A 56,013-nucleotide genomic window follows, 5' to 3' on the forward strand; every position below is an offset into this window, starting at 1 on the left:
TGTAATTGCTTAATCTCCGGGCGCAGTTCGGCGATGCGCTGCAACACCGCTTCCAGTTGCCGCTGTAACTGTTCGCGTTCGGTTTCGATCAGTTCGATACTGCTATCCAGCGTATCCAAAGCCAGTTGCAACTGGGTATCGGCCAACTCACCGCGCTCGCCGCGCAACTTATCCAAACGGGCCTGCAACTGACGATTCTGATTTTCCAACTGCACCAATTTGGTCCGCTGGACTTCGGCCTGCTCGCGGTAACCGGCGTTCTCGGCCAAGAATTCTTCCCAACGCAACTGCCATTGCTGTTTTTGCAGATGCGCGTCCTGTTGGATGCCGAGCAAGTCTTCCTCACGTTCCTTGGCGACGATCATCGTCTCCTCAGCTTCCAGCAAAGTCTGGCGGATTTCTTCCAGTTGTTGCCTATCCTGCTCGCATTCGATGTTCGCCTGTTCCGCTTGTTGTTTTAAGCGCTGGATTTCGATCAAGGTTTCTTCGTGGCTTTTTTGATTGTGCTTGATCGCCTGTTCCAGCCGGCTGACTTCGGCCACGACGGCGGTATATTCGGCCTGAGTGCTATCCAGATGTTGTTGCTGGGCTTTTTGCTCGCCGCGCTTCAGCTCCATCGCCTTTTCGGTATCGCGCAGCGACACGAACAAGCGGTTATGCTCCTCGGCGATCGTCTGTAGCTTGGCTTCGAGTTGCTGAGCGTTGCGCTGAAAGCTTTGCCAACGCATCGCTAGCAATTCCTGCTTGAAGCGGCGCTCCTGCTTTTTGAGTTCGGTGTATTTTTCGGCCTTTTCCGCCTGCTTGGCCAAGTTCTTAATTTGCTTGTCGACCTCGTCGCGTAGGTCGTTCAACCGCTCCAGATTCTCGCGGGTATGGCGCATCCGGGTTTCGGTTTCCGAACGCCTTTCCTTATATTTGGAAACGCCGGCGGCTTCCTCGATATGCAGCTTCAGATCTTCCGGCTTGGCTTCCACCATCCGCGAGATCGTGCCCTGCTCGATGATGGCATAGCTGCGAGAACCCAGGCCGGTGCCCAAAAACAAGTCGGTGATGTCCTTGCGCCGGCATTTACTGCCGTTCAGCATGAATTGCGACTGGCCGTCGCGACTCACCTGGCGCTTGATCGAAATCGTCGCGTATTGCGCATACTCGCCGCCGGCCTTGCCTTCGGCGTTGTCGAACACCAATTCCACCGACGCCACGCTCACCGGCTTGCGCCCGGACGAACCGTTGAAAATCACATCGGCCATATTGCCGCCGCGCAGATGCTTGGCCGAACTCTCGCCCATCACCCAACGCACCGCGTCGATGATGTTGGACTTGCCGCAGCCGTTAGGCCCGACGATCGCGGTCAGGTTGCCCTGAATCGGAATCGTGGTCGGATCGACAAAGGACTTAAAGCCCGCGAGTTTGATTTTTTCCAGCTTCATGACTGGGATTTAGAGGTCCGGCGACAATGACAAAGCCGGATATTATCGTCGAAATGGCGGCGAGATGGGAATCCGATTTCAGTCGCCAAACTTCTGCAAAGTGTGTGCGGGCAATGTCGCTAGATAAACCTGCCCAAGGCATGCCGGCAATGTCGCCGGCATGCCCGAGCGCGCTTGGCAATCAAATCGGCGATCAAAACCGCTGAAAGTGCTTTCGAAGCCGCGCGCCGCTCAATCTGGAACATTTACAACGCAAACAGCTCGCGCAACAATTTCAGTAATTTCGGGCCGACGCCCTTGACATTGGAGAGGTCGTCGAACGAGGCGAACGGTTGCGCAGCGACAATATTTTCGACGGTCTTTTTCGGCACGCCCTTTAGCGCGCCCAATTCGTCCAGGGTTGCTTGGTTGATCGACGCTCTCGACGCCTGCTCCGCGCCGGCAAGCGCTACCGGCTCGACTGGCGTGACTGTCGATTTTTTGGTGTCGCCGAACTGAACATTGATGACATTGTCCGACTCTTTGCGAACCGCGACCGGTTTCGGCGCCACTGTGTAAGGGACCGCGAAATTGATGCAATCCCGAGTTTCGTAAGCCACTCCGTTCCATTCCCGCAACATGAGACTCAAATGCCAGCGACCGACCGGCGGCTCGCAAAATTCGGTTTCCAGACTCAGCTCGCGCAAACCTTGCCGACCGGCCAATTCGCCGACCCGGACGCCGGCCACCGCGTAACCGTCGAAATGCCCGCCTTGATAGGCTTGATCGAGCGCCCATAACTCCAACGCCAAGGTACCGCTGATATTGTCCGCGCCGCGCCGGTTGGCAATTTCACCTACATTCAACCGAATCCGCCCATTTTGAACGTCATAACCGCAATTGCCCAGTAACAACAGTTCGGCGGCCGCCGGTTTGAGCGCCTGGGCTTGCACGAAGTAGTCGTTCTCGACAAAGCGTCCCGATTGGTTATCGCTGGCTTCGGCATGCTTGTACTCGATGAAACTCACTTCGATGACATTGTTCGAAGCTTGCCGGACGGCGGTTTTAACCGGACGGTACGGTGCCGCGAAATTGACGAAATCGCGCGTCTCGTAAGCCATGCCATTCCACTCGCGCAACATCAGCGTCAGTTGCCAGTATCCTTCGCCGGGCTCTTGGAACGCCAGATCCCACGAAGCAGGCCCAATCGCATGTTGACCATGCAATTCGCCGATAACGACGCCAGCCAACGGAATGCCGCTGAAACCGCCGCCCTGATACGCTTGATTCAGCGCCCAGAGTTCCACCGAAAGCGTGCCGCTTAGATTCCCGAACGACCGGTGGTTGGCAATTTCACCAATATTCAGCGTAATACGGTCGCCTAGAATGGAATAACCATTAATACCGCTTAACCGCAACTCTGGAATATCGGTATCAAAAACAGGGTTTTGTAATGCATACATAGATTATGACTCAGTGATTAAGGAAGGAAAATTATATATCAAGCCTAGAATATACCGCCATTATTTCCAACCTTTTACTGCTTATAAAACAGCCGCTTAAGCACCAACTAGGTGCAATTAAGCTGAATTTAACGCTCTATTTTGGTGAATACCGCAAAACTCAAACCCCGCCAATTCGAATATACTGGATCCGGAACGAGCGCACAGGCTTTTAAGAGAACACAAAACTCGCAAAGCGTCGATACGAACGTAGGTCAGCCGACCTCGGCGCATCGGTCGCCTGGCCAAATCGCGTGCTTCATGCGCGACCCTCAAATGCGCCCCGGCTACGGACGTAAACGATAATCCCGGCATGGATGGCAACGGCAACCGCGATGCCGGTCGCGTGCGCCACAAATCCCGCGACCCCGGCCATATGAAACTGCCAAATACTGTAAGCACCTACCGGCAAGAACAGCGCCGCGCCGGTCGCAAGTCCGGGATTGTACATTTTGAAAGCCAAGGCGTGACCGATGTGGACCAGACCGTTGACGACGGCCAGATAGACTGCGATCAAACCCAGACCCGGCTCGTGGAGCACCGCCAAATAGGTGGCAATGACGATGACGCCCCAAACGCCGGGGACATTGATGATAAACACGGCCAACGACGACAGCACGGGCTTGCCGCCGCCGACGGTCCGGTTGAAAAAAGTTCGGAAGCGGTCTTGATCGTGTTCCTCGTACTGATGCAGCATATACATCGGCAGATGCAGAAACGTCAGCGCGAGCGGCATCGACCACCCCGCGGTCAACAACGGGAATAACATCAATAATAGTAACCCGGCCAACGCGCCGCCATAAACCCAATGCGTTATCAAGCGCTCGAACATGAAATGTTTCCGACAGTCGATTAGAAGTCGTTAACTCTAGTCCAATTCGAAAGTTTCAGCGCCGACAAACGGCCGATTTCCGTGTTGGAATCGCCAAGTAAACAACGCAGCCCCCCCCCGACTGGTCGTATCCTTGGAAGACCGCAACAAAATAAATAGCGAATAGCGTGACAAATGTGGAAAGTAATCAGCGAATAGGAACCCATCCCGCCCGAACCGGACAAACTGGATCGAAAGTTCGCGCAACGCCCTTCGCTGAAACGGCTTCGAGACCTCTTGCTCCCAGTTTAATTCGCCATGCATCGCTTCATGACGATCGACCCTAAATTGCAGTGTCGGCAAAATCCAAGCGAAACCCTGGGTTTTCCTTGACGAAAACGACCAAAGACAGTAGCTTATCCAACCTTTTTTGTAAATCCGTATCCGTGCGATCCGTATTGTTTTCGAGGGCTTAAAATTGGAACTCAGTGGCGGGCAAATTCTTGTCCAATGTCTTAAAGATGAAGGTGTCGAATTCGTATTTGGCTATCCGGGTGGCTCTGTATTGCACATCTACGATGCCATATTCCATCAAGACGACGTGAAGCACATCCTGGTCCGGCACGAACAAGCCGCGGCCCACTCGGCGGACGCCTACGCCCGCGCCACCGGCAAGCCCGGCGTGGTGCTGGTGACTTCCGGCCCCGGCGCCACCAACGCCGTCACCGGCATCGCCACGGCGTATATGGATTCGATTCCGATGGTGATTATTTCCGGACAAGTGCCGTCGCCGGTGATCGGCAGCGACGCGTTCCAGGAAGTCGATACGGTCGGCATCACCCGCCCCTGCGTCAAGCACAACTTTTTGGTCAAGGACGTCAACGATCTCGCCGAGACCATGAAAAAAGCCTTTTACGTGGCAACGACTGGTCGCCCCGGCCCGGTATTGGTCGACGTGCCGAAGGACATCACCGACCCAAACATCAAGGTACCTTATAAGTACCCGAAAAAAATCGTGATGCGCTCCTACAACCCGGTGGTGACCGGCCACAAGGGCCAGATTAAGCGGGCCGTCGATATGCTGCTGGCCGCGCAACGCCCGATCATTTATTCGGGCGGCGGCGTAATCCTGGGCGAGGGCCATCAAGAATTGACCGAGCTGACTCAATTGCTGGGCTTTCCGATCACCAACACCTTGATGGGTCTGGGCGCTTATCCGGCCACCGACAAGCAATTCGTCGGCATGCTGGGCATGCACGGGACTTACGAAGCCAACATGGCGATGCACGAAAGCGACGTGATCCTGGCGGTCGGCGCGCGCTTCGACGACCGGGTTACCGGCAAGTTGACCGAGTTCTGCCCGTACGCCAAGATCATTCATATCGATGTCGATCCAGCCTCGATTTCCAAGACCGTGAAAGTGGACGTGCCGATTGTCGGCGAAGTCAAACCGGTGCTGAAGCAAATGCTCGAGTTGATCCGCGACAGCAAGGACAAACCGTCAAAGGCCTCCCTGGAAAACTGGTGGAAGCTGATCGACAGTTGGCGCGGGGTACGCTGCCTGGAATACGACCGGGAAAGCCGGATCATCAAGCCGCAATACGTGGTCGAGCAATTGTACGAAGTCACCAACGGCGAGGCCTTCGTGACCTCGGACGTCGGCCAACATCAAATGTACGCGGCGCAGTATTACCATTTCGATAAGCCGCGGCGCTGGATCAACTCCGGCGGCCTGGGTACGATGGGCTTCGGCTTGCCGGCCGCGATCGGCGTAAAGCTGGCGTTTCCGGAAGCAGACGTGGCCTGCATCACCGGCGAAGCCAGCATTCAGATGTGCATACAGGAGCTTTCGACCGCGTTGCAATACAACACGCCGGTCAAGATCGTTAATCTGAATAACCGTTACATGGGCATGGTCCGGCAATGGCAGGAATTTTCCTATCAAAGCCGCTACTCGCACTCCTACATGGACACGATTCCGGACTTCGTCAAACTCGCCGAAGCCTACGGCCATGTCGGCATGCGCATCGAGAAACCGGAAGAAGTGCGCGACGCACTGAAACAAGCCTTTGAAATGAAGGACAGAACCGTGTTCCTGGATTTCATTACCGATAGAACCGAGAACGTATATCCGATGATAGAAGCAGGCAAGGCCCACCACGACATGAAATTGCGCGTCGCGCCCGGCACTCCGGTCGACAGGGAGTTATCGTGATGCGGCACATTATTTCCATCCTGATCGAGAACGAAGCCGGCGCGCTATCGCGCGTCGCCGGACTGTTCTCGGCGCGCGGCTACAATATCGAATCGTTGACCGTGGCGCCGACCGAAGATCCCAGCCTGTCGCGGATGACCTTGGTCACCAGCGGCAGCGACGAAATCATCGAGCAGATCACCAAGCAACTGAATAAATTGATCGATGTCGTCAAATTGATCGACCTGGCCGAATCGGCGCATATAGAGCGCGAGCTGATGCTGGTCAAAATCAAAACCAGCCACGACACCCGCGAGGAAGTCAAACGCATGGTGGATATTTTTCGCGGCAAGATCATCGACGTCACCCACAACAGTTACATCGTGGAAATGACCGGCCAATCCAATAAATTGGACGCCTTCATCCACGGCTTCGAGGAAGGCTGCATCATCGAAGTGGTGCGCTCCGGCCCGACCGGCATTTCCCGCGGCGAAAAAGGCTTACACCTATGAGCGTCGCCGGAGTACCGCGCTAGATTGGTACTCCGCGTGACGGCGACTCCCAGAAAGTCGATAAAATTTTTAATTCACACCAGAGTAACGAGAGAACCTATGCAAGTTTATTACGACAAAGACGCCGATCTTTCGATCATCCGCAGTAAGAAAGTCGCCATCATCGGCTATGGCTCGCAAGGCCATGCCCATGCCAACAATCTGAAAGACTCCGGTGTCGACGTCGTCGTCGGCTTGCGCGCTAGCTCCGCGTCCGTCGGCAAGGCCCAGGCCAGCGGCCTGACCGTCAAGGACGTACCGGAAGCCATCGCCGGCGCCGACGTGGTGATGATTCTGACCCCGGACGAATTTCAATCCAAGCTGTACAAGGAAGAAATCGAACCGAACATCAAACAAGGCGCGGCCCTGGCTTTCGCCCACGGCTTTGCGATTTTATACAACCAAGTCGTGCCGCGCGCAGACCTGGACGTGATCATGATCGCCCCGAAAGCACCCGGCCACACCGTACGTTCCGAGTTCGTCAAAGGCGGCGGCATCCCGGATTTGATCGCGATTCACCAAAATGCGTCCGGCATGGCCAAGGAATTGTGTCTGTCCTATGCCTCGGCGATCGGCGGCGGCCGTTCCGGCATCATCGAAACCACTTTCCGCGACGAAACCGAAACCGACTTGTTCGGCGAACAAGCGGTATTGTGCGGCGGCGCGGTCGAACTGGTCAAAGCCGGTTTCGAAACCCTGACCGAAGCCGGCTATCCGCCGGAAATGGCCTACTTCGAGTGCTTGCACGAACTGAAACTGATCGTGGACTTGATGTACGAAGGCGGCATCGCCAACATGAATTACTCGATCTCCAACAATGCCGAGTACGGCGAATACGTGACCGGTCCGAAAGTCATCAACGAAGAAAGCCGTTGGGCGATGAAACAAGCCCTGGAAGACATCCAGCAAGGCAAATACGCCAAGCAATTTATCCTGGAAGGCCAAACCGGCTACCCGGAAATGACCGCGCGCCGTCGCTTGAACGCCGAACATCCGATCGAACAAGTCGGCGCCAAATTGCGCGCGATGATGCCGTGGATTAAGGCCAACCAAATCGTCGATAAAAGCAAGAACTAAGCTGATCGACTAGACTTAAAAGCCCATCTTCTCGATGGGCTTTTTTTTTGTCCGCTAGATCGAATGAGCATGCCCGAGTCGCTGCGTTCGCATACGCTGAAAACCGTCATCGCCGCCGCGGCACTGGGCGCGCCGACCGCCAGCGTGGCCGAACGGCTGGACTGGAGCACCAGCGAAATTCAATATTTGCACGGCCCGACCTACTCCGAACCGTTTAACGCCAACGATATCGCTCGCTCCATCGTCACCGTGACCCATACTCACGGCTGGCGTTACGGCCGCAACTTTTTCTTCATGGACACGCTGTTCACCGAAAGCGGTCAACCGGCGCAAGTCAACCTATACGGCGAAGCGTACAGCACCCTTAGCTTCGGCAAAATCAGCGGCCTGGATCTGTCGTTCGGCATCATCAAGGATGTCGGCGCCACGGCGGGCATCAACCTGGGCGAAAACGTCAATAGCCCGCATAGCGGCTATCGGGCCTGGCTGTATGGCATTAGCGTCGATTTCGATTTGCCGGGTTTCGAGTACTTCAATGTCGATTTTTTACGGCAACGCGTCACCGAACCCGCCGACATCGGCACTTCTTGGCAAATCACGCCGGTGTGGAAACTGCCTTTCGAAATCGCCGGCACAAAATGGAGCTTCGAAGGCTTCGCCGATTTCATCGGCCGCAACCAAACCGCCGCCCGCCAAGCCCTAGCCCAACCACAACTGCGCCTGGACCTCGGCGATCTATGGGGCGCGGGTAACCATTTGTTTATCGGCATCGAATATCAATACTGGCACAACAAATACGGCATCAAAGGCCTGCATGAAAGCCTGCCGCAGGCGCTGGTGGTTTGGAAGTTTTGAGGAGCCCGTGACATCAACGATTTGCACGACAGACCACGCCGGTTTGGAATCCTCCGTTTAACCGGCCAAACCGCTGATGCGTCGATGCAGGCCGAGATCGTTTAACTGAACGGCCCGCAATCGGCATTTCCTCAAGCAACCGTCATATTCACCATGTACAATGCCGCCAAATCGAATTTCCCGTCCGACCGAGATGATAAAAAAACCAGCAATTGCGCGTCACAGAGGCATTTATCTGCTGCCCAACTTGTTCACCACCGGTGCGATGTTCGCCGGGTTTTACGCGATCACGTCGGCGATCAACGGTCGCTTCGAAACCGCCGCGATTTCGCTGTTCATCGCGATGGTGCTGGACGGCCTAGACGGCCGAGTGGCCCGGCTGACCAACACCCAAAGCGAATTCGGCGTGCAATACGACAGCTTGTCCGATATGGTTTCGTTCGGCGCCGCGCCGGCCATCGTCATGTATTTGTGGACCTTGTCCAGCATGGGCCAGGCCGGCCTGTTCGCCGCCTTCGTACACATGGCCGGCGGCGCGTTGCGCTTGGCGCGTTTCAACACCCAGGTCGAAGTCGCCGATAAACGTTATTTTCAGGGCTTGCCCAGCCCGGCGGCGGCGGCGATTCTGGCCGGCGGCCTGTTGTTTTGCATCGAAAACGGCTACGACGTCGAGAATTTCAAATATCTGGTGCTGTTTACCACGATCAGCACCGGGCTACTGATGGTCAGCAACTTCCGCTATTCCAGCTTCAAGGAACTCGATTTCAAGAACAAAGTGCCGTTCATCGTCGCGATTATCGCGATGCTGGTGATCGGTTTCGTGATGGCGCAACCGCAACGCATGCTGTTTTTGTTGTCGGTCGGCTACGCGCTGTCCGGCCCTATCGTCACGCTGGTGGTGCGCAAACGCCGGCTGCAAAGCCGCAAGGGCTAAACAGTCATGGCCGGGGCCGGCAAGTTCTTACAACACGCCCTGGACCGCCACTGGCAACTGTATCGCAAACGCCTGCAAACCTGCCGACAAAGGGCCGACGAAGACAACATCCACAAATTACGCACCGGCATCCGCCGGCTGGTGTCGGTGATAGACCTGATCCGCGCCTTGGCGCCCTGCCCCGCGTTACGCAAAGCCCGCAAAGTGCTGAAGGCGCAACTCGACCGCTTCGACGATTTGCGCGATACCCAAGTCATGTTGCTGACCATCGACGCGGCTATCGTCGAACTGCCGGAATTGCGCGATTTCCATGAGCACTTGCGTCGCCGGGAGAACCGATTGCTTGGGCGCCTGGAACCCGAGATTGCCGCTTTTAGCACCGGCAATCTGCGGCGCAAACTGAAAAAGTCCGGCCGGCGAGCAAACCGGCGCGCCGCCGACATCGATCTCGCCCAAGCCATCCCGGCCGTCGTCGATCGGGTTTATGCCGATGCGCTGGAGCGCCATGCCGCAATAAATGACAGCCATCCGGCCACGATCCATCAACTGCGGATCGCGCTGAAAAAGCTGCGTTACATGCTGGAAGCCGCGCCCGATCAAATTCCTGGACTGAAGCCGGACTTACTGGAACGCTTGCAACGCTATCTAACCGCGATGGGCGATATTCAGAACGCGGAAGTGCTGGCATCGGCCTTGGCTGAGTTCTATCGAGGCGCGCCGCCCGCACCGGTCGCCGACTATTTTCAGCGGCAACATCGGCAGCTGATGGCCGAATTTATTGCGGACCGTTACGAGATCTTTCGATTCTGGCGAGCCGCGCCCGACCAAGCTCAACCCTGGCAACACGACCTCGCCGTTTAGGCGCAACGCCGCACTTGAGCCGCGTGGCGACTATGCAGTATAGTGCGGCCCCATGAACATCAAGACGACTTTTCCGCAGCCTACCGAATTCGCCCGACCAGTATCCGGCCATCTTGCGCTCGCCCCGTCTCCAAGACTGCTGCCCTGAGGGGCTAGCAATCATTCCACGACGACTTCAATAAACACCACTTTTTCCGCTTTCTCGGCGAGATGCCGAACGTTTCATGAACGGAGCCCTCATGAAAGATTCATTGATTATTTTCGATACCACCTTGCGCGACGGCGAACAAAGCCCCGGCGCGTCGATGACCCGCGATGAAAAAGTCCGCATCGCCCGCGCCCTGGAGCGCATGAAAGTCGATGTCATCGAAGCCGGATTCCCGGCCGCCAGTCAAGGCGATTTCGAGGCGGTGCAGGCCGTCGCCGATGCGATTAAAGACAGCACGGTCTGCGGTTTGGCCAGAGCCTTGGACAAAGACATCGACCGGGCCGGCGAGGCTTTGAAAGGCGCGAACAGTTCCCGCATCCATACCTTCATTGCCACTTCGCCGATCCACATGGCGAAAAAGCTGAACATGCAGCCGAACCAAGTGATCGAGTACGCGGTCAAGGCCGTCAAACGCGCGCGGCAGTACACCGACAATGTCGAGTTCTCGCCGGAAGACGCCGGCCGCTCGGAAGAGGATTTTTTGTGCCGGATTCTGGAAGCGGTGATAGATGCCGGCGCGACGACCTTGAACATCCCGGACACGGTCGGTTACAGCATGCCGCAGCAATTCGGCGCGATGATCGCCAATTTGCGGCAACGGATTCCGAACGCCGACAAGGCCGTCTTCTCGGTACATTGCCATAACGACTTGGGACTTGCGGTCGCTAATTCCTTGTCGGCGGTGATGAACGGCGCCCGTCAGGTCGAATGCACGATCAACGGCCTGGGCGAGCGCGCCGGCAACGCCTCGCTGGAGGAAGTGGTGATGGCAATCCGCACCCGCCAGGATTTTTTCCAATGCGACACCCGCTTGGACACCCGCGAGATTGTCACCTGCTCGAAGCTGGTGTCGTCCATCACCGGCTTTCCGGTACAGCCCAACAAGGCTATCGTCGGCGCCAACGCCTTTGCCCACGAATCCGGCATTCACCAGGACGGCGTTTTGAAAAACCGCGAGACTTACGAAATCATGCGGGCCGAGGATGTAGGCTGGACCACCAACCGGATGGTGCTCGGCAAGCATTCCGGCCGCAACGCGTTCAAAACCCGAATGGCGGAACTCGGCGTGCAGTTCGATAGCGAAGCCGATTTGAACGATGCCTTCTTCCGCTTTAAGCAGTTGGCCGATAAAAAGCACGAAATCTTCGACGAGGATTTACAGGCGCTGATTTCCGAGCAAAGTTTCGAGGCCGAAGACGAACACATCAAACTGGTGGCGCTCAAGGTCTGTTCCGAGACCGGCGAAGTGCCGAACGCCACCGTAACCATCCTGGTGGACGGCAAGGAAGTCACCGGCAACGCGACCGGCGGCGGGGCGGTCGATGCCAGCCTGAAGGCCATCGAAAGCCTGGTGCAAACCGGCGCGACCTTGGCTTTGTACTCGGTCAACAATATCACCACCGGCACCGATTCTCAGGGCGAAGTGACAGTCAGACTGGAAAACGCCGGCCGCATTGTCAACGGCTCCGGCGCCGATACCGACATCGTCATCGCCTCTGCCAAGGCTTACATCAACGCGGTCAACAAACTGCAAAGCCCGGATCAGCGCCAGCATCCGCAAAAGGGTGACGTGTAACAGCTCGCGATGGAAAAGTCGGTCCGCTTGCAATACCTGGAGGCGATGGGTATCGATGCCTGGGAACTTCGGCATCCATCTATCGTCACCGAGCAAGCGGTTGCCGCCCCTGTAGGGTGGGCATCGCAAAGCGAAGCTCACCACTTCGACGCTGCCGATAACGAAGCCGCGCCAACAGCGGAATATCCGGCCGTAGACGAAACTACCACCGATCACCGGCACGCTGAACCGGCACTGCAAACCGCCGCATCCGACTCGTCTTGTATATCCGAAAGCGATGCCTTCGCACCATTGCCGCATCACCCCAAGTCTCACACCGACGTCCATGCCTGGAAAGACCTGCAGCACGAAGTCGCTATCTGCCGCGCCTGCGCTCTCTGCGAGACCCGCACCCAGACCGTATTCGGCGTCGGCAACAAGCATGCGACTTGGCTGCTGATCGGCGAAGCGCCGGGCCGCGACGAGGATCTGCAAGGCGAACCCTTCGTCGGGCGGGCCGGCCAATTGCTGAACGAAATGATCCGGGCTATAGGCATGCGCCGCGAGCAGGTCTACATCGCCAACATGCTGAAATGCCGACCGCCGAATAATCGCGATCCGCGGGCCGAAGAGGTCGATGCCTGCCACGATTTTTTAAAACGCCAGATTGAACTGATTCAACCCAAGCTCATCGTGGCCGTCGGCCGCATCGCCGCGCAAAATCTGCTAAAAACCCAGCAACCGCTGGCGCGGCTGCGCGGCATCCGCCACGAATTGGCCGGAATACCGTTGACGGTGGTACACCACCCCGCTTATTTGCTACGCTCGTTGCCCGAAAAAGCCAAAGCCTGGGAAGACCTGCAATTCGCGCTTTCCGTTTATCAATCGCTGGAAACCTAACCCCATGTGGAAATTGCTACACAAGCTGAAAGATGCCGTGATTTACGACGCCGACCGCGAGTTTTACGCCAAGGTATTTCCCGATTCGGTCGCGCCGCGCGACTTGCTGAGGCTGCGCAAGATGGACCACGCCGATTTACCGCGCGTGCTGACCATCGAAAATGAAAATTACGAGTTTCCGTGGTCGGAAGGCATTTTCAAGGATTGTTTTCGCGCCATCAATTACACCAACTGGGTCTGCGAAGCGCCGGACGACAGCATCGTCGGCTATTGCATCATCTCGGTGATGGCAGGCGAGGCCCATATCATGAATATCAGCGTCAGTCCCCGCTTTCAGCGCCAGGGCGCCGGCCGCAAGATGCTGGAGCATTTGATCGAATACGCCCGACCGCGCGCCGAAAAAATCTTTCTGGAAGTCCGCCCCAGCAACCCCGGCGCGATCGACCTGTACCGCAAAACCGGTTTTCGGGAAATCGGCGTCCGCAAGAATTACTATCCCGCCAAGCAGGGCCGCGAAGACGCCATCATGTTCGAACTCGATCTGGTGCCGCGACTCTAACACGGCCGCTTGACCGGGCCGGAAACGATGAGGTAAAACCCCGCACCAGGGTATCCACGAGACTTTCCGATGACTGTTTCAGAAATTGACGGCCTGCTGTTCGATCTGGACGGCGTTCTCTACGTTGGCGACGCGGCGATTCCCGGCGCGGCGGCGGCGCTGGCGCACATCCAGTCGTTGGGCTTGCCCCGCCGCTTCGTCACCAACACCACGACCCAATCGCGCGCGCAATTGGCGGCCAAACTGCAAGCCATCGACTTGCCGATCACCGCCGACGAGATATTGACGACTCCGCACGCCGCGCGCCTCTACCTCAAACATCGCGGCTACCGCAGCTGCCATTTTCTGGTCGCCGACGCGGTCAAGGATGAATTCGCCGAATTCAACGCCGCCGCCCAACAGCCGGACGCCGTCGTGATCGGCGATATCGGTTCGGCCTGGAATTACGACATTCTCAACCGGGTGTTCGAAATGGCCATGGCCGGCGCCGAGCTAATCGCCTTGCACAAAGGCAAATTCTGGCAAACAGCCGACGGCCTCAGGATGGACATCGGCGCTTTCGTCACCGGCCTGGAATATGCGACCGGCAAGACCGCCGCAGTCATGGGCAAGCCATCGCCGGCCTTTTTTGCGCTGGCCTTACGACAACTTGGGCTGCCAGCCAGCCGGATCGCTATGATAGGCGACGATATCGATTCCGATGTCGGCGGCGCTCAGCGCGCCGGACTGCAAGGTATCCTGGTCAAGACCGGCAAATACCGCGAGGCCTATACCCTAGCATCGTCAGTGCAACCCGATCTGATACTGGATTCGGTCGCCGAGCTGCCTCGGCATTTAGGACGTTAGCAAGCTTGCTGTGCTGAAACAGAACACTCGATTGCGAGCCGGCGTTTGGAAACGCAGGCATTGACGCGTGCAGCAAGCCGGGCTCGGCGGACAAGCCTCCGCCTTCACGGCCGGCGTAAGTCGCAGAGGTACCTAAACCGACTGTTTTCATCACGGCCACCCCTCGATTCTAACAAACTGAATTCGTTTTAACTCCCCGCCAAAGCCCATCGGCGCCGATGCCGATTTCCACACTCTAAAACCGGAAGGATTCCGTTTATTTGGGATTTCTGTTTCATCTAAGGCCATTCGAAAAGCCGAGGCCCGAACAGAATGCTGTTACCGAAAACGCATCCGATAATATAACAAGTTATTGACTTACCAATCTTTTAAACCTGCTCATTATTATTAACCTGGATTCGCGCCGAGATACGCAAATTTAGCGCGCTTATTCCCCTGAATACACATGCTTTAAGGCACTAGAAAAATCAACAAGGAATTTTCCCAAGTGATGCCGGGAATTATTCTGTCTGGACCTGATAAGTTTCGTCCATTTTGACGAAAAATATTATCATCGACGGAAGAGCTGTCAGCGTGACAAATTGTCGCATTTTCAATAAATAATCGGAGTGCTATATTTTGGATTGGTTAATTTTTACGAAAAAAATAACCTCGCCCCTGCGGCTGATCACTTTTATTTCAACACCCTTGATAATCAACAGGAAATTTCAAATGGAAAAAATTACAGCACTATCTCTGAGCATCGGCATTCTTTCTGGAGTCGCCACGTATTTTGCGGTGGGCCCCGCGGCGGGCGTGTTTTTTATTTGGGCTGCAACGATTGCATGGGCGGCTTATTTCTTATTAGGCGCGGACCGAGAGGCGGCAATTAACACGATAATCAATGGAATTTTCGGAGTGTTCATGGCCTGGGTCACCGCATTATTGCTGCTGAAAATAGATCCGGAAATCTCATTGGGCGTCGAAATTACCACGGCATTAATCGTGGCGGGCGCGGTGATTGTACTGTGTCTGTCTGCGAATTTACCGCAATTCGCGATTATACCGGTTGGCGTTTTGGGTTACTCCTCCACCTTCGCTTATTTACTACAAACTCCCGATAAATTGAATCAGGAAGTTCTTTTAGGCGCATCGCTGAATAACCCGCTGTTGGTCATATCGATTTCGTTTATTCTCGGATCGGTATTTGGACATCTTTCGAATCAATTGGCCGGAAAACTTAGCAGTATTCCAAGCCCTCTGGTTAGAAAAAGATAAAACAGGATTAGCACCACCAGGCAAGGATGCCGAAACGCTTATACATTCAGCGAAGTCGAACAGCGAATTTGCATCCGCCCGCCGACTTCGCTCGAAGCTTTCCCCGCAACGATAGCCATCACGGCTTAGCATTGCTCAGCTCGAGGCCCTAGCACTCTGATGTGCTTGCAGGCGCTTCGACATCGTTGCCGCGAATATCCGCAAACATTGATACGCTTCGGGTAACGTCGGCAACACGGCAGCAAGAATCCGTTCGTCGCTGGCGCCTCCTTCAATATTACTGCCGATCCGCGACTTCAGTTGTTCCAAATTATCCAAATAACTAAGGTCTTCGGTCACCAATGCGGTAATAATATTAATACTTCCCTTGACCAGATCGTAACACTGCCCGGTTTCCTTGGCGATAATACCGCTTTGCCAGAAAGACCAGCGCAAGTTAATGCCCCTCAAAAATCCATAACACCAATGCCAAATATCAGCCATCGTCTCTTCGTCAATCTCGGAAAAATCGTACGGAAACTCTAGTTTATCGGCCAGCATCGACTTATTTGCCGACTTAACCACGGCGACTACCGCTTTTTTCAAGCGCTTAACTTGTCTTCCGTTTAAATCGGGTCTATCCCCCAAAAACAACTCCGCCATCCACTCGGATGGATCGATTATGCACGGCGTGATAGTCAGCGCATAAAAAAAACCGGTTAATCCGGCTTTGTTCAAATGCAATTCCGGAAGAACGCATTCATTTAAAGAGAATACTAGCGTGTTTAATGCTTTATTATCGATCATAGCCTTAAATTTACTTGAGATCCCAAGAGGATATTGCTCAAAACTAGCGGTCTTGAAAGGACTTTCGTCCCTGAAAATGAAGGTAGCTGGAGCGGCTTTAGCCGAGATCAAGGCGTTCCTGACCTAGATATATCGGTGATTTTCCTAACGACTTTCATAGTAAAAGACAGCATTGTTAAAATGACTCGCCACGATTGCCAAAAAACCTGGATATGGTTTGTTTGACTTGCAACAGTAAAATCAATAAAACGTCCAAATCCGGATAAATCGGACCAACGACAGGCTCACAAATTTCACCGTCTCTTGAATAACCTCGATTTGCTCTATTAACTAAACAGGCGATGCTTTCGCCAGCCAATCCGTGGACAAAACGACTGTTTACCGCCGGCATCTATCGTTCGCCCTAGTCGTTAATTTGCCGGGATAAACTCGGTCGATGAAAATATCACAATCGGACGAAAGTTCGCGGCAGGGTAGCGGGGATCAAACTCGCCCTGATTGGCGGAAACTTCAGTTGTTTGCGCTTGTTGATCGCTCTCGTTGCCATCGGCGCTGTATATCAGCTTGGGCTGAAAGTAAGCCGCCGGATAGCTTTCAGAATGCACTGAAAAACTAAAGCCCAGCAGTACCAAACCTATCGCAAACCTCATCAGAAACCTCGCCATCGTTAATCCAAGAAACCCAAAACCGACATATTACGCCGGAGAATCAGCGCTTAAACGGCGTCAATCAGCCTAGCGTCACGGCCCGCCCGATCCGAACGCCGAGTAGAAACGCGCCGCCGTGCGGCCAAAGCGCCAGTACCCAATAACGCCGCCATACCAAAGCAGGAAAAATGCCAGATCCCGCCAGCACCTATAGCATTGATTTTTATATTTTTTTAAAAATAGAACAATCCAAGCCCGCAATCCATCCGTTTATTTTTTATGCACCTGTTAATTTTATAAACAATGATTTGTACAGTTTGCACGATGCCTTTGGCAGACCCATCTCGAATCCGCCGTGCGCCATACGCAACTGTCACCTTGGCGCTGTCGCAGCGACTCGAGGTTGGACACACGGAAGGCTCCCGAGTCAAATGAATCAACGCAAGACGAATTTGGACTGCGACAGGAGTGAATTTCGGTTCGGGAAGAATTCGAGCGCAAATTGACCAGACACCGACTTCGCCTCACACCGAACGACGATGATCCGATGGAATTTACGGCACGAGCGGCCGCGCCGCCTGCTAAAACGACGTGAACGGCGATTTGATTCGCGAGAACGTAAGCCGCGAACCGGAAACCAATCCACCCGGCACACCGTTCGCCCCGTCGATCGCCAACGCGTAAGCATGCGGGTCCCAGCGGACAGTTCTGTTGGGGAAAATATCGAGGCCGATCTCGGCGCGCTGAACAGCCGGGACGCTGACAACCTTAAATTGCCGCAAAATCTCACGCTGGGCGGATCCGAGTCCGGCGCGTCCGACGGCGCTCGTGTTATTGGCGGAGGGGGAATAGCGACGTTTGCCGGCAATCACCGGAAGACTCGTCGCCAAGCGGTTTAGTTGACGTCCAATGATTTGGCTGCGCCGCCTTGGATTTGACGATCGCGGCGGCCCGAAGTCCGCCCGACGGCAGGTTGCATACAACGGAAGCCAGCGACGCATACCCTCCAACAAGGCGTGTCCGCCAGCCCAATTGGCTGGCGGAGCGGCGTCTAAGGCCGATCCCAAGCTAATCGGCCGAGCCGGAGGATGGGGCTTATTCAGCCCTTTTTGCCGAATTTTCCGAACAATCCGCGCAATTGGCCCTTGGCCTTTTCGGCGGCCTGCATCGCGTCGGCGGTGACGGCTTCGAGTTGTTCGATCAACGGTTCCGCTTCGTCATCGTCGGCATTCGCTTCGCTTTTGCCCTTGCCGAGCAAGCCCTTGAACTTGGACATCGCGCCGCCAGCGGCCGGTTTTTCGGCGGGCTTATCCGCCGCGAGAGTCGGCGCGATTGGTTCCGGTGCCGGTTCCGCGCTCGGGGCCGGTGTCGGTTCGGCTTCAGCTACCGCGGGCTTCGGTGTCGAACCGCCGAATTTTTCGTCCAGCTTGGCGAATTTCTGCATCGTGCTGCCGAACAGCTTTTTCAAGCCACCGCCGGCCGGCTCGGCTGGTTTGCCAGAAGCCGGTTCGACGGCGATCGGACGCGGCGGCTCCACCGGTTTGGCGACGACAATCGGTTCGGGTGCGCTGATCTCGACGGGCTCCGGTGCCGGGATCGGTGCGACCGGACTGGCGACCACCGCCGGCTTTTCAGGCTCCACGGCCGCTCTAACACTATCGCCGATACGCTCGCTAACCGGCGCGGGGGTTTCCGATTTTACGGCCGTCACCGGAGCCGGAGCCGGCGCGGGTACCACCTTGACCGCAGTGGCGGTGGCTAGCTTCGCTTCCAGCTCGGCGACGCGCGCGGCGTCGATCCGCTGTTGTTGCGCTTGACGTTGCTGTTCGGCCAAGGCCGCTTCCAGTTCGCCGATTTGTTGAGTTTGCGACTCGACGCGCGCCCGCAATGCGCCGAGCAAGGCTTCCTTCTCGCCCACCTTGGCCGCCTCGTCCTCGCGGGCCTGTTCCGCGTCGGCCTTGGCTTGACGCTCGGCGGCCAGTACGCCGTTCAATTGCTCGGTAATTTGCCGATGCTGATCCCAAACCTCCTCGGGGTTGCCGCCGTCGCCGCCGGGTACCGGCAATCCAAAGTTCGCCGCCAGCGCCTTGTTGACGTCGGCGAGCCTTTGGTTGGCTTTAAGCATTTGCTGCTCCAACGCGTCGATTAATTGTGCCCGATTGGCGATTTCGGCATTGGCGGCGGAGACTTGCTCGCCGCTCTCGGTCAATTGCTGCTGTAAGCCTTCGATTTGCAGTTTAGCTTCGGCCAGTTCGGATTGCAGTTGTTGCAACGCGGCGGCCAGCCGGCGAAAACGGCCGTTCAGAAAACCGATTCGGATGCTGTAAAAAATCGCGGTCAACAGCCAGACCGCGACGATCAGCGTGATCGCGTATTCCTGATTGGCCAGCGTCAACCGGTACCAGTCGGCGGCGATGGATTCGAGCATCGGCAAATAATCTTGCATAAAATATCCCGGTAGTTGTCGTTATTATTAAAAGGCGGGAAGACCGCGATGACTTCCGAATCCGATCGGGCCGGTTCGGAACCGGCGCAGTATATCAGTTTGTCGCGGTACCGACGCGGAGCGCCCGTCCGGTGGCGGCCTTCAATATAGCCAAGGCAACAGGCGCCAGCGCACCGCGCAATAGTCGGCGTGAGCCGCGCCGAATTCGGCCGCCAACATCGCTTCCTCGATCGCGATTCGGCCGCGCACGGCCAGGCCGATCGGCAGGGTTGCCGCCAATATGGCCAGACCATCGCCCATCGCCAAGCCGGCTCCGGCCAGCGCCAGCAGTAAACCGGTATAGGCGGGATGGCGCAGCCAGCGGTAGGGCCCGTCGACGATCAACTCGTGACGGGGCTGTATCGTGACGTCGGTGGTAAAAAATCGGCCTAGACGCTGGACCGCCAGATAGCGCAAGCTCAGACCGGCCGCGAAAATCGTCAGCGCCAGCGCCTGCCTGGGCAAATAAGCCACCGGCAGCGGCCACCACCATAGTTGTTTGGCGTACAGCGCCGCAATCAGACCGGCCGCGCCGGCCAGCCACAGGCGGCGTTGCGAATCGCGTTCGGCGGCGACACCATCGGTTCGGCCGCGCGCGGCCTGGGCCAAGCAAATTTCCGCCGCCAGCCAAGCCAACGCCAAAACCAACCATAGCAAGCGTACCGCCAACATATTTTCTCTCCAGAGACTCTCGAAAACCGGCGCGCGCCCGAAAGCCGCGCGTCGTGTACCATACCCTAATTTGACGGCCGCCATGCAACCCATCATCCGACTTCGCCAGGTTTACAAAGATTATCCGCAGGCCGGCGGCTTGCAGACGGTGTTGCACGGCATCGACCTGGACATCGCCGCCGGAGAATTCGTCGCGATCGTCGGCCCGTCCGGCAACGGCAAATCGACGTTGCTGAATCTGTTGACCGGCATCGATCATCCCAATCGCGGCGAGATTTTCGTCAACGGCGCGGCGCTACACCACCTGAGTAACGCAAAGCTCACCGCCTGGCGCGGCGCCAATGTCGGCATCGTGTTTCAATTTTTCCAATTGTTGCCGGCTTTAAATTTGTGGCAAAACGTAGTGCTGCCGATGGATTTTCTCGGCAAGCTAGACAAACGCCGGCGCCGGGAGCGGGCCATGTCTCTATTGGAGCGAGTGGGTCTGGCCGATGCCGCCGACCGCCTGCCCAGCCAGGTTTCCGGCGGCCAACAACAGCGGGCCGCGATCGCCCGCGCGCTGGCCAACGACCCACCGTTGATCGTCGCCGACGAACCGACCGGCAATCTGGACATGGCCACCGCCGATGCGGTGTTCGAACTGTTCGCCCATCTCAACGACCAGGGCAAGACGCTAGTGATGGTCACCCACAACGAAGCGCTGGCCGACGCCGCCAGCCGTAAGTTGGAAATTCGCGGCGGCCGCATCCATGCCGACGTGACTTGGCACGCGGCCGAGCGGAACGGATCGGGCTTGGAAGCACCGGACGATCCAGCAGCGGACCGCGGAGCCGAAAGCGCTTGAACGTGTTGCGTTACAAGATCCTGGCCGACTGGCGTGCCGCCAAGGCGCGCAGTCTGTTGGCCGTCGTCAATATCGCGATCGGCATTTTTTGCGTCGGAACGCTGTTCGGGATGGTCGCATTGCTGCTCGACCGCATGGACGCCGCTCATCGACGCTCGCAGCCCTCGCATATCAACCTGATTCTGCGCGGCACGGCCGAGCCCGAACTGCTAAGCCGCTTACGCGCCGTTCCCGGCGTGGCGGGTATCGACACGCTGACACCGCTGTCGGTGCGCTACCGCCAAACCGGCAGCGGCGAATGGCAAAACGCGACCTTAATCGTTCGCCCGGATTACGCCGCCCAGCAATTCGACCTGACCACGCTGGAAAGCGGATCTTGGCCAGGCTCAGGCCAAGTCGCCGTCGAAAATCTGTCCCAGCAAGCAACCGGCTTGACGACCGGCGCGATGCTGGAGTTCGACACCGCTAACGGCCCGACCGGTTTTCGGATCAGCGGCGTCGTCCGCCATCCTTTCGTCAAACCGCCCAAATTCGGCGGTCAGATACATTTTTTCGCCGACCGTTCCAGCGCCGCGTCGTTCGGCGTAGCGGACGGCTATTTCCGGCAGTTGCTGGTGCGCATCGTACCGCCGTACGACGCCGAAACCGCCCGAGGCGTCGCCGCCCAACTCCGAAACTTGCTGGCCGAGCGGCATCTGCCGGTCAGCGTCACGTTGCTGCAAGACCCGGAAAAGCATTGGGGCCGTCCCTTTGTCGCCGGTATCAACTCGGTATTGCAAGCGATGGCCCTGGCGTCCCTGGCCTTGGCCAGCCTGTTGATTTTGAATACGGTATCGGCCCAGATTACCCAACAAACCGACCAGATCGGCGTCATCAAGGCGCTGGGCGGCGGCGGCGCGACCGTGGCCGGGTTATATCTCAGCGAAGTTGCTTTGCTGGCGGTGGCCGCGACTTGCATGGCGATTCCGCCGGCGCTGTTCGGCGCCGATTGGGCCGCTCGCAAGTTGCTGGCCTTGTTCAACATCGCCGGCGGCGCGTTCTCGGTCGCACCCGACGCACTGGCTTGGATGATCGGCGGCGGTCTGATTGCCCCGCTACTGGCGGCGTTGCCGCCGGTGTGGCGCGGCGCGGCGATGACGGTACGGACGGCATTGGCCAGTTACGGCTTGGGTGGCGACTTCGGCGGGAACCGCTTCGACGCCTGGATCGAAAAACTCGGCGCGCGATGGTTGCCGACGCTGTATGCGGCGGCGCTGGGCAATTTATTCCGCCGCAAGGCCCGATTGCTATTAACCCAAGGCGTGTTGATCGTGGCCGGGATCATGTTTTTGGTATCGACCAGCCTGATCGCCTCCGTGAACCTGACGCTGGACAACGAAATGGCGCGTAGCCGTTACGCGGTTAAATTGGGTTTCAGCGTCGACCAGCCCGCGGCTAAGGTCGCCGAATTGGCCAAGTCTCTGCCGGCCACCCGCGATCTGGCGGTTTGGCAACGACTACCGGCGGAAATCAGCCATCACGGGCAAACCTTGCGGCAAACCGGCAGTCTGGGCTTGCAGATGCTGGCGGTACCGGCGGCGTCCACTCTTTACCGGCCGCTGATCGAAGCCGGCCGCTGGTTAGCGGAAGACGCCGGCGAGCGGGAATTAGTCATCAGTGCCGACACCGCCGCGCTGAACGGTCTAAAACCCGGCGACAGCGTGGACGTTAAGCTGGGCGGCCGCCATGATTCCTGGCGAATCGTCGGGGTCTACCGCTGGCTGGCCGGCAACAATCCGGCGGTCGAACCGGTTTACGCGCCACTGGCGACCGCCCGCGAACTGGCCGGGACCGGCGAACTCGCTTCGTTTGCGCTACTGGATGCCGACATCGCCGACGCGGCCGGCGAAGACAACTATTTGCGCCGACTCAAGGACCGCTATGACAGTGCCGGCCTGACCTTGGACGTCTACAGCACCGAAGCCAAGCTGGCACAACGCCGCTATGCCCGCAACCAGTTCAATTCGGTATTGGGGACCTTGGCGGGATTGGCGGCGATGGTCGCGGCCATCGGCGGCATCGGCCTGTCCGGCACGCTGACGATCGCCGTGTTGCAACGCACTCGCGAAATCGGCGTGATGCGCGCCATCGGCGCGCCGACGCCGGCGGTGTTTCGGCTGTTTGCGATGGAAGGTTTGTTGCACGGCGGCTTGGCGTGGCTAATCAGCGTGCCGCTGGCCTGTTGGCTTGCCCAACCGATCGCCGAACGCTTGGGCACCGTCATGCTCGGCATTCGGCTGGATTACCGCTTCGACTATACCGCAGCGTTCTATTGGTTGGTATTGGTACTGGCAATCGCCGCGATCGCCGCCTACTGGCCGGCGAAATCCGCCGCCAAATTGACGATACGCGATTGCCTTGCGCATTGACGCGCTTGGACGCCGGCTAATAGCGCACGAATTGCCCTTCGTTCGGTAAAAAATCGGCTTCGAAGCGATCGCGCGCCGGCTTGGTTTTCGGCGGCCGTTCCGTAGCGAACTGGCGGGGGCTCGGCGGCTCTTCGTCCGCCAGCCGGAAGAAACTCATCAGATTTTGTAATTGCTCGGCCTGTCCGCTCATTTGTTCGGCGGTCGCCGCTAATTCCTCGCTGGACGCGGCGTTTTGCTGGGTCACCCGGTTCACTTGATTCATCGCCTGGTTGATTTGCCCGACGCCGACCGCTTGCTCGTGCGAAGCCGCCGCGATTTCCTGCACCAAGGCCGAAGTCTTGCCGATGGTGGGGATAATCGAATCGATCATCCGCCCGGCCAATTCGGCGTCTTGCACGGTTTGTTCGGCCAACTTGCCGATTTCCTGGGCAGCAGTCTGGCTGCGTTCCGCCAATTTACGCACCTCGGCCGCCACCACCGCAAACCCCTTTCCTTGATTTCCGGCCCTGGCGGCCTCGATCGCCGCGTTCAAGGCCAGCATATTGGTTTGATAGGCGATGTCGTCGATGATGCCGATCCGGGTCGCGATTTCCTTCATCGCCTCCACGGTTTGCTTGACCGCCGCGCCGCCCTCGACCGCCTCCTGGGCGGACTTGCCGGCCATCGCGTCGGTGACGGCGGCGTTCTCGGCATTCTGGTTAATACTGGCCGCCATTTGCTCGACGCTGGCACTGGTCTGCTCGACCCCGGCGGCCTGCTCGCTGGCCGACTGGGCCAAGACTTGCGACGTGGCGCTGACTTGCTCGGCGGCGTCGCTCAATTGGTCGGCCGCGACCGAAACCTCGTTAATCGTTTCCGACAAACGGATTACCGTTGCGTTGGCGGCCAATCGCAATTCCTGCAATTGGCCTTGATAATCTTCGTCGATCCGCCGGCTCAGATCGCCTTGCTCGACACAGGTCAACAGCTCGCGCACCCGGTCCAACGGACCAACTACCGCGTCCAACGTGGCATTGACGCCTTCGATGATGCGCCGGTATTCGCCGCTATGCGCGTTGGCGTCGGCCCGCACCGCTAGTCGCCCCTCGACGCCGGCGGCGGCCAAGGTCATCGCATCGGCCGCCATGCGCCGTAAATTGACGACAACCATTCGCAAATTGGCGGCAATGCTCAAGGTGTCGCCGGGCACGACCGGCACGTCTTGGCTTAAATCGCCGGCCGAAACCGCTTGCGCCAGTTCCGCCGCCGCGCTGGGTTCCATGCCGATCTGGGCCTTGATCGAACGGCCGACTTTCAGTGAAAACCAAACGCAAACCACCAAACCGGCCAGCAACATCACTGCGGTCAGATTGCGAACCGTCGCGTAATTGGCCTCGGCCAGATCGTTTTGCTGCTTGGCGACCCGCAATTGCAAATCGACCAGCGCGGATATTTTTTCGGAAATCGGGTCTATGGCCGGATACAGGCGTTGCACGGTAAACGCCGCCAGCGCGTTGCGGTCTTCGCGCTGCAAGATGGTCAGCAAATCGGCGAGTTCCCGGTTGGCGTTGGCAAATAGCGGTTCGATCTGCTTGATCAAATCACGCTCTTCATCCACCAGAGACGTCGACGTATAAGCCCGCCAAGCCTTTTCGACGACGGCGCCGGACTCCTCGATGTTCTTGCGAGCCTCTGCCCAACCGATGTTGCCGTTGCGGGCCTTGTGCGCGGTATCGACGATATTAACGGCATAGCGGTCGGCGATGGTCTTCAAGCTTTGTAGCGGGACGACCCTGTCGTTGTAGACGCTACTCAAGACCGCGTTGACTTCGGCCAGATTGCGAATGCCGAAAATGCACAACAGGACGGCCAATAGGGCCATGATGCCCGGCGGCAACAACAGCCGGGTATTCAGTTTCAACTCCGACAACGGCATACGCATCTCCAATAGTTCCGGTCAAATCAACCATCATGCCGTCTAACCGTGCAGCTATTCGGCGTGAACGAAGAGTTTAAAACCGACGACGGAACTGAAAGTCCTATGTAAGCCTGGACTTACAAAAGGTTTGCGCAAGTTCGAATAACCTGGGCCTTACCGAATCCGCCACCCGCAACGCAGTCATAATACTAGCCGATTTGAAGCTTTTGTCAGCAACATCGCCGAGCCTCGCCAGGCATTCAGTGCCGGATTTCGCGAGCGGCGACGGCACGAATCCAGCCAACGGCGCCGGACAAGTCGGCATGACCAGGCGTTGATGACCTATACGGCGGCGCTCCCCGGTAGTGGTAAAATCCGTTATCCCGTCTTTTTTGGAATCGCCGCGATGCTGGAAATTTTGCTGCTGCCCGCCCTGACCGACAATTACATTTACTTGCTGCACGATCCCGCCGACGGCGCGACCGCCGCGGTCGACCCCGCCGAACCCGAACCTGTCGAAGCCGCCTTGCAAGCACGAGGTTGGCGTCTAAATTACATTTTCAATACCCACCACCACGGCGATCATGTCGGCGCCAATCTGAGCTTAAAACGCTCTAGCGGATGCCGTATCGTCGGCGCCGCGGTTGACCGGACCCGCATCCCCGGTCTGGACCTTGCCGTCGAAGACGGCACGACCTTTACCCTCGGGCGCGAGCAAGTACAGGTCATCGCCACGCCTGGCCATACCAGCGGCCACATTGCCTTTTATTGTCCGGACAGTTCGGCGCTGTTTTGCGGCGACACCTTGTTTTCGCTGGGTTGCGGGCGTTTGTTCGAAGGTAGCGCCGAGCAGCTTTGGCAATCGCTGCAACGATTCAAAACGCTGCCGCCGGAGACGCGGATTTACTGCGCCCACGAATATACCGAAGCCAATGCCCGTTTCGCGGTGGAAGTCGATTTCGACAACCCGGCCCTGCGCCGGCGCCAGACCGAAGTCATCGCGCTCAGACAAGCCGGACAACCGACCCTGCCCAGCACGATGGCGCAAGAACTGGCCACCAATCCCTTTCTGCGCGAGCAGGATCCGGCGATTCAACGACACTTGGGCCTGACCGGCCGGCCGGCGCCCGCAGTGTTCGCCGAACTGCGCGGCCTGAAAGACCGGTTTCGCTAAGCGCCGACGATGTTAGCCCGCGCGAATTTCTGCTAGACTCGCCGTCGATTCGCAGCGTACCCCACCGCGCCGCCACCGCCCAAACCCGCCGTTTTTTACCCACCCGCGCCCAACATGACCGCCCAACCATTGCTCAGCATCGTATTGCCCGCCAAAAACGAAGCCGAAAACCTGCCGACCTTCTTGCCGAAATTGAAGGCGCTGTATCCCGACGCCGAAATTCTGCTGATCGACGACGGCTCCGACGACGATACGGCCCAAGTCGCCCGAGCGGCCGGCGCCAAGGTCGTCTCCCACCCCTACGGCATGGGCAACGGCGCCGCGATCAAAACCGGCGCCCGCCATGCTCGCGGCGACATTCTGGTATTCATGGACGCGGACGGCCAGCACGATCCCGCCGACATTCCGATGGTGTTGGCCAAACTGGCGGAAGGCTACGATATGGTGGTCGGCGCCCGCTTGTCGAGCAGCCACGCCTCCTGGTTTCGCCGCACCGCCAACCGCTTTTACAACAAACTGGCGTCGCTGATGACCGGCCATAAAATCGACGACTTGACCTCGGGATTTCGCGCGGTCAGGGCCGACAAATTCCGCAAATTCCTGTACCTGCTACCCAACGGCTTTTCCTATCCGACCACCAGCACGATGGCCTTCTTCCGCTCCGGCTTCCCGGTCGCCTACGTCTCGATACACGCCGGCAGCCGGATGGGCAAGAGTCACATTCGCCTGCTCCACGATGGCTTGCGATTTTTCATCATCATCCTGCGCATCGGCGTGTTGTTTTCGCCGATGCGTTTGTTTCTGCCGATCAGCGGCTCGATCTTCGGCGTCGGCGTAGCCTATTACGCCTATACCTACCTCACCGAAAATCGCTTCACCAACATGAGCGCGGTGTTGTTTCTGTCGGCACTGTTGATCTTTATGATCGGCATCGTCTCCGAGCAAATTTCGTCCCTGCACTACAAAAACATCGAATGAACCGCGCCGGAACTTGGTCCAGGCGCCGGCCAAGCCGAACGCGCCAATCGGCTCAAGCCCGGCGGCGGCGCGAGATTGAGCCAGCCTAATACTTTGGTACTACGTTGGCTGGCTCGATTTATGTTAGAAATTAATCGACACTCGACAGTCTAATCGACCGAGCTACCGACTGACTTCTACCCCGATCCGACCATGTATATACAAAACCGCTCCGAAACCTACTTCGACCCCTACTGGCGTACCGCCGCCAGCAAAATCATTCCCGGCGAATATTGCGTCGCCCAAGCCGGCGCGGTCATCGTGACGGTGTTGGGCTCTTGCGTTACCGCTTGCATCCGCGACCGCGTCAAAGGTATCGGCGGCATGAACCACTTCATGGTAGCCAATCTGAACGAAGACCAACCGGTCGGCGAACGCCTGACAAATCTGGCCAGCGAGGCGATGGACAAATTTATTCAGCACCTGCTCGACATCGGTGCGGAAGCGCACCAGTTGGAAGCGAAAGTGTTCGGCGGCGGCAACGTGCTAAACCGCCTGAGCCGTAACAATGTCGGCGCCCGCAGCGCAGACTTTCTCCGCGACTACTTGGACGAACGCAATATCCCGATCGTCGCCTCCGACACCTTGGACATTTATCCGCGCAAAGTGTATTTCTTCCCCGCCTCGGGCAAAGTCCTGGTCAAAAAACTGACCGACGTCAAAAACGAAACCATCCTGATCAGAGAACAGGAATACAGTAATCGCCTGCTCGCGGGCGCTCTGATTTGATTCGCGGGGGGCCGACCGGGCTCGCGATAACACGGCAATGCCGTGACGGTTACCGCCTAACCCGGCCTAGCGGCGAACCCCAGCTCTTTTATCCCGCCGATTCAAGTACTCGAAGGTTAACGCGATTTTTTTCGCAACCGGCAATCCCCCTTTCCGCAGGGCATACCGGCATCGTCGCCTGCGGCGAGATCGGAAAACCAACACCATGCGCGCGGTGCCGCTAAGCTAATCGTATTTGCCAGGAAACCGCCATGCGAAACTTGAATCTCGCCGTGCTCGTGCTATTCGCCACCGCGACCTTCACCGCCCAAGCCACCCCACCCGCCAGCCGCACCCTTGCTCTGGAGGACATCAGTCTCGAACGCATCGAAATTCAAGGCCAAATCCAGACTTGGAAACTTAACAAAGTGTGTATCGACCAGCAGGCTTATCTATTGCTGCTCAGGGGCCTCACCGAGCAGGTCGGCATCTCGCCGTCGTTCAAAAACGGCAAGCCGGAACAGTGTCGGCAAACCCTCAACGACAGCCCAATCGACGAATAACCGCGATCGAGCTACCGGACTCGGCATCGAGAATGCGTTAGCGGCTTCGCGATCCGCAAAGAAACCACGTCACCCCAGAACGGTTTTCCGAACGAAGAAGCCGTTCCGGCTATCGGTCCGAGACCCGACATTAAGCCCATCACGCGATTTAAATGCCACGCCCAGGATTAAGCAACACCGCGCGTGCTCGCAAACCGGGCTCTCCGGTTAAATACAATAGAGTAATCGATCAAAGCCGAAAGCACCTCAAGCTTGCTCGTTGGCAACCGCCGGATGTGATAAATCGAACTATTCTCGACCCAAGCTTTCAGCTAGATTGTACGTGCAGTTGTTGAGTAATCAACCTGTTCCGCCGCCGACTGCGGTTAGCGGCAATCTTCCGAGCCTTACTTCTTCCAAGCCTTAATAAGGGGGCCATATGATCGCTAAATCCCGATATCTTCTCTACCTGTCCGTGGGATTATTCCTGAACAACACCAGCTATGCCGCACGGTTAACCGAACCGGGCATTAGCGTGTCCGGCAGCGGCACGCACTGGTTTAAGGTTTGTTCGACGTGTCCGGACGACGGTTCCAGCGCGTCCGATTCAAAGGGCGGAAATGGTTATCCAACGGCGACGACCGAATTCAACGACATTTATTCTTGGTTTGCCGAAGGCTCCTTAACCGGGGCGCAATCCTTACCCATCCTGAAGGCTTACGCTAAAACGGACGTCCCCAATACCATCGGCTATGTCTCCGCGACCGCCACCGCTCAGGGCCTGCAAGCCTACCACTACGCCGGAACCGAGTCCCAAACCTACACCATCACGTTCTCGGTCAGTGGCTTGCTTAGCGGCGATACCACCGAATCCATCACCGCCGGCATGAACGTCTGGGGGGGAATTTTCGACCCTTACGCAGAACTTCCCGGCTCAATGCTTGGCGGAGACTTCGTCAACGCGCACGCCGATCCCCTGGTTAACAGTACCGCGTTGAACGAAAGCCGAGCTATCAGTTTCGATCTGGTGCCCGGTCAAGACTTCTTCATCACCAGCTATATCACCGCCAGTGCGTTTTGGGCGGACGGCAGCGATATCGCCGGCACCGCGGACGCGGCGCATAGTATGACAGCGCAATTCACGGCAGGCGATTCAACGATGCTGAATACCCTGACAACCAGCGTTCCGTTACCGCCTTCGGCTTGGCTTTTGCTCAGCGGCATCGCATTCCTCACCTTTTCACCGAACAAAAATCGCAAAGACTCGAAAATCTAGGCCGTCTAGGGCTAACGCCGGTAAACCCCGGCCATACCGGGTTTTACCGGCGTTAATAAAAATGAATCATGAAAAACCCAGTGCCGCGCCCCATGATTCAGCCAATTCGCTGGTCACAAAGCCATTTCTACCCTCGGCTAACCTCCAGCCACACGTGGCGTCGAGCATTTTTGCCTAGCCGACCAATGGCGATTCGACCCCACCAGCCGGAGCGACTCACTCCAATCCGACGATTTCCGGACGTCACACTCCGTAACAAGAAATTGAGAGGATTGGCTTAACAACGTCTCAGTCAGGGCCTACGCCGCCTATTCGAATGCGTTTTTTGGACGATTCAGGGACAAGCTTTACTCGCAAGTGTACCGTTTCCAAGGTTTCACAGTAAAAGCTTGCAAAGAAAAAAAAAACCGATATAATGATCGAATTGATTGGGGTCGTTAGCTCAGCCGGTAGAGCACCGCACTTTTAATGCGATGGTCGTGCGTTCGAATCGCACACGACCCACCATCTTTAAGTCTTTGAACTGGAAAGACAAAGTCAACTGGATTGCCGTCGAGTTGAAGCAACATAACCGCAGCAAGGCGCAAATTTAGGCGCACTCTGCATTATTTGCTCAATGAGGTGGCGTAATGAACCAGTTAAATCAATCCCTCCCAAGCTCAACGGACAACCGTCCTTCTGAGCAGTCGTTGCTAATCCCTATTCGTTCAAAGAGCCCCGATAAGCTTTCCGCGTGCGCGGAATCCGGGCCGTATGCTGTCGAAGTATTTGCCGTAGGCACGGAAAACAAAATTCTTGGCGAGCGCTACGCCGTAAGGCAACATGCCGAGCAATCTGCCAGGCATCTCGACGCCGATCAACTGTTTCTTCACCGCGAAATTCGTTTTTTTCCCTCGGAGCTTTCCAAAGCTCGACAGGAGTTACTCAGCGAAGTGATCGGCGCGACCCGAGGAACATTTTTTGTCGTTCAGGGTGGCGATGGTCACCCACTCCATTATCATCTGATCGGTCCGCGGTTCCAATCCCTAGAACAGGCCGAAGCCTGGCGATACCTCAGCTTGCCGTATTACCCAGAATGCCAAGTCGTGCAGGACGAGTCCGGGGGCTTCGAGTTTAGCGCGACTAATCAGTCGGAGATCAATCATGTCTCGGCTTTCAGCGTGGTGGCTTTTGATGCCGAGCAAGGCCAGTCGGTTTCAATTGCCGATCGCTACTTCACGACCGAGGCCGACGCACGCCGCTATCAGCTTGAATTGCTACCAGATTACCCGGACTGCAACATCGTTCAGAGTCGCTTCCGCTTTAATGGCGTTCGCCATCGTCAAGAAATCCTGGAGGTTCTATTCGATGAAGATTCCGCCGCAGCGGGCGCGGAGGCGTAATCATGGCTTACATTCGACCACTATCGAACGGTAAGTTTCGCGCGGATGTCCGCATGAAAGGTATCGTTAAAAACAAAACCTTTACCTCCGAAAAACTCGCGCAGGCCTGGGCTGATGACATCGAAAACAACATCAAGGCCATTCCATTATTGGACCTGAGCCAATTGGCGGCCTTGAGCGAATCGGATGTCGAGCGGATGGGCGGCGCTACGCTTTTTGCTCACCTTGGTATTGATCTATTCGCGATTCGTAACTCCTCGAAGCTGGAAGCCATCAATGCGTTATCCAAGAAGGAGTTGTTGCAATTGTCGCCGCAAGAAATCGAGCGCATGGGAGGCGCCGAACTATTTATCAAGGCCGGCAAGCGCATCCGTTACAAGACGTTCCGCGAAGTCTGCGACGAATACCTGTCGCGGTGGAATAAAAAGGACTACAAAGGCCAGATGCAACGGGTTGATTACTGGTGCAGGGTTTTCGGCGATCGCATCATGACCGACATCGACATCTTCGACTTGCGAGAACACGTTGACGACATGATCGATGCAGGCGAGCGAACGACCACGATAAACCGCAAAAAAGCCGTACTTTCCAGTGTCTATAAGTTTGCCTTGAGTCGCGGCTACGTCGATGAAAACCTGGTGCGAAGCGTCGTGGTCGACGACGACACCCAGCGCCGGGATCGGGTATTATCGGACCAGGAACGCCAACGCTTGATTAAAGCCTGTCAAGCGTCCCATTGGGACAAGTTGTATCTGCTGGTGGTCATGGCAATGACCACCGGCGCCCGCAAAGGCGAATTGATGAATCTGCGTTGGAGCGACATTAATTTCAAAGAAGGCACCGCCTTTCTCGGCGATACCAAAAACGGTACGAGCCGGGAGCTTTACCTTGCGCCCGTGGTGATTACCGAGCTGAAACGCCATCAGGAAATCGGCACAGGCTTGATCTTCCCGTCGTTCGAGCTTCCCGAGCAACCGATGGACTTCCGCGCGGCCTGGCGCGCTGCCTTGAAAGCCTCAAATATCTCCGGCAAGGATATTTTGAATGCGGACGGCACCGTCAAGATCGAACGCTTTACCTTCCACTGCCTACGGCATGGCTTCTGCTCGGCGCTGTCCGACCAAGGCAAGGAAATCAATCAAATAGCCAAGCTAGCTGGCCACAAGAGCATTCAAACCACCATGCGCTATATCCACCAAGGCCGCGACCAGAAGCGGCAGATCGTCAACGAACTGGCGCAAGCGTTCAACCTGTAAAGGCTAACAGCCGGCTAGTTTTTGATTGAACTGGCCGGCCTCTCAATTCATGACGCGAATAATCAAATCAATCGGCGCTTTACGTTTAGCATATTGTGGCTTTACAATTATTTTAAAATCACTTTACGTTTAGTCCCTATGAGCACTGACCTACGCCACTCCATCTTAATAACGATTGCCGAAGACGGCAGCAATGTCGCCAGTCGTCTTGCCGTTGAACACGGCGTTTCCCGCCAAGCTGCAAGCGCTTGGCTGACAAAGCTGAAAAAAGAAGGTGTCATCACCTCATCCGGTGTGGGCCGTGGCGTGCGTTACCAACTGGCAACGATGGCGCAAGTGCAGCGCGTCTATCCCCGAGCCGGCTTACGCGAGGATATTGTCTGGGCCGAATCAATTTCGCCGTTGCTAAACGACTTGCCCGGCAATGTCCGCGACATCTGGCATTATGCCGTCACCGAGATGGTGAACAATGCCATCGACCATTCCGGCTCCGAAAACGTCGCCGTGGAATTGGTGCGCGATGCACTCAACACCACCATTTACATCGCCGATGAAGGAGAAGGAATCTTTCTGAAAATTCAGCGGGCGATGAATTTGTACGATCCGCGTGAGGCGATCCTGGAACTAGCCAAGGGCAAGCTGACCACCGACCCCGCCAACCATACCGGCGAAGGCATTTTCTTTTCGTCCAAGGTAATGGACGCCTTCGACATTCGTTCCGGCCTGTTGCATTTCATGCACGACGAATGGGGCGCCGATATTCTGCTGGAACGTCCCGCCAATGCGCCGGGCACGTTGGTATTGATGCGCCTGGCCAACGATAGCCCGCGTATCTTGCAAGACGTCTTCGACCAGTTTGCCGCGCCGGAGGAATATACCTTCGCCAAGACCATTGTGCCGGTTCGCCTGGCTCAGCATGAAGGCGAAAAGCTGGTTTCCCGATCGCAAGCCAAGCGTTTGACCATGCGCTTCGAGCGCTTTCAGACCGTGGTATTGGATTTTGCCGGCGTCGAGGAAATCGGCCAAGCGTTTGCCGACGAAGTCTTCCGGGTGTTCGGCAACGCCCATCCCAATACCCAATTACTGCCGATCAACTTAACCCCAGCCGTTGAAAACATGGTTAAGCGGGCACTGGCGGCTAAATGAGCATATTTAACAGGAATCGATGATGACGATGTTCAATCCCCCACACCCCGGCAGCATTTTGAAAGAGGACGTGTTACCCGAACTGGGTATCGGCGTCACCGAAGCCGCCGCACAGCTTGGCGTTTCCCGTGTCGCCTTGTCCCGCGTCGTCAATGGCCGGGCGGCCATTAGTGCCGATATGGCGATCCGGCTGGAAGCCTGGATGAACGGCCCGACCGCCGATACCTGGGTACGCATGCAGGCCGAATACGATTTGTGGCAGGCCCGGCAAAAGCCCAAGCCCAATGTCACGCCGATTCAGCGGCCGCGCGCGGCATAACGAATATCCGAATTAGCCAGCCTTACCCGACGGGGGACAGGCGGAGTCATTAATCGCTTGGCTGGCTATCCACCTTAATGACAATGCACTTGAATGGAGTGATTCAGGCCATGGGACCTTACCGAGAACCAACAGGCGAAGATATTTCAGATTTGCTGCTTCGTTTTGCACCAAAAGACATTTTGGAAGCCGTGGATTTAACAGAAGATAATAAAGATGAGTTTATTGATAGCTTTGATTCAGGTCGCTATCGTAATGGATATAGCTATAAAACTGATATAACGGCCTTAGCTTTATATTACAGCAATATAAATGCCGTCAATCACATTAAATATATAGATTACATAGAAAATGAGAGTCTTGCTCAATATTTCTATATAAATCCTGGTGTTATTTACTCTTTAATTCAATTTGTAAAAAGCGAAGAGTTTTATGAGGTTAATAAATTAAAGGACGATATTGATGCAGGTGATTTGCGAAAAAAAGATGAAATAATAAAACAAATTAAAGAAGAGCTTAAAAGATATAAAAGCGGTCCAAAAGCAAAATCAGAGGGAACGAGTGATAAATGGACGCCTGTTAAGAAAGACTTTTATGATTACATGAATATAAATCCAGAGTCAAAGGTTGAAGAAGCACGCAAGCTCATATTGAAGCCAAGGATTGGTATTAAAGACAGCGGATTTAAGATAATGCCAACAGATAAAACTTTGCGAACACACCTTCCGTACCCAAACAAATAAGCTAACAAATTACAGTTTTACCGGTAAAACTGCAACCATACCGGTAACTATGCAGTTTGTTTGATGAATTAGTTGTTTTGCATCAATACCATAGCCTCACACACCCAAACTAACTAAATGGAGAGTGAGAGCATGAGAACCGCAACAGATATATCCGCAGCCACGGCAACCGCCGGGCAAGTCAATGTAACGCTGGATGATATTATCCCGTCCGGCGATGTCCCCAAAAAATTCCCTCATCTTTATAGCGAAAAATCCTGGCGGTGGGCTGTTGTGCAGCGCAAAAACAATGGTTTGTCCAGGGCATTCCATAAAGTCGGAAAAACGCTATTTGTTAACACACGCGTTTTGGCCGAGTGCATCGTTTCGAATAAAGATACCTGATCGCATATTAAATGCGTTGCAAAGCCTTGTGAATTAAGGCTTGCAATGAATTAGGCGCAGATAAAGACGCAATTTCCCAGTTTTTAGAAAAAAGACTTCGACTCGACGGCAATTGAATCGGGAAATGCGTCAACAATCTACGTTAATTAATTTCGAGAAAGTTGTTAGGCGGAATGGCCGACTGGGTTGAATAATGAGCACAAAATATTTGTTTCGGAGATTAATAATTGCCTGCCGTTGTTGCGGGACGCCGTTGATGCGCGGCGAGCACCATATATGCGCGCAGTGCGCGGCCTATGGCAAGCTCGCGGCCAGCCAGGCCGAGTTTAGGACGGCAATGAGCCAGGCGGCGGGATCAGTTCCTCCGCAGCAGCAACACCGCAAAAAATAGGGCGAAAATGTCTAATCCATGGTTACGGCTATACCACGAATTCGCCACTGACCCAAAAATCCAGATGCTTTCGGAGGCGGATCAGCGGCGATTCATCATGATTTTGTGCCTGCGCTGCTGTAACGGAAATGTAACGTTACACGACGATGAGGTGTCGTTTCAGCTTCGCATTACCATTGCAGAATGGAAAAAAACGAAAGCCACTTTGCTTTCCAAAAACCTTATCTGTAGCGATAACTCACCTACTAACTGGGATAAGCGCCAATATGTGTCAGACTCAAGCGCGGCGCGGGTTGCGAGGCATAGAGAAAGAAAGAAACAGGCCTGTAACGTTACAGTAACGCCACCAGATACAGATACAGATACAGATACAGATACAGATACAGATAATATTTTTCCCGACGGGTTATTCGAAAAACCTCATCCGGAGGAGAAAGCGAAATCCGAAACCGAAAAGCATTTCCAGATCGCTTGGTCGCACTATCCCTCTCGCTCGGGCGGCAATTCCGAAACGAACGCACGAAAGGCCTTTGCAGCGCGGATCAAGTCCGGAATCGACCCCCAGGAGTTGATCCAAGGAGTAATCCGCTACGCCGCTTGGTGTGACTCTAACGCGAAGACAGGAACCGAGTTCGTCAAGCAAGCCGCAACGTTCTTCGGTCCCGGCTTGCACTTCAAAGAACCCTTTACCATCCCAACCGACCCCGCCCAACCCGGAGGACGCAAACATGCCCCAAAATCAAAATCATTCGACATTCGATCCAAGTTATATCCAGCACCCGCTCTCGGCGATAGCCCCAACGGCTCAGGCCCTGGAGCAAGTCAGCATCCTCTTCTCGAGACTTGGAGCGATCTACCGAAACTTGTGGATTGAAAGTTTCAAAAGCGATGAAGAGTTCAACGCGGCGGAAATCGAATGGGCCAAGCAATTGGATCGCCTTTCACCAATCCAGATCGAATCGGCCATCCAGGCCTGTATCGACTCTGGAAACCGGTTCCCACCGAACCTACCCGAATTCGTCAAATACGCAACCACCGCCCCCGAACCTCTGCCCAAATCGCGCCGGAAAATTTACCAATGAGCCAGACTAAACAAACGAAGTACGAGGAAGCGGTTGTTCATATCCTTCTCAACCGCCCAACAGCGCTGGCCGGCCACGAAATTGACGAGCGATGGTTCTCAAAATGGCGGCCGGTCATCGCCGCCGCCAAAGCCATCGCCGCCGCCGGCAACGAGCCAGATATGCTAACTCTCTCTGAGCACATCAAACGGCCTGGAATGCTCGAGGAACTCAACCAAATCCGAAACGGTACCCACGCTGCCGCCGAAAACCTGCCCAAATACTTGGCTGGGTTGCGGTCGATCTACCAGGCCGCGCACGTACAGCAAGTCCTGTCCAATTCACTCGCCCAGCTCCAGGCTGGCGCCGACCTAGACGAAGTGCTCGGCCGAATGATGCAGTCCACATTGGCCGCAGTCGCAACGGAGTCGCGCAACTACAACCACACAATCAAGCAGGCCCTAGGCCAGTTCGTTGATGGCCTTGAAGAGGCATTCGAATCTCGCGAGTCGGGCGGCCTAGGGCTCAAAACAGGCATCACGGCACTTGATCGCGTGCTCGGTGGCATGCATCCAACCGATCTGGTCGTAGTCGGCGCCAGGCCAGCCGTCGGGAAAACGGCCTTTGGGATGTCAGTCCTTCTCAACCTAGCCAAGACGGGCAAGCGAGTCGGATTTATATCGACAGAAATGGGGGTGTGCCAGCTCATGCTGAGGGCAACATCGGCCAATAGCGGAATCGCCGGCACCGCTCTGCGAGACGCCAATCTGCAGGACTCCGATTGGCCCAACATCACTGCGGCGATTAACCGCATCGCACACCTCGATGTCAGAATATTCGACAATCCGGACGTCACTATCGCGGACATAGCCCTGCGGGCTAAAGCTTGGGCCATCGACGGCGGGATCGACATCATTATCGTCGATTACATAACGCGCATTAAGCCGATCAAAACAAGCGGCAACCGGACCGTCGATGTCGGCGAAATCGCCATTGGCCTGAAAAACATTGCCCGCCAAATCAACATCCCCGTTATGGCGCTAGCCCAGCTTAACCGTGAGTCGACCAAGCGCTCCGACAAACGGCCGAACATGGCCGAGCTCAGGGATTCCGGTGTGATCGAGCAAGAAGCCGATCAAATCTTACTTCTCCATCGCGACGACGACGACCTCGCGCCAGCCGAAATAATCATCGATAAAAACCGGCATGGAGAAGTGGCCACCGTGCGCTGTTGCTACCTGCCCCAAACCATGCAGTGGACAAACCTCGCGGATCGATACGCCGACGCCGCTTAATCCAACCGTCGAACAATTTTTTAACCACCCCGGAAACCAAAAATGCCAGCCAATCTATTTTTGCCACGACTTGAAAAACTTGCCACCGACCAGTCGCCAACGCTGCTTGAGCTGATCCGGCGCAAAATCAATAGCCAGCCCGAAGAGGACGCAACCGACCCGGAATACCTTCGCAACGCCTTCACAGTCATTTCCTCGCACTACGTCGCCGCGATCGACGCAGGTGACATCAAATTCGCGGATGAAAGCGAAAAAAGCCAATTCTTTTGGATGTTGCAACTTTTGATCGATTACGCAACCGGTGGGGAAATGCGGAAATTGTTGCCCGCATCGGCCGAAGCCGAAAGCGGCAAATAAACCGGAAAAGGCAGGCGAATTGGCGAAAACCACCATGTAACCTACGCCATAACCTCAAATTTCCACCAAAACTGGAGTGAAAATGCCAAAAATATCGAAGGTAGAGTTTTTCAAAGCTCAAACAATTAAATCCGCCGTCGGCCCGGCCGCCGAAGCATTGGCAAAAATCGACGGCGCAGCCCTTGGCCTCAACGATAAAGACGCAAAAACCGTAGCGGCCGCCGCCGAAATCATCGGAAAAATCGACTCGTCGGCGCAAGCAGTGATCGACCAGGCGAACAGCCAGTACTTGAACCGGGACCAAGATTTAATCAACCTCGCATCAAGCCGCCTATTCCGGATCGGCTCCGACATTGAAGCGGCGCAAGCGCACAAGCGCCACGCCGAGCAGACCCACCTCGAAAAAACGACTGAGCTTAAGAAGCAGGGCTTCAACCAGGTCGAAATCGATGAAATTCTGGATGATCCCACGCCGGCGATCGAGGCCTTCCAGCAGAAAATCGCCGACTTAGGTGCGGAAAAAATCAAGGTTGAAGCATTTTTGGCCGACGCGCCCCGTTTCGCCCCCGATTTGTTAGTCGGAACCACCATCGAAGTCGCCGCCGAACATCCGGCCGAAGCGGCGTAATTGCAAGGACAGCAAAGATGAACATGCAAAACGTCACGGCAGCCACGCTCTTGGCTGCCAAAACCCGAATGACCGCACTAGGCCAAACATTCCGTGCCGCCAGCCTGGCAATCGAGCAACGAAACGCGGAGCACGACCGCCACCGGCAAGCCGCGCTACGCGAGAACATGCGGCCGAGCGAGTTCCTGGCCCTATTTCCAAGCCCGCCCGGCTCAATTGAATTCGCCGCCGAGGACGCCGAAATCGCCTCCAAGCAGGCGCAAATAGCGAGCCTCTCGGGGACAAATATCTGGGTCAGAGATCGTCTTGAAAATGACATCGACATGTTAAATGTCCAAAAAGGCCTAAAAACCTCGGCCTACAACCGCCAGCTCGCCAAACCCGAACGGCCGCTGACCGCCGCCGAATTCGCAACTCTGTACCCGGCGCCAACGCACATCACCGATCAAACAACAATCGCAGCGGGCCAAACCGAAGCGAATAAACTCAACTCATTCATCTACAGTGGCCCCTACCCGTCACCAGGGCTTTACGATGTGGACCTTTTGTCCGGAACCGCCGTGGTGTATCCGTAATGTCATTAGAAAGCGACAGCCGAGGATTCCTCGTTGGCGAGCCGATTGATCTGGGGCGCATGCCGACTGACATCAGTCGAATTCGCGATGATGTCTCAGCGATTCGCCAGGCAATAGCCGGACGCTGGCGCGAACACCGCCGGCCGGCGCCGTCGGCCGTCCCCGCCCGCGACTCGGCCGGCCGATTTGTCAGCGCATCGCCGGCCAAGGTGGCCGTGGCCGAGCCAAGCGCCACCAGAACGAGTGCCGCCGCCATTGCGGAAGCGGCCGGGAAGGCGGCGATTGCCGAGAGGATCAAGAGATCTTCAAATCAACCGGCGGCAATACCAGGTCGCGACTCGGCAGGCCGATTTACGTCGGAAGGCGGATCGGCCGGCAACCGATCGGCAACGGCTTCGGCCATTGCGTCGATCAGTGACCGGTTATCCCGTTTGACCGCCGCCGCGTCTGGCATCGACGACGCCGACCCGGCCGTGAAGGCGGCGCGCGAAGTAGCTGAGCCGCTACGTCGAGGATTCGAATTTTTCAGGGGCGACAAACAAACGCCGTGGCTGAAAAAAATCTTTACCAAGCTGGCGATTTTTCAGAAAGAGGAATCGGTTTTCAACAAGGCCGCGAAGGAAACGCTTGAAAAGATCGAAAGAAAGCCCGTATCCGTCAGCACGCAGAGTAATGGTTCGTCGTGGTTAAACAAGCTCCCGTTTGTCGGATCAATGCTCAGCACCTTGGGCAAAACCGCTATCGGCGGTGGCCTGCTTGGAATGCTAGCCAAAGGCGGGCGCGGCGCATTCGGCATGCTCAAACGCGTCCCTGTTCTCGGCGCCTTGCTGGCGGCCGGCGGCGCCGCATTCGACATATTCAGCAGCGAAAACGACAGCAGCCTGTCTCGGCGCGATAAAGATAAGGCGGCTGGAACATCCGTCGGCGGCTGGGTTGGCAGCCTTGGCGGCGTCGGTGCCGGCGCTCTGGCCGGCTCAATGCTCGGTCCGGTCGGGACTATCGTCGGCGGCATCGTCGGCGGATTCTTGGGCGACCAAGCAGGCCAACTTATCGGCGACAAATTCGGCGGGTGGGTTGCCGATTTGCGCGAAGCCGATGTTCCCGGCAAGATCGCGGGCGCATGGGATGGCGCGGTTGCGTCCATGTCCACGACTTTCAATGAGGCTTGGGCAAAGGTAAAAGACATTGGGGGGCTGGTAACGCAAGTTATCGGCGAGCAGATCGGCGGATTGGCCGACTACATCAAGGCCAATACCGGCATCGACCTCAAGCAGCAAGGCGCGGCGTGGTTGGATCGGACCAAGGCTAACGCCGGTGGCGCTTGGGATTTTACCAAGAAGGCGGCGGCGGCGTTGGTCGACACGGCCATGCAGGGCGTGGATTGGGCCTCAAAAAACACAACGGCCGGCAAGGTGATCGGCAAGGCAGCCAGATTTTCTAAATCTGGCGGTGAAATCGGAAGTCCAGAGCGAGCCATGCAATTGCTGATGGAAAAAGGCTGGTCGAAAGAAGATGCAGCCGCAATTGCCGCCAACATCAGCCAAGAAAGCGGATTCGATACTCGAGCGAAAGGCGACAATGGCACCGCCGTCGGCGCCGCCCAGTGGCACCCCGACAGGCAAAAAACGTTTGAGCGGGTTTTTGGGAAAAATCTGAGCGATGCTTCGTTCGACGAGCAAATCGCCTTTGTAGACTGGGAACTAAAAAACTCCCACCGTCGAGCCGGCCAGGCCATCAAGTCAGCGTCCGGCATTAATGCCAAAACGGCCGCAGTTGAGCAAACCTACGAAATCTCAGCTCTTGGCAAGCGCGGCGGCGTCCAGCCTGAGCGAATCTCCGATGCGAGAAAGTTTGCCGCCATTGATGTAGCTCCGCCCGTATCGATGGCTATGCCTAAAATTCCGATGATTCCACAAATCGCCGAAGCGCCAAAAGTCATCGAGCCGCTTGGATCGCCGGCCGCGCCGGCCTTCACCGTCAACCTGCCGTCCCAGGATGTTGGACAAAACTTATCAGATCGCCGAATAGCCCACATAGCCAGCGGCGGCATCGGAGGAATATAAAAATGGCCGAGTCCCAAACGCTCACGTCGGACTGGGGCGCGCTGTCGCCGCATTTGATCGCGTCCTTTTGGGAAGTCGATCGCGAAGGCAACAAGAAAAAGGACTCTAACACCATCATTAAGGCGGCGGTGACGGACGATGCTAATCTGGAAATAACGCTCAATTGGCAATCGCCCTTCGAACAAGCCGGCCCAGAGACCAAGGCGCCAACGTTGTTCGCCCTGATGCAAACCGGTGTCGCGCAGCAGATATTCGACGCCTTTGGATTCGATAAGGATCTCGATTCCACCGCAAAAGCCACCAGACTGCTTCAGCAATTCGAAGGCCGCACCGGCATCACCAGGCTTAATTCGGTCCAAGTGTTCAACGGCATGCCACCGGCCAAGATTCCCATGACGCTTCTTTTCCGGGCGTGGCGCGATCCTGTGGCCGAAGTCGAAAGCCCGGTCGATCAGCTTATGCAGTGGGCGCTGCCGATCGAGCTGGCTAAGGACAGCACCCTTCTTACAAACGCAATCGACGCGGTAAAGGGATCAAAAGATTGGATTGAGGCCGTTCTTCCGTCCAAATCGCCTACCCTGCTCGCATTCCACTACAAAGGCCGCACCTTCGCGCCGATGGTCATTGAATCCATCAGCCAGCCATTGACGGCGCCGATCGACAGTTCCGGGCGATTTGTCGAAATGACCTTGCAGATCACCTTGGCGACGTTGGCCGCCATCGACCGAAAAGACTGGCAGTCCATTTACAAAACTAAATAGCCATGACGAAGCCGCCCAAGCTTGACATCGCCGGTCAAAAAAAAGAACTCAAGGCCCTCCGCGAGTTCGATCAGAATCGCCGCGACAATGCCAACAACATCCTCCGTCCCGAGCAGATCGTCGGGAAGGATTGGAGATCGGCCAAGGTTCTAACGACCACCCTCGGACTGGCCAACGGCCAGATGCGCAAGATCACAAAACAAGACCTGATCGAGTTCAGCAAAAACATCGCCCGCCTGGAATCCAGGGTCGAGAAAGGCGTCACCGCCAATGAAGTCATCAACCTGTCGATGCCCGAAGACAAAAAACGCAGTAAGGAGCAGATTAATTTCGCAGTGCCGGTGACAATGAAATACGGGGACATCAAATTCCTTACCAATGCCGGGCCAGACTCAAAGGTAACTCGACACAGTGTTCACATTATTTTAACCGACTACGATCATGGGCTTGCCAAGGCGGGCACCCCGCTCCAGGCGGCAAAGGAAATTGCAAAAGGTAATTTGCTTTTCGACTGCGACTGCGACCATCACACTTTTGTATTTCGGTACATCACAACCATCATGAAGGCCAATGCCGGTCGGCCAGAGCATGGGTTCCCAAAGCTCAAAAACCCGCAACTGAACGGGATCGCATGCAAACACGTCTTGCGGGTCATGGTCGAACTCAATACCTCGATTTTCATCTGGAAAAAAATTGCGGCGATGATTGAATCCGACCGCGCCAACAACGCCAGCAAGGAACTCAAACGCCGACAAAAAACGGTATCGCTGACGCAACGCGAGGCTTCCGAATTAGCGGCCAAGCAGAAGCTGACCCCCCGAAAAATCGAGGCCATCACCAAAACAGCGAAAGCCGCTCAGAAGGTGGCCAAAACGGCACCGCCGCCGAAGCGGCCAAAGCGCGCCTCAGCGCAAGAAGCAAATAATGCGGCCGCCATCTTGGCGGCTTCCGGAATGACCATGGAGCAAATCATGGCCCTGATAGCCGAAAATAGGGGATAAACCGCAGTCCCGCCCGAACCCGCTTTTTAACCAACCCCGAGGAACAACCATGCAACTACCTAATTTTCAGCACCGCCTGCTCCCTTCTGGCGGCGAACCGTCGGAATTTAACAACCTCGATTTGTACTCCGCGATAATCGGTAAAATCGAAGACATCCACGCTCTCCACGACATCGTTCGTAGCCAATTTGAACACGAAAGCGGCGTGGTCATCAGCCCGGAAACCAACCTAAATCTTCTAAACCAAATCCAAAACCACCTAGCCGACCTCGAAACCGTCGCCGAATGGCTCGTAAACAACTTCCACATTCAGCCGATTGCCGATGAAATCGATGAACCCATTGCCACCGATTTAGAAACAATGCCCGAGGTCACTCACTAGGCTCATGAATGGGCGGCCCGCCGCCCTCAACCCAACTAGCCCGCGCCGGCAATAATGACCAACCCCAAAATCATTTACACCAACAAAACTGAAATCGCGGCTTTAAAAGCGGTCGGCGCACGCCTCAAAGAGGCGCGAGAATTCCTAAAATTAACGCAAACGCATGCAGCGCCCTTGCTGGAAACGTCGGGTCAAGCACTGATCGACGCCGAAAGCGGTCGGCTCAATCCCCTACCAATCAAATTCTTGAAAGCCGCCGCCGAGACCTACTCTGTGTCCGTCGATTGGCTACTCGGACTGGTCGAATGGGAACGAGAAGACGCCGGCCGCGACCTGTTGGCCGGCCTGCAGCGAATCCACCTAAAACACTACGCCGAGCTCGTCGCCCGCCAGGCCGAGGCGGACGAAAACAACGGCCGCGCGCAAGCGGCGCTCGCCGAAATCGTCGCCGCTTTCGAGGTATTCATAAAGTCCAATCCGGATTTCGAAGACATGCCCGCCGGGGCGCGGCTATTGCGGGCTGTTTCCACCGCCAAAAATAGCCTAGTCGCCCAGTCAAGCGGCAACAAACAGACTTTAAGCGTTTGATTTTTAACAGCCCCAGGTCTAAAGTTACTACAGGCCGCCGAGGCCTCTTTTAACCTCTAATTGACCAAAGGGTAACAAATGATGAGATTCAAAAAACCATTGCTGATCATCGGCGCCCTACTTAGCGGGATCGCATTTAACGCTCGGGCGACCCTCACAAGCTACAGCGGTGCGGATGGAATTGGCTTAGTCTACAGCAGCGTTAGCAATGTCACCTGGACCCGAGACGCCAACCTGTTCAAAACGCTGTCCGACGCCAACCCCAATCTGATCAATCTGATTGCGGCTGTCACCCCCATCTATAACGACCCGGTTATGGGCGTTCAAGCCGTCGGCGACGATGATTTCGATACCGCAATGGGGCTCTTAAGCTGGTGGGGCGCTGAAGCCTTCACCAACTACCTCAACAGCATCAACTATGGCGGCAGCAATCAATGGACGCTGCCCAGTGCAGGCACCAACCCCAGACTTGGATACAACAAGACTGGCAGCAACTTTGGTCAGTTATTTTACACCGAATTAGGCGGCACAGCCCATAACAGCATCCCTAACACCGCCGTCTTCAACAACGAGCAAAGCGCTGCATACTTGGCAGCGGAGTACGCACCCTATCCCGTTTACTCTTGGGCCTTCAATACCTCCGCTGGCGAGCAATTTTTCTACCCTAAGGGCCTTAAAGGCCGCGCATGGGTCGTCAGCCCCGGACAAGTGCCCGCCGCCGTGCCGTTACCTAGCGCTGCCTGGCTGATGGGCGGCAGCCTATTGGGATTGGCTGGCATGAAACGTCGCAGCTAAGCGCGCGCTCAAATAAGTTTTTTCTGGCCAAGTGGGTAGCCGTAAGATGACTAAACTCGCCGCTCAAATTCTCTCCTTACCGATCGCGCTGTTGGCGGCGTACCCCTTATCCGGCGCCGCCCACCCCGGCAAGATCAATGCCGAAGGTTGCCACACCGAGCGCAAAACCGGCGATTACCACTACCCCGGCCCGCGCCCGGTTAGCTCTACGTTAAGCCTCACATGAGCGACCCCGACGACTTCTACTTGCAGGTGGCGTTCGCCTTGACGGGGTGCCAACTGGTTGAGCAAGCACTTAAGCTCTACATCGCAGAGGCACTCGAATACGTCAAGAAGTGCGTCGGCAAGCGCTTGCCCTTCAAGATGACGGGCCAAGACTACGAAGACGCATCCTTAGAGCGCCTGATCGAAGCCTTTCGCAAGTTGACCGACAACGAAGAGCTTGTGGCTGCCCTTCGCAAATTCAAGAACGAGAGGAACTTCCTCAGCCACAAGGGGATTGCTCACTGCCTAGACCCCACGGGTGAACTCGGGAACATTTCTGTTGCGGAGGTCATGCCTAGGCTTCAAGCAATTCAGACCGAGGCGCAAAGACTTCGCATCGCCATCCACGAAGAAGGCGTTACTTTCAAAGGGCACCTCTACTTTGGCTCATTCCCAGAGTGAGGCCTAACCCTGCGGTCAACGCGAGGCCCAGCGACAGTCCACCAGGCCCGCCTGCCTCGTGTTACCGTGAACGTTAAACGAGCAATTTGTGACATAAACCGGCCATTCAGAAATCAATCCTGACGGTCGGAAATTGGCCGATTCCAGCCCATCACCCTAAATAAACCACTGAATTAAACCCGGAAATCGCCGCGAATTTAGCAAAAAACCCATGATTAAATGCCTAAAAACCACCGATTTTAGGCATAAATGCTTATTTCTTATACCAATTTAAAACCCGAAGAATTCAAACACGCGATGTCGCTGAATTTCGGCGCGCGGATGCTCCAGGCCCGCGAACTGTGCGGCCTGGAGCAAATTGAAGCCGCTCCACTATTCGGATTTGCCAATTCGTCCCGCCTGAGCAAGATCGAATCGCCAACGCACGAAAGCCTCGCCTACATCCAGCCCAAGGTTCTGGTCCCGGCCGTTTTAAACTACAACGTCAGCGCCGACTTCCTATTTGGCTTCTCGAACTATCCCCAGCGCGACATCAAGCAAGCCCGCGAAAACCAGGTTGCGGACCTTTTAACCGACCTGATCGCTAACGAAATCGCCGACATCCGCCGCCTGGTGGATACGGTCAACCAGATCGCCAAACAGACCCAGCGCTTTGCGGAAAAAACTCAAGAAATTCAGCAAGCGCTCGACCGGTTTCGGCAACTGAACCCGGATTTCGACGACATGGCCGGCGGCGCCAAACTCGATCGCTTAGTTTGCCAACTGCGCCAAGACGCAAAGCACAACGCCAACGAACTGGCCGAACTGCGCCAGTCCCTCCAATAACCCTTTTAACTTTACCACCATGGCTGAAAACACCAAAAAAGGCGGACGCCCGAGAGGCTACAGGCCGCAATACGTTCAGCTCGCCCACAATTACACGCTACTGGGCGCGACAGAGGGCCAACTCGCCGAATTTTTCAACGTCTCGGCGGCCACTGTCAAAAGCTGGACTAAACATCGGCCGGAATTCGCCGACGCGATTAAGCGCGGAAAAATCCTGGCCGACGCGGAAGTCGCAAACGGCCTATTTCGGCGCGGCACCGGGTACCCCTACACCGAAGTCACCACGCGGGAAATCAAGAACCCAGCCGGCGAAGTCACGTCCGTTGAAGTCGTCACAGTGACCAGCGAAATTCCACCGGACACTGAAGCCTGCATATTTTGGCTGACCAACCGCCAACCTGACAAATGGCGAAACCGACTGGAAATTGAGCACGCCGACAAGCGCGAATCCAGCACGCCGGACCAAGATACCCCGGCCACACCCCAACAGGAAGCCACCCCATGAACTCGGACGCCTTTGCAAAAATCGAAAACGCCGCCCACGACGGCGCGTTCGGTCATAACCAGCGGCCAACGCCGACCGATCGGCAATGCCTGGCCGGCAATTACAAGGTCGGCCGCGCCTCAATTTACGGCATGCCGGTTGCGATTGAGCAGCCGCGACACAGCTATCGCACCGGCGTCGATCCGAAAACCGGCCAGCGCTGGACTTCCAGGCTGGCCGCGCATTACGGCTACTTCTCTGGCACCAAAGGTGCCGACGGCGACCCCGTCGATTGCTTCATCGGCCCCTACCCTCAATCGGAAACCGCCTGGGTTATCAACCAGCACGTCGGCGACGCCTTCGATGAGCACAAGGTCATGCTGTGTTTCCCCGATTTTGAGACCGCGCGCCGCGCCTATCTCGACAGCTACGAACGCGGCTGGAAAGGCCTGCACAGCTTGGTAAAAGTTTCGCCGCAGCAATTACGCTGGTGGCTCAAGAACGGCGACCTGAAAAAGGCATTGACCTCCGCCGATCTGGCCGCCGCCGATGGGCCGGCCGCCGCCAAGGCCAAAGCCGCACGCGCCGACGCCGATTATTTGAAAACGCGATCCACCATCCTGGGGTACTAAACCATGTTCCAACCCGTCAAAGTCGGCTTCGGCCATTATATGGGCAGGTTCTACGCCTCACTGGTCGCCACGACCCAGCCGATGACCGAATACCTGGAGCGCGGCGTTGCCAAAAGCATCGCCTGGGCGCCGTCGCGTATGAGCGATGCCGCCGAAGTAATGTTGGCGGCCTGGCAGCGTAACGATACCGACAGCGCGCCGACACAGCCAGCCAAGCTACCGGTCATCTTGGTGGCAATGGACCAGAGCCACACGCCGACCGGGCGCGAGTTTGCAAGACAGATCGCCGACTCGATGAAGGTCATTATGCCCGGCGACACCAAACAGCGCCTATTCGGCTTGCGGACTGTATTCGGCGACATCCGCACTCAACTGGTGTTCGCGGCGGCTGATGAGCCGACGGCGCGGTCCCTGGCGGCGCAATTCCTCAGCTTCATTGACGCGGTACCGAATCGCCGGTTTGGCTATTCGACCACGTTTGCCGGCGTTAGCGAAGACTGGGTAGCGACCATAGAATCGCCGGACATTCCGGCCGTCGCGATTCGTACCGGCATGAAGAACGTGGTCATGCTGGCGGTGGACATCACAATCAAAGCCCAAATACCGCTCTACGACGCCCCCAAGGCCGGCGAGCCGAACGACGGCAAAGGCGTACCCGGTACCGACGATCCGGCCGGCTATCCGGTGGTGATAGAGGTTGATTTCGACGACAAAGCTCTGAACCTCCAGCAAGCGGTTACCGCCATCAGTCCGTAGCCAAAATGGCGAAGCTAACTAAAGATCAATGGCACGATGCCAGGGAAATCTGGGAATGCGATCCAAGAGACGGCTTCGATTGGCTTTCCAATCATCTTGGCAATGTTGTTTCTAGGCAAGCGATCAGCAAGTCCGCAAAGCAACAGGGGTGGGCGAAAAGACCGGGGCAAGTTGCGCAACTAAAATCGAAAAGTTGCGCAACTATTCAAGAGGTAGCGCAACCAGCGCCAAAGCCAATTCCAAATCAAAAGCAACAGCCGGCGAAGAAGCCGGAAGCTGTTCAGGAACCGGAATGGGAAGAGGTTGATGAAGCGGAATCCAGACGGACCGGTCGCCCCAGTATGTATATGCCTCATTTTGATAGGCAGGCTTACCAGCTCTGTTTGTTGGGGGCAACCGATAGCCACCTCGCCGAGTTCTTCATGGTGACGGAGCAAACTATCAACAACTGGAAGAAGGTACATGTCACCTTTTTTGAGTCCATTAGGGACGGCAAGATGCTGGCCGATGCCGGCATGGCCGAGCGGCTATATCAGCGCGGTATGGGCTACTCATGCCCGGACACACACGTAGCCGTCATCAATAACAAAATCGTCCTGACGGAACTAGTCAAGCATTACCCGCCTGATACAAAAGCCGCGTTTCTGTGGCTCAAAAACAGACAGCCAACGCTGTGGCGCGACAAGGTGGAAGTCAAGTCGGAGGTGTCAATAACGCCTATCCCGTGGGATGAATTGCGGGAAATAACCAAAGCCTCGGTTGCCGAAGCCGAGCGCAAGCACCAAGAGCTATTGGCTACCAGATATGCCGCCTTTGGGCTAAAGCGGGAAGAGTTCGATAACGACTGATTTATGGCGAAGGAGACTTTAGTCGAAGACCCGCGATGGCTGGGTTTTTGCCAGGAATACCAGGGCGATATTGTTCGTTTCGCGATCGAGGTCTGTGGATATACGCTGTCGAGCCAACAGATCAGGCTGTTGCGATCCGTCGCCAGGAGCAGGTCTCGCGTTTCCGTATCATCAGGTCATGGTACCGGCAAGACAAAATCGCTGTCCATCATTGTTCTGTGGCATCTACTGTGCCTGCCGAAATCGGTCATGCTGATTACGGCAAACGACATGGACCAGTTGAATGCAACATTATGGAAAGAAGTTGCGATCACGGTCGAGAGAATAGGGATTGGCTATTTTAGCTGGCTATACCCTCACATTTTCATAGGCGCCGACAACCACTGCCACGTCGTCGGCTATGACGATCAGTGGTTCGTTGAGAGCAAGACCGCCAACGCCAAGACCGCTAACAAAATGGCCGGTCGTCATGGCGAAAACTTCATGGTAATTGTCGACGAAGGCTCGACGGTGCCGGATGAGGTATTCAACACGCTGACCGGCGCGTTGACTGAAGAGCATAACCGGATGGTGATAACCAGCCAGTACACTCGGCTGTCCGGATACTTCCACCGCACGCAAACCGAATTGGCGTTGACAAACGGCGGCTCTTGGGACGCCATGACGTTTTCGTCTGTCGAGTCCCCGTGGGTTTCCGACGTGGACTTGGCCGAAAAGCTACGCGACTACGACGAAGACGAAAAGCGGGTCAGGCTGTTTGGATTGCCGCCAGAGGATTCATCAAAGTTCTTGTTGTCTTTGAAGTTCGCGAATGCGATGTACAGCTACGGCAGGATCATTGGCGATGACGAGCCGTATGGCTGGGTGGTGTCGTCGGACGTTGCGCTCGGCGAAGGGTTGCGCGATAAGTCGAGCATTGGTGTTGCCAGGGTGATTGGCTACGGCGACCGAGGGGACAATCCACGGCGAGTCGAACTGATACAGATACCTCTATACACGAACAAAGTGAAATCCTCGAAATTGGCGCCGAGAATAATCGAATCCGGCGCCGATCTACCGAACCCTACCTATGTCGTTGACAAAGGCGGCATTGGCGGAACGGTATGCCAGCAAATCGAAGAGCAGGGCCAGGTATTGAAGCCGGTAGTTTGGGGAAAGCCATGCTGGCAAAAAGAAAATAATGATCGCTACCAAAACTTGCGAGCTCAAGCCATGCACCATGCGGCATTGGCGGCTAAAACCGGCAGGCTGTCGATACTGACCCCAGATTTTCGTCGGCAGATGGTTGCCGAAGCATCAGGGGTTCCAAAGGATCACACCGGAAATTTTCGGCTAAAAATTCCCGAAAAGGGATCGCCCGCATGGGAGGGACGCGGAAGCCCCGACTTGTGGGATATGGTTTGCTTTCTTTTCATGGAAGGGGTCGATTACATGGTTTCCGAAAACGCCGGGGCGAATACCGGTAGCGTAGTTGCCGCCGCCGTCGCTGCCGCAAGTGATATGTTCGCCGGCGTGGATTAACCGGAAAACGCCACCCCTATGCAAGCACTCAGCGATCCGACCGCAAATCGTGACCCCGACGCCAGTCTTACGTCCCGTCTAATGCGATAATTCCGACGTCAAACTTAGCAGATTCCAAGGGCGGGAAAATGGGAATACAGGATAGAGACTACTACCGGGAAAAACACCGACAAGCCTCGCAGCCTAAACCCGGAGGTGCTCGGTTTCTGATATACCCGATCCTGGCGCTTGGTCTACTTTGGTATGGGGCAGACCGGTTCTTGAAGGATCGCCAATTTGGTCTTCAGCCGGCGCCGGTCCCAACAATTATTCAGACCAGCCCCCCGGCACCGGTAACGATTGACCCGGCACCCACCCAACAACGATCCGCGCAACCTCAAACGGGAGGGGCCATCCTTACCGCTGATCGGCAAGGTCACTTTCGCGGTACCGTCGTGATCAATGGCGTGCCGATGCCGTTTATGATCGACACCGGCGCAACCACAACCGTAATCCCAGAGAAATGGGCGCCAGCCGCCAAGCTAGCCCTAGGACGAGTGATTCAAGCCAGCACAGCAGGTGGCGATGTCGCGGAGCGCGAAACCCGAATCGAATCGCTTCAACTCGGCAATGCGCTGATTCAGAATCTCAACGCCCACACCAATCCCTATTTGAACGAAGTTCTGATCGGCATGAACACGCTGAAGCTGTTCAAAATGGTTCAGGAAGGCAACCGGCTTACATTGACCACCATCGGTATACCGGCCAGCCAATCACCGGCCACAAAGCCTTCGGCAACGCTTCCAGGCGCTACGGTCGCCGTGGCCGCATCAGGTACTGAGCAGACGATCAAAAAGCCAACCGTCATCAAGAAATCCGTAACCTGTGACGCCAATAAGGTCTGCAAAACGGTCTATAGCGACCACTGACCTGAGCTTTCCTCATAGCCGCAATCCGTGCCATTTCCCCTGGCTAAGCCGGCGACTGACCAGGGCCTTGTAGTCTTCCGGGGTAGGCGGCTCTTTACGCTGATGCCTTAATCGATTGCAATAAGCGCACGCCGCAACGATATTTGTTCGATCAGCGCTGCCGCCTTCAGAGTGAGCCTGCAAGTGTTCGCCAGTGCATTTCAAGCGCATGGCCTTACTGGGCTTTAGTCGATGCGACGATGCGAATTCATCAAGGTTGTTAATCCACATCGGCTGCTCGCAGTAAAAACAGCGGCCGGCTTGGCGGTTGAAAGCGATTAAACGGGGTTTGACGAGGGATTTTCGGCGGCGTGCCATAACAAAGTCTCCAAACTGGTTGAAAGTACCCCCGTTGCCGTGTTTGGCTGAGCGGGGTACCAGTCGGAGTTGTCGAGCTGGCACAACAGGCTTGCTGGCAGCAAAGCCCACGGCCTGATTATACGTTCCTGGGGACGCTATTTTCAAACCGGAAAACGCGCGAATCCGCCTAAAAATCGTCCAACAGAATACAGCCATCACTTTTTAGACCCAAGGAGGTCGTGATGGCGTATCAACCCAGCCCGAACCGAATCGCGGCGCAATCACCCGGTTTTTACCGAATTTGGCATATCACCGGCGACAAAAAGCGCGGAATTGAGCCGATCCTGCCGATAGGCCGCTCAACATTCCTGGATGGGGTGGCCGCCGGCAAATACCCGCAACCGGTTAAGCTTGGCAAACGGACCTCGGCATGGCGCAAGTCCGACATTTTGGCCCTGATCGAAAGCTTCGAGCCTGGCGCCAATATGGGGGCGGCATGAAAGCCAAGGCCAAAACCAACCTCGCGTTGGTCGAAGTACATGGCCGGAAATTGACCACGACCAGCTTGGTGATAGCCGAGCAATTTGGAAGGCCTCATAAAAGCGTTTTACGAAGCTTGGACACGTTGAAAGATCGGCTCAAATTTGTGCCAATCTCCTATAGCGACTCATACGGGCGCGAGCAAAAACTGTATCAGCTCGACGAGCGCGCGTTTTTGATCGCTATGCCATTCATCGGCGGCAAGAAATCTGTGGACGGGCAAATTGCGCTGGTCGATGAATTCATGCGGTTGAAGAAGCTCATCAACGAGCCCGGCCGTAACGCCGAACTGATCGCCAAGCGCAACACCGGGGCGGAAATGACCGACATGTTGCGCTTCATCCGCGAGTCCGCCGGCAAACAGACCGCCGCCAAGCACTTCATCAGCGAGCACATGTTTTGCAATCGCGCCCTGACCGGCAAATGGGCGGCGATCGATGAAACCGAGCTGGACGTGTACGACACTCGCTTAATGGCCGAGATTCGTAAACACAATATGCGCTTGATGACGCGGCATCCCAAACAGGCCGACCGCAAAGAACTGATGGATGTCTTCGTTGCAAATTACCGGGCCAAGCACCCTAGGCCGGCTTTGGCGGCGTGACTATCACCAGCGCCGCTGCGATGTCGATTTTGTCCAGCAAGGCGTCCAGGTCTTCGCCGTCGCTGTTGCCGTCGGCGATGGATTGCAGGGTGTCTATGCTTCCCTGTAGCTCACTTGACTTTTCTTCTGGAAGGGCTATATCCTCTCCGAGGCTGGAAGGGATGCGAGCAGTGTCATCATCCCCAGCAAGTTCAGTAATGTCTGCCCTCGTACTGGAGCCATCCTCTTGTTTTTCAAATGCGGTCAAAAGCCAAGCCTTTGATGCGCCATTCCACCCATCACGGCAATTACCTCGCTATTGTCTACGCTATGGTCATAAAATCAGAAATGTTTCCTCTGTTGTGTACTCGCGTTCCTTGATCTAAAATTCCCTCAAGTTGGCAACTCGCTAAACCGGAAGGATTCGTTCCCCGGTCATTGGAAGTAGTTGCAGGGCAAGCCGCGTCAATCGCGGCTTTGTCTTGTGTGGCGCTATAAAAAACAGCTTCTTGACATTTGTTGAGCTTTATTGATTGCCATACTTCAAGGTAAACTATCGACCAAACTCGACTTACAACGAGACAAATTTGTAAGCAAAGCCTCACGCTAAATGACGCGAGACGAATACTAGATGGGTAGGAGTAAAACAATGGCCGAGTCACTGAAAAGTAACGGTTGCGCTCAGGTTCTGCATTGCTTGGCGAAAAAACATGACGGATATTGGTCGGCTAGATGCTTGGATTTTACCTTGTATGCCGTTGGCGACAGCCTGGAAGAAGCCAAGGCAAAGCTTATCGACCAAATCGATGAATACCTCTATGACGCGATTGAGGGCGACGACAAAGATTACGCTCCAGCCTTGTTATTGCGAAAAGCACCCTGGCAAGATTGGGCAGTCTTCTACATCATCGATTTTCTCCAGCGTTGCCGGTCACTGTCGGAGTGGTTAGGCGAAGCATTTAGCCCGAACATCCCGCACGGTCCGTATCGGCACGCATGAGCGGGCATCACCCGCCGCTTTCTTGCGCCCAAGTCAAAAGTATTCTGAAAAAGCTGGGGTTTGAGCCCCTACCCCAAAAAGGCACGTCTCACGAACACTGGAAGAAGCGGGAAAACGGCCAACTTTTCAAAGTCACTGTCGATTGTCCGAAACAACCGTTTAGCCATGACCTCATCCGATACATGGCACGGCAGGCCGGCGTTACGGTGAAACAGTTCTACGACGCGCTGAGGGATTAAGGGTGAATGGCCGGCTCGAAGTAAAGCTATCGTTTCAAGAAAAACGCGAACTCCAGCGTTTGATCGTTCGGCAAAACCAAGTCATTGCCAGCGACACCGCATAACCGGCTGAAAAGGCCGAGGCCAACAGGATCAAGTCCGAGGCTTTGTTGAAATTAGGTGTTGTCCCGATTGAGCCCGCGAAAAGCTTGTCCAACTTTTAGCCAATCCGACCTCACTTCAAGTATGCCGGGCCGTTTCCAAGTTTTGTCACGGCTTTGTCACAGGGTTTTCCACAGAGATTGGGGATAACATAACAGGTCTAGTCGAACCATCTGGCCAGAAGACGACTGATAAAACCGACCTGTCTTTCGCCATAGCGATCAAGTTGTCCGGAGGCGAAGTAATTCCGGGCCGCAAAGAAACCGCAGATCAGCGCCAGGGCAGTCGCGAGCCATTGGAGCCAATGCACACGCTTAGCAAAGATCGCTTCCACAATTGGCCGAAACATATTGCTTTGAAGCGATTCGAGTTGGTGGTTGATCCATGCCGGCAACAACCAATAAAACACCACGAATTGCACCAGTCCAAGAATCAAGGCACCTTGCCAAGAAAAGCGGTTGGCCATGTAAGCGGTGTCGGACAACAGGCCTCCGGCCATTGATCGGTTCCGGTAATTTCGGCGATAGCGGCGTCTTGGCATAGGATCGACTAATTACACTTTCAAATTAATACCCGTGGTAACGATCATCACTGAAGGCTACCGTGGTAATGGTGGCGCTATACGAGCTAGTTTTGTACTCGTTTTTGCACGCCGTACAGCGCCAATGCCCTTCGCCATTGCCTTGTAGGCGTATTAACTCCTGGTTTTTGTCGTAGCAATGTTGGCAGTACGGGCCGTCTTTCTCGTTACCGTCTACTCGCCAGTAATATGGGCTTTCCCACTGAAGTTGGGCTTTGATTTTGAGCTTTTCTTGAAGCGCACGGACTTCCCCGTCCTTGCCAATTAAAAGCTGCTGCATATCTATTATTTCGGACTTCGCGTCGACCAAGGCTGAAATAATTTCGACCAAGCGCTGCTTTGCCTCCACTTTTTCAAGGGAATCATCGCTATTTTTTAGCAAATTAGCGATTTCGATAGCGGTTTTAATAGTTGTCACAATGGCTGGTGCCGAACCTAAATCCATTCGAATCCTCTCAAAGATAAGTGTTTGGCGCATATCATCGGCCACATTGCGTATCTAAGCAATATCTTCATTCTCTTTGATGGTTTAAGAATTTCCTTGACATCTCCGTCGCCCCAGTAGCAGAATGTTTTCGACCCCGGCGCACCGGGGGCGGGATTGAGACCCCGTTTTTATCAGTGGCGATGAAAAGCGCCGCATACCCTTGCGGCTTTTTTGTGCCCGTCATATCAGTACGGCAGTGCTGTACGAATTCGTTATGGCGTGGTTATTTGGGCAGCCTTACGGCTGGCCGCCCCACTGAGCGGTAGTCTCAACCCACTTAACCACGTCGCCCAACGATTGAGACCAATGGGCGGCGGTTACTTACTTTTCAGTGGAGAACCGACATGCACACCCCAACCACG

Annotated in this window: 62 protein-coding genes and 1 tRNA gene (2 of these 63 cut by a window edge); 49 read left to right on the forward strand and 14 right to left on the reverse strand. The window is 55.8% G+C overall.

Features of this window, described 5'->3' with window-relative positions; translation table 11 throughout:
- The 3 genes from smc to ACQE3E_RS17220 all read right to left on the reverse strand — a co-directional run.
- Positions 1–1,430: the start of a chromosome segregation protein SMC gene (gene smc / locus ACQE3E_RS17210; protein WP_313729628.1), read on the reverse strand. Its footprint begins 2,065 nt before the window's first position; the window shows 1,430 of its 3,495 coding nt (coding positions 1–1,430); the start codon lies at positions 1,428–1,430; its stop codon lies off the left edge, out of view.
- Positions 1,431–1,675: 245 nt separating this feature from the next.
- The gene (locus tag ACQE3E_RS17215) at positions 1,676–2,872 is read right to left on the reverse strand and encodes a ComEA family DNA-binding protein (protein ID WP_313729627.1); all 1,197 of its coding nucleotides are present in this window, start codon (positions 2,870–2,872) and stop codon (positions 1,676–1,678) included.
- Positions 2,873–3,170: 298 nt separating this feature from the next.
- On the reverse strand, positions 3,171–3,743 hold the full coding sequence (locus ACQE3E_RS17220; protein WP_064026228.1) for an HXXEE domain-containing protein: 573 nt from the start codon (positions 3,741–3,743) through the stop codon (positions 3,171–3,173).
- 457 nt (positions 3,744–4,200) lie between these two features.
- On the opposite strand from ACQE3E_RS17220, the gene ACQE3E_RS17225 reads away from it, so the two are divergent.
- The 11 genes from ACQE3E_RS17225 to ACQE3E_RS17275 all read left to right on the forward strand — a co-directional run bounded on the left by ACQE3E_RS17225 (position 4,201) and on the right by ACQE3E_RS17275 (position 15,519).
- A complete protein-coding gene (locus tag ACQE3E_RS17225) occupies positions 4,201–5,937 on the forward strand; it encodes an acetolactate synthase 3 large subunit (protein WP_064026224.1) in 1,737 nt (578 codons plus the stop codon).
- Positions 5,937–6,428: an acetolactate synthase small subunit gene (gene ilvN, locus ACQE3E_RS17230; protein ID WP_064026222.1), complete on the forward strand. Its 492-nt coding sequence runs from the start codon at positions 5,937–5,939 to the stop codon at positions 6,426–6,428. The genes ACQE3E_RS17225 and ilvN overlap by 1 nt, the downstream gene beginning before the upstream one ends.
- Before the next feature lie 99 nt (positions 6,429–6,527).
- Entirely contained in the window at positions 6,528–7,544 is a 1,017-nt protein-coding gene (ilvC, locus tag ACQE3E_RS17235; RefSeq protein ID WP_071155408.1) for a ketol-acid reductoisomerase, read from the forward strand.
- 69 nt (positions 7,545–7,613) lie between these two features.
- Positions 7,614–8,399: an outer membrane protein OmpK gene (locus ACQE3E_RS17240; RefSeq protein ID WP_313729626.1), complete on the forward strand. Its 786-nt coding sequence runs from the start codon at positions 7,614–7,616 to the stop codon at positions 8,397–8,399.
- Positions 8,400–8,592: 193 nt separating this feature from the next.
- Complete coding sequence (gene pssA / locus ACQE3E_RS17245) at positions 8,593–9,333, forward strand: CDP-diacylglycerol--serine O-phosphatidyltransferase (RefSeq protein WP_064026216.1); 741 nt, start codon at positions 8,593–8,595, stop codon at positions 9,331–9,333.
- 6 nt (positions 9,334–9,339) lie between these two features.
- Complete coding sequence (locus ACQE3E_RS17250) at positions 9,340–10,194, forward strand: CHAD domain-containing protein (RefSeq protein ID WP_313729625.1); 855 nt, start codon at positions 9,340–9,342, stop codon at positions 10,192–10,194.
- Between the two features lie 239 nt (positions 10,195–10,433).
- On the forward strand, positions 10,434–11,978 hold the full coding sequence (locus ACQE3E_RS17255) for a 2-isopropylmalate synthase (RefSeq protein WP_168032437.1): 1,545 nt from the start codon (positions 10,434–10,436) through the stop codon (positions 11,976–11,978).
- A gap of 9 nt (positions 11,979–11,987) precedes the next feature.
- The gene (locus ACQE3E_RS17260) at positions 11,988–12,857 is read left to right on the forward strand and encodes a uracil-DNA glycosylase (RefSeq protein WP_313729624.1); all 870 of its coding nucleotides are present in this window, start codon (positions 11,988–11,990) and stop codon (positions 12,855–12,857) included.
- A 4-nt stretch (positions 12,858–12,861) separates the two neighbouring features.
- Positions 12,862–13,416 (forward strand): ribosomal protein S18-alanine N-acetyltransferase, encoded by a 555-nt coding sequence (gene rimI, locus ACQE3E_RS17265; RefSeq protein ID WP_281021033.1) that lies wholly within the window; start codon positions 12,862–12,864, stop codon positions 13,414–13,416.
- Positions 13,417–13,485: 69 nt separating this feature from the next.
- Positions 13,486–14,262, forward strand: coding sequence for a TIGR01458 family HAD-type hydrolase (locus tag ACQE3E_RS17270; RefSeq protein WP_281021034.1), 777 nt, complete (start codon positions 13,486–13,488; stop codon positions 14,260–14,262).
- Between the two features lie 711 nt (positions 14,263–14,973).
- Positions 14,974–15,519, forward strand: coding sequence for a DUF1097 domain-containing protein (locus tag ACQE3E_RS17275; RefSeq protein ID WP_168032434.1), 546 nt, complete (start codon positions 14,974–14,976; stop codon positions 15,517–15,519).
- 135 nt (positions 15,520–15,654) lie between these two features.
- On the opposite strand, the gene ACQE3E_RS17280 is transcribed toward ACQE3E_RS17275, so the two are convergent.
- The 5 genes from ACQE3E_RS17280 to ACQE3E_RS17300 form a co-directional block, all read right to left on the reverse strand.
- Entirely contained in the window at positions 15,655–16,416 is a 762-nt protein-coding gene (locus tag ACQE3E_RS17280) for a UPF0149 family protein (RefSeq protein ID WP_313729623.1), read from the reverse strand.
- Positions 16,417–16,715: 299 nt separating this feature from the next.
- A complete protein-coding gene (locus tag ACQE3E_RS17285; RefSeq protein WP_083385589.1) occupies positions 16,716–16,955 on the reverse strand; it encodes a hypothetical protein in 240 nt (79 codons plus the stop codon).
- A gap of 578 nt (positions 16,956–17,533) precedes the next feature.
- A complete protein-coding gene (locus ACQE3E_RS17290) occupies positions 17,534–17,824 on the reverse strand; it encodes a hypothetical protein (protein ID WP_313729622.1) in 291 nt (96 codons plus the stop codon).
- Between the two features lie 227 nt (positions 17,825–18,051).
- Positions 18,052–19,398, reverse strand: a complete 1,347-nt coding sequence (locus ACQE3E_RS17295) for a hypothetical protein (RefSeq protein WP_064026196.1) — start codon at positions 19,396–19,398, stop codon at positions 18,052–18,054.
- 141 nt (positions 19,399–19,539) lie between these two features.
- Positions 19,540–20,109 (reverse strand): methyltransferase family protein, encoded by a 570-nt coding sequence (locus tag ACQE3E_RS17300; protein WP_064026194.1) that lies wholly within the window; start codon positions 20,107–20,109, stop codon positions 19,540–19,542.
- 82 nt (positions 20,110–20,191) lie between these two features.
- Between ACQE3E_RS17300 and ACQE3E_RS17305 the strand changes: the two genes are divergently transcribed.
- Positions 20,192–20,953 carry an ABC transporter ATP-binding protein gene (locus ACQE3E_RS17305; protein ID WP_083385588.1) on the forward strand — a complete coding sequence of 254 codons (762 nt, stop codon included), beginning with the start codon at positions 20,192–20,194 and terminating at the stop codon, positions 20,951–20,953.
- Between the two features lie 2 nt (positions 20,954–20,955).
- Positions 20,956–23,361, forward strand: a complete 2,406-nt coding sequence (locus ACQE3E_RS17310; RefSeq protein ID WP_313730260.1) for an FtsX-like permease family protein — start codon at positions 20,956–20,958, stop codon at positions 23,359–23,361.
- 16 nt (positions 23,362–23,377) lie between these two features.
- On the opposite strand, the gene ACQE3E_RS17315 is transcribed toward ACQE3E_RS17310, so the two are convergent.
- A complete protein-coding gene (locus ACQE3E_RS17315; RefSeq protein WP_313729621.1) occupies positions 23,378–25,276 on the reverse strand; it encodes a HAMP domain-containing methyl-accepting chemotaxis protein in 1,899 nt (632 codons plus the stop codon).
- Between the two features lie 388 nt (positions 25,277–25,664).
- On the opposite strand from ACQE3E_RS17315, the gene gloB reads away from it, so the two are divergent.
- The 14 genes from gloB to ACQE3E_RS17385 all read left to right on the forward strand — a co-directional run bounded on the left by gloB (position 25,665) and on the right by ACQE3E_RS17385 (position 37,952).
- Positions 25,665–26,432 carry a hydroxyacylglutathione hydrolase gene (gene gloB / locus ACQE3E_RS17320; protein ID WP_313729620.1) on the forward strand — a complete coding sequence of 256 codons (768 nt, stop codon included), beginning with the start codon at positions 25,665–25,667 and terminating at the stop codon, positions 26,430–26,432.
- A gap of 114 nt (positions 26,433–26,546) precedes the next feature.
- Complete coding sequence (locus ACQE3E_RS17325; protein ID WP_281021041.1) at positions 26,547–27,410, forward strand: glycosyltransferase family 2 protein; 864 nt, start codon at positions 26,547–26,549, stop codon at positions 27,408–27,410.
- Between the two features lie 192 nt (positions 27,411–27,602).
- Positions 27,603–28,178 (forward strand): chemotaxis protein CheD, encoded by a 576-nt coding sequence (locus ACQE3E_RS17330; protein ID WP_064031016.1) that lies wholly within the window; start codon positions 27,603–27,605, stop codon positions 28,176–28,178.
- A gap of 251 nt (positions 28,179–28,429) precedes the next feature.
- A complete protein-coding gene (locus tag ACQE3E_RS17335; protein ID WP_313729619.1) occupies positions 28,430–28,720 on the forward strand; it encodes a hypothetical protein in 291 nt (96 codons plus the stop codon).
- A gap of 418 nt (positions 28,721–29,138) precedes the next feature.
- Entirely contained in the window at positions 29,139–29,975 is an 837-nt protein-coding gene (locus tag ACQE3E_RS17340) for a hypothetical protein (protein WP_168032422.1), read from the forward strand.
- A 431-nt stretch (positions 29,976–30,406) separates the two neighbouring features.
- A tRNA-Lys gene (locus ACQE3E_RS17345) sits at positions 30,407–30,482 on the forward strand.
- 122 nt (positions 30,483–30,604) lie between these two features.
- Entirely contained in the window at positions 30,605–31,357 is a 753-nt protein-coding gene (locus ACQE3E_RS17350) for a hypothetical protein (protein WP_313729618.1), read from the forward strand.
- Between the two features lie 2 nt (positions 31,358–31,359).
- On the forward strand, positions 31,360–32,613 hold the full coding sequence (locus tag ACQE3E_RS17355) for a tyrosine-type recombinase/integrase (RefSeq protein ID WP_313729617.1): 1,254 nt from the start codon (positions 31,360–31,362) through the stop codon (positions 32,611–32,613).
- A gap of 138 nt (positions 32,614–32,751) precedes the next feature.
- Positions 32,752–33,759, forward strand: a complete 1,008-nt coding sequence (locus ACQE3E_RS17360) for an STAS-like domain-containing protein (protein WP_313729616.1) — start codon at positions 32,752–32,754, stop codon at positions 33,757–33,759.
- Between the two features lie 28 nt (positions 33,760–33,787).
- Entirely contained in the window at positions 33,788–34,078 is a 291-nt protein-coding gene (locus ACQE3E_RS17365) for a HigA family addiction module antitoxin (protein ID WP_313729615.1), read from the forward strand.
- 89 nt (positions 34,079–34,167) lie between these two features.
- A complete protein-coding gene (locus ACQE3E_RS17370; protein ID WP_313729614.1) occupies positions 34,168–34,821 on the forward strand; it encodes a hypothetical protein in 654 nt (217 codons plus the stop codon).
- A 132-nt stretch (positions 34,822–34,953) separates the two neighbouring features.
- Entirely contained in the window at positions 34,954–35,205 is a 252-nt protein-coding gene (locus ACQE3E_RS17375) for a hypothetical protein (RefSeq protein WP_313729613.1), read from the forward strand.
- 488 nt (positions 35,206–35,693) lie between these two features.
- Entirely contained in the window at positions 35,694–36,470 is a 777-nt protein-coding gene (locus ACQE3E_RS17380) for a hypothetical protein (protein WP_427500867.1), read from the forward strand.
- A gap of 204 nt (positions 36,471–36,674) precedes the next feature.
- Entirely contained in the window at positions 36,675–37,952 is a 1,278-nt protein-coding gene (locus ACQE3E_RS17385; RefSeq protein WP_313729611.1) for a replicative DNA helicase, read from the forward strand.
- Between the two features lie 54 nt (positions 37,953–38,006).
- On the opposite strand, the gene ACQE3E_RS17390 is transcribed toward ACQE3E_RS17385, so the two are convergent.
- Positions 38,007–38,345, reverse strand: coding sequence for a hypothetical protein (locus ACQE3E_RS17390; RefSeq protein WP_313729610.1), 339 nt, complete (start codon positions 38,343–38,345; stop codon positions 38,007–38,009).
- A 46-nt stretch (positions 38,346–38,391) separates the two neighbouring features.
- Here ACQE3E_RS17390 and ACQE3E_RS17395 point away from each other — a divergent pair, with 46 nt between their 5' ends.
- From ACQE3E_RS17395 to ACQE3E_RS17475, 17 genes are all read left to right on the forward strand, one after another.
- Entirely contained in the window at positions 38,392–38,937 is a 546-nt protein-coding gene (locus ACQE3E_RS17395) for a hypothetical protein (protein ID WP_313729609.1), read from the forward strand.
- A 17-nt stretch (positions 38,938–38,954) separates the two neighbouring features.
- Positions 38,955–39,512, forward strand: coding sequence for a hypothetical protein (locus tag ACQE3E_RS17400; RefSeq protein WP_313729608.1), 558 nt, complete (start codon positions 38,955–38,957; stop codon positions 39,510–39,512).
- A gap of 215 nt (positions 39,513–39,727) precedes the next feature.
- Positions 39,728–41,575, forward strand: coding sequence for a phage tail tip lysozyme (locus ACQE3E_RS17405; RefSeq protein WP_313729607.1), 1,848 nt, complete (start codon positions 39,728–39,730; stop codon positions 41,573–41,575).
- Positions 41,576–41,577: 2 nt separating this feature from the next.
- On the forward strand, positions 41,578–42,336 hold the full coding sequence (locus ACQE3E_RS17410; protein ID WP_313729606.1) for a hypothetical protein: 759 nt from the start codon (positions 41,578–41,580) through the stop codon (positions 42,334–42,336).
- A gap of 2 nt (positions 42,337–42,338) precedes the next feature.
- Positions 42,339–43,337 carry a hypothetical protein gene (locus tag ACQE3E_RS17415; protein WP_313729605.1) on the forward strand — a complete coding sequence of 333 codons (999 nt, stop codon included), beginning with the start codon at positions 42,339–42,341 and terminating at the stop codon, positions 43,335–43,337.
- 49 nt (positions 43,338–43,386) lie between these two features.
- Positions 43,387–43,719, forward strand: a complete 333-nt coding sequence (locus tag ACQE3E_RS17420) for a hypothetical protein (RefSeq protein WP_313729604.1) — start codon at positions 43,387–43,389, stop codon at positions 43,717–43,719.
- 54 nt (positions 43,720–43,773) lie between these two features.
- On the forward strand, positions 43,774–44,307 hold the full coding sequence (locus ACQE3E_RS17425; RefSeq protein ID WP_313729603.1) for a helix-turn-helix transcriptional regulator: 534 nt from the start codon (positions 43,774–43,776) through the stop codon (positions 44,305–44,307).
- A 78-nt stretch (positions 44,308–44,385) separates the two neighbouring features.
- Positions 44,386–45,102 carry a VPLPA-CTERM sorting domain-containing protein gene (locus tag ACQE3E_RS17430; RefSeq protein WP_313729602.1) on the forward strand — a complete coding sequence of 239 codons (717 nt, stop codon included), beginning with the start codon at positions 44,386–44,388 and terminating at the stop codon, positions 45,100–45,102.
- A 46-nt stretch (positions 45,103–45,148) separates the two neighbouring features.
- Entirely contained in the window at positions 45,149–45,328 is a 180-nt protein-coding gene (locus ACQE3E_RS17435; RefSeq protein WP_313729601.1) for a YHYH domain-containing protein, read from the forward strand.
- Complete coding sequence (locus ACQE3E_RS17440) at positions 45,325–45,768, forward strand: hypothetical protein (RefSeq protein ID WP_281021092.1); 444 nt, start codon at positions 45,325–45,327, stop codon at positions 45,766–45,768. Before ACQE3E_RS17435 ends, ACQE3E_RS17440 begins: the two co-directional genes overlap by 4 nt.
- 249 nt (positions 45,769–46,017) lie before the next feature.
- Positions 46,018–46,593 carry a hypothetical protein gene (locus ACQE3E_RS17445; RefSeq protein WP_313729600.1) on the forward strand — a complete coding sequence of 192 codons (576 nt, stop codon included), beginning with the start codon at positions 46,018–46,020 and terminating at the stop codon, positions 46,591–46,593.
- 19 nt (positions 46,594–46,612) lie between these two features.
- The gene (locus ACQE3E_RS17450) at positions 46,613–47,098 is read left to right on the forward strand and encodes a helix-turn-helix domain-containing protein (protein WP_313729599.1); all 486 of its coding nucleotides are present in this window, start codon (positions 46,613–46,615) and stop codon (positions 47,096–47,098) included.
- Entirely contained in the window at positions 47,095–47,709 is a 615-nt protein-coding gene (locus ACQE3E_RS17455) for a hypothetical protein (protein ID WP_427500868.1), read from the forward strand. The genes ACQE3E_RS17450 and ACQE3E_RS17455 overlap by 4 nt, the downstream gene beginning before the upstream one ends.
- A gap of 3 nt (positions 47,710–47,712) precedes the next feature.
- Positions 47,713–48,465, forward strand: coding sequence for a hypothetical protein (locus ACQE3E_RS17460; RefSeq protein WP_313729597.1), 753 nt, complete (start codon positions 47,713–47,715; stop codon positions 48,463–48,465).
- Between the two features lie 5 nt (positions 48,466–48,470).
- On the forward strand, positions 48,471–49,313 hold the full coding sequence (locus ACQE3E_RS17465; RefSeq protein WP_313729596.1) for a hypothetical protein: 843 nt from the start codon (positions 48,471–48,473) through the stop codon (positions 49,311–49,313).
- 3 nt (positions 49,314–49,316) lie between these two features.
- Positions 49,317–50,834, forward strand: coding sequence for a hypothetical protein (locus tag ACQE3E_RS17470; RefSeq protein WP_313729595.1), 1,518 nt, complete (start codon positions 49,317–49,319; stop codon positions 50,832–50,834).
- A gap of 260 nt (positions 50,835–51,094) precedes the next feature.
- On the forward strand, positions 51,095–51,742 hold the full coding sequence (locus ACQE3E_RS17475) for a retropepsin-like aspartic protease family protein (RefSeq protein WP_313729594.1): 648 nt from the start codon (positions 51,095–51,097) through the stop codon (positions 51,740–51,742).
- A 12-nt stretch (positions 51,743–51,754) separates the two neighbouring features.
- Here ACQE3E_RS17475 and ACQE3E_RS17480 read toward each other — a convergent pair whose 3' ends face one another.
- On the reverse strand, positions 51,755–52,297 hold the full coding sequence (locus ACQE3E_RS17480) for an HNH endonuclease (RefSeq protein WP_427500869.1): 543 nt from the start codon (positions 52,295–52,297) through the stop codon (positions 51,755–51,757).
- Between the two features lie 26 nt (positions 52,298–52,323).
- On the opposite strand from ACQE3E_RS17480, the gene ACQE3E_RS17485 reads away from it, so the two are divergent.
- The gene (locus ACQE3E_RS17485; RefSeq protein ID WP_313729593.1) at positions 52,324–52,581 is read left to right on the forward strand and encodes a helix-turn-helix transcriptional regulator; all 258 of its coding nucleotides are present in this window, start codon (positions 52,324–52,326) and stop codon (positions 52,579–52,581) included.
- Positions 52,578–53,225, forward strand: coding sequence for a Rha family transcriptional regulator (locus tag ACQE3E_RS17490; protein ID WP_313729592.1), 648 nt, complete (start codon positions 52,578–52,580; stop codon positions 53,223–53,225). Before ACQE3E_RS17485 ends, ACQE3E_RS17490 begins: the two co-directional genes overlap by 4 nt.
- Here the strand turns inward: ACQE3E_RS17490 and ACQE3E_RS17495 are convergent.
- On the reverse strand, positions 53,203–53,472 hold the full coding sequence (locus tag ACQE3E_RS17495) for a hypothetical protein (RefSeq protein WP_313729591.1): 270 nt from the start codon (positions 53,470–53,472) through the stop codon (positions 53,203–53,205). The genes ACQE3E_RS17490 and ACQE3E_RS17495 overlap by 23 nt on opposite strands.
- A 468-nt stretch (positions 53,473–53,940) precedes the next feature.
- Here ACQE3E_RS17495 and ACQE3E_RS17500 point away from each other — a divergent pair, with 468 nt between their 5' ends.
- The gene (locus tag ACQE3E_RS17500) at positions 53,941–54,204 is read left to right on the forward strand and encodes a DUF1902 domain-containing protein (RefSeq protein ID WP_427500870.1); all 264 of its coding nucleotides are present in this window, start codon (positions 53,941–53,943) and stop codon (positions 54,202–54,204) included.
- Positions 54,201–54,443, forward strand: coding sequence for a type II toxin-antitoxin system HicA family toxin (locus ACQE3E_RS17505; protein ID WP_313729589.1), 243 nt, complete (start codon positions 54,201–54,203; stop codon positions 54,441–54,443). Before ACQE3E_RS17500 ends, ACQE3E_RS17505 begins: the two co-directional genes overlap by 4 nt.
- A gap of 301 nt (positions 54,444–54,744) precedes the next feature.
- Here ACQE3E_RS17505 and ACQE3E_RS17510 read toward each other — a convergent pair whose 3' ends face one another.
- Together ACQE3E_RS17510 and ACQE3E_RS17515 are read right to left on the reverse strand one after the other, a co-directional pair.
- Positions 54,745–55,083: a hypothetical protein gene (locus tag ACQE3E_RS17510; RefSeq protein ID WP_310749026.1), complete on the reverse strand. Its 339-nt coding sequence runs from the start codon at positions 55,081–55,083 to the stop codon at positions 54,745–54,747.
- A gap of 67 nt (positions 55,084–55,150) precedes the next feature.
- The gene (locus ACQE3E_RS17515; protein ID WP_313729588.1) at positions 55,151–55,654 is read right to left on the reverse strand and encodes a hypothetical protein; all 504 of its coding nucleotides are present in this window, start codon (positions 55,652–55,654) and stop codon (positions 55,151–55,153) included.
- A gap of 341 nt (positions 55,655–55,995) precedes the next feature.
- Between ACQE3E_RS17515 and ACQE3E_RS17520 the strand changes: the two genes are divergently transcribed.
- Positions 55,996–56,013, forward strand: partial view of a hypothetical protein gene (locus ACQE3E_RS17520; protein WP_427500871.1) — the beginning only. It continues 294 nt past the right edge of the window; 18 of the gene's 312 nt are visible here — the first part of the coding sequence; it begins with the start codon at positions 55,996–55,998; the stop codon falls past the right edge of the window.

This window comes from Methylomonas sp. MED-D (assembly GCF_050276835.1).
In the GTDB taxonomy this organism is placed as follows: domain Bacteria; phylum Pseudomonadota; class Gammaproteobacteria; order Methylococcales; family Methylomonadaceae; genus Methylomonas; species Methylomonas koyamae_A.

Excerpts from the sequence above, each read along its gene's own strand:
- gloB (WP_313729620.1), top strand. The coding sequence starts at position 25,665 with ATGCTGGAAATTTTGCTGCTGCCCGCCCTGACCGACAATTACATTTAC.
- ACQE3E_RS17510 (WP_310749026.1), bottom strand. The coding sequence starts at position 55,083 with ATGGCCGGAGGCCTGTTGTCCGACACCGCTTACATGGCCAACCGCTTT.
- ACQE3E_RS17470 (WP_313729595.1), top strand. The coding sequence starts at position 49,317 with ATGGCGAAGGAGACTTTAGTCGAAGACCCGCGATGGCTGGGTTTTTGC.
- ACQE3E_RS17330 (WP_064031016.1), top strand. The coding sequence starts at position 27,603 with ATGTATATACAAAACCGCTCCGAAACCTACTTCGACCCCTACTGGCGT.
- ACQE3E_RS17295 (WP_064026196.1), bottom strand. The coding sequence starts at position 19,398 with ATGCAAGATTATTTGCCGATGCTCGAATCCATCGCCGCCGACTGGTAC.
- ACQE3E_RS17220 (WP_064026228.1), bottom strand. The coding sequence starts at position 3,743 with ATGTTCGAGCGCTTGATAACGCATTGGGTTTATGGCGGCGCGTTGGCC.
- ACQE3E_RS17375 (WP_313729613.1), top strand. The coding sequence starts at position 34,954 with ATGAGAACCGCAACAGATATATCCGCAGCCACGGCAACCGCCGGGCAA.
- ACQE3E_RS17300 (WP_064026194.1), bottom strand. The coding sequence starts at position 20,109 with ATGTTGGCGGTACGCTTGCTATGGTTGGTTTTGGCGTTGGCTTGGCTG.
- ACQE3E_RS17435 (WP_313729601.1), top strand. The coding sequence starts at position 45,149 with ATGACTAAACTCGCCGCTCAAATTCTCTCCTTACCGATCGCGCTGTTG.
- ACQE3E_RS17270 (WP_281021034.1), top strand. The coding sequence starts at position 13,486 with ATGACTGTTTCAGAAATTGACGGCCTGCTGTTCGATCTGGACGGCGTT.
- ACQE3E_RS17340 (WP_168032422.1), top strand. The coding sequence starts at position 29,139 with ATGATCGCTAAATCCCGATATCTTCTCTACCTGTCCGTGGGATTATTC.
- ACQE3E_RS17315 (WP_313729621.1), bottom strand. The coding sequence starts at position 25,276 with ATGCCGTTGTCGGAGTTGAAACTGAATACCCGGCTGTTGTTGCCGCCG.
- ACQE3E_RS17360 (WP_313729616.1), top strand. The coding sequence starts at position 32,752 with ATGAGCACTGACCTACGCCACTCCATCTTAATAACGATTGCCGAAGAC.
- ACQE3E_RS17365 (WP_313729615.1), top strand. The coding sequence starts at position 33,788 with ATGTTCAATCCCCCACACCCCGGCAGCATTTTGAAAGAGGACGTGTTA.
- ACQE3E_RS17450 (WP_313729599.1), top strand. The coding sequence starts at position 46,613 with ATGGCTGAAAACACCAAAAAAGGCGGACGCCCGAGAGGCTACAGGCCG.
- pssA (WP_064026216.1), top strand. The coding sequence starts at position 8,593 with ATGATAAAAAAACCAGCAATTGCGCGTCACAGAGGCATTTATCTGCTG.
- ACQE3E_RS17400 (WP_313729608.1), top strand. The coding sequence starts at position 38,955 with ATGAACATGCAAAACGTCACGGCAGCCACGCTCTTGGCTGCCAAAACC.
- ilvC (WP_071155408.1), top strand. The coding sequence starts at position 6,528 with ATGCAAGTTTATTACGACAAAGACGCCGATCTTTCGATCATCCGCAGT.
- ACQE3E_RS17260 (WP_313729624.1), top strand. The coding sequence starts at position 11,988 with ATGGAAAAGTCGGTCCGCTTGCAATACCTGGAGGCGATGGGTATCGAT.
- ACQE3E_RS17285 (WP_083385589.1), bottom strand. The coding sequence starts at position 16,955 with ATGAGGTTTGCGATAGGTTTGGTACTGCTGGGCTTTAGTTTTTCAGTG.
- ACQE3E_RS17380 (WP_427500867.1), top strand. The coding sequence starts at position 35,694 with ATGATTTTGTGCCTGCGCTGCTGTAACGGAAATGTAACGTTACACGAC.
- ACQE3E_RS17250 (WP_313729625.1), top strand. The coding sequence starts at position 9,340 with ATGGCCGGGGCCGGCAAGTTCTTACAACACGCCCTGGACCGCCACTGG.
- ACQE3E_RS17480 (WP_427500869.1), bottom strand. The coding sequence starts at position 52,297 with ATGGCTGTATTCTGTTGGACGATTTTTAGGCGGATTCGCGCGTTTTCC.
- ACQE3E_RS17395 (WP_313729609.1), top strand. The coding sequence starts at position 38,392 with ATGCCAAAAATATCGAAGGTAGAGTTTTTCAAAGCTCAAACAATTAAA.
- ACQE3E_RS17390 (WP_313729610.1), bottom strand. The coding sequence starts at position 38,345 with ATGGTGGTTTTCGCCAATTCGCCTGCCTTTTCCGGTTTATTTGCCGCT.
- ACQE3E_RS17460 (WP_313729597.1), top strand. The coding sequence starts at position 47,713 with ATGTTCCAACCCGTCAAAGTCGGCTTCGGCCATTATATGGGCAGGTTC.
- ACQE3E_RS17410 (WP_313729606.1), top strand. The coding sequence starts at position 41,578 with ATGGCCGAGTCCCAAACGCTCACGTCGGACTGGGGCGCGCTGTCGCCG.
- ACQE3E_RS17490 (WP_313729592.1), top strand. The coding sequence starts at position 52,578 with ATGAAAGCCAAGGCCAAAACCAACCTCGCGTTGGTCGAAGTACATGGC.
- ACQE3E_RS17485 (WP_313729593.1), top strand. The coding sequence starts at position 52,324 with ATGGCGTATCAACCCAGCCCGAACCGAATCGCGGCGCAATCACCCGGT.
- ACQE3E_RS17425 (WP_313729603.1), top strand. The coding sequence starts at position 43,774 with ATGACCAACCCCAAAATCATTTACACCAACAAAACTGAAATCGCGGCT.
- ACQE3E_RS17430 (WP_313729602.1), top strand. The coding sequence starts at position 44,386 with ATGATGAGATTCAAAAAACCATTGCTGATCATCGGCGCCCTACTTAGC.
- ACQE3E_RS17275 (WP_168032434.1), top strand. The coding sequence starts at position 14,974 with ATGGAAAAAATTACAGCACTATCTCTGAGCATCGGCATTCTTTCTGGA.
- ACQE3E_RS17420 (WP_313729604.1), top strand. The coding sequence starts at position 43,387 with ATGCAACTACCTAATTTTCAGCACCGCCTGCTCCCTTCTGGCGGCGAA.
- ACQE3E_RS17325 (WP_281021041.1), top strand. The coding sequence starts at position 26,547 with ATGACCGCCCAACCATTGCTCAGCATCGTATTGCCCGCCAAAAACGAA.
- ACQE3E_RS17440 (WP_281021092.1), top strand. The coding sequence starts at position 45,325 with ATGAGCGACCCCGACGACTTCTACTTGCAGGTGGCGTTCGCCTTGACG.
- ACQE3E_RS17240 (WP_313729626.1), top strand. The coding sequence starts at position 7,614 with ATGCCCGAGTCGCTGCGTTCGCATACGCTGAAAACCGTCATCGCCGCC.
- ACQE3E_RS17355 (WP_313729617.1), top strand. The coding sequence starts at position 31,360 with ATGGCTTACATTCGACCACTATCGAACGGTAAGTTTCGCGCGGATGTC.
- ilvN (WP_064026222.1), top strand. The coding sequence starts at position 5,937 with ATGCGGCACATTATTTCCATCCTGATCGAGAACGAAGCCGGCGCGCTA.
- rimI (WP_281021033.1), top strand. The coding sequence starts at position 12,862 with ATGTGGAAATTGCTACACAAGCTGAAAGATGCCGTGATTTACGACGCC.
- ACQE3E_RS17455 (WP_427500868.1), top strand. The coding sequence starts at position 47,095 with ATGAACTCGGACGCCTTTGCAAAAATCGAAAACGCCGCCCACGACGGC.
- ACQE3E_RS17305 (WP_083385588.1), top strand. The coding sequence starts at position 20,192 with ATGCAACCCATCATCCGACTTCGCCAGGTTTACAAAGATTATCCGCAG.
- ACQE3E_RS17255 (WP_168032437.1), top strand. The coding sequence starts at position 10,434 with ATGAAAGATTCATTGATTATTTTCGATACCACCTTGCGCGACGGCGAA.
- ACQE3E_RS17415 (WP_313729605.1), top strand. The coding sequence starts at position 42,339 with ATGACGAAGCCGCCCAAGCTTGACATCGCCGGTCAAAAAAAAGAACTC.
- ACQE3E_RS17505 (WP_313729589.1), top strand. The coding sequence starts at position 54,201 with ATGAGCGGGCATCACCCGCCGCTTTCTTGCGCCCAAGTCAAAAGTATT.
- ACQE3E_RS17445 (WP_313729600.1), top strand. The coding sequence starts at position 46,018 with ATGCTTATTTCTTATACCAATTTAAAACCCGAAGAATTCAAACACGCG.
- ACQE3E_RS17335 (WP_313729619.1), top strand. The coding sequence starts at position 28,430 with ATGCGAAACTTGAATCTCGCCGTGCTCGTGCTATTCGCCACCGCGACC.
- ACQE3E_RS17215 (WP_313729627.1), bottom strand. The coding sequence starts at position 2,872 with ATGTATGCATTACAAAACCCTGTTTTTGATACCGATATTCCAGAGTTG.
- ACQE3E_RS17350 (WP_313729618.1), top strand. The coding sequence starts at position 30,605 with ATGAACCAGTTAAATCAATCCCTCCCAAGCTCAACGGACAACCGTCCT.
- ACQE3E_RS17465 (WP_313729596.1), top strand. The coding sequence starts at position 48,471 with ATGGCGAAGCTAACTAAAGATCAATGGCACGATGCCAGGGAAATCTGG.
- ACQE3E_RS17385 (WP_313729611.1), top strand. The coding sequence starts at position 36,675 with ATGAGCCAGACTAAACAAACGAAGTACGAGGAAGCGGTTGTTCATATC.